We start from the raw sequence: 56846 nt of genomic DNA, 5'->3' as shown, positions 1-56846 counted from the left end.
CCATCCCTAATTAAATTGACATAAATTGTCCCCTTCCCTTGACCATCCTATGTGATGGTCTATTTTATTTTCCAAACACAAAATAAGTCTATCTACACTTAAACAAAAAATTCAGAAAATATTGTAAAATTAAGTATTTTTTCGGTATAATTACTTTAGAAAGAAATTTCGCAAAAACAAAAGGGGGATTTTATTGAAACAAACAAAAGCAATCTTAATCGCATTATTTCTAGGTCTAGTTGTTGGACTCACTCTAAATTTAGCTGCTCCATCTATCTTTGAGCCACTAAATCAATATGTGTTCAACCCAATTGGTCAATTGTTTATTCGACTTATTAAAATGCTAGTTGTTCCCGTTGTGTTCATTTCTATCGTACTTGGTGCTGCCGGTCTTGGAGATCCGAAACAACTTGGAAGAATCGGTTTAAAATCAATTTCATTCTTCCTCGTAACAACTGCGGTTGCCATCTCTATAGCGGTTACATTTGCACTTATTATAAAACCAGGAGCTGGCGGTAATTTTAAAACAGAAGGTCTTAAGTATGAAGGTGCAAAAACTGAAACATCTTTCGTCGACACATTGCTAAATATCGTACCAGATAACCCAGCAAAAGCGATGGCTGACGGAAACATGTTACAAATCATTGCCTTTGCCGTATTGATTGGACTCGGTATAGCTATTTTAGGAAAACGAGTTCAAGGTATCCATTCATTACTTGAACAGGGCAACGAATTAATGATGTATCTTGTTAATATCGTTATGAAATTAGCCCCAATTGGAACATTCGGTTTGCTCGCTTCATCCGTTGGTAAAATGGGTCTTACAGGCGTCGCTGCGATGTTCAAGTATATGATTGTCGTTATGTTAGTACTCATTATTCACGGGGTCTTTGTATATGGCGGCTTATTAAAGGTATTAGCAAAAGAAAGTATTGTTCGTTTCTTTAAACATTTCGGACCAGTAATGGCAATTGGATTTAGTACATCTAGCTCTAATGCATCGCTTCCATTTGCAATGAAAACAGCACAAGATAAACTTGGCGTTCCAAAAGCGATAAGCTCATTTGTACAACCACTAGGGGCAACTATTAATATGGATGGTACTGCCATTATGCAAGGGGTAGCCACTGTATTTATCGCTCAAGTATACGGTGTTGAACTTACATTACCCCAATTAGCTATGGTTGTATTAACTGCTGTACTAGCTAGTATCGGTACTGCTGGTGTACCTGGTGTTGGACTTGTAATGCTTACAATGGTTTTAAATCAAGTAAATCTGCCAGTAGAAGGCATCGCTTTAATTATCGGTATTGACCGTATTCTAGATATGTCTAGAACAGCTGTAAACATTTCTGGCGATGCAATTTGCGCAATGATTGTCGCAAAATCAGAAGAAAAATATAATACGGATCAATCGGCAGCATCTTAAATCAAAAAAGGAGTGAATTATTTCACTCCTTTTTTGATTTACTCCCTTTTTTAGAACGATATTCTTTTCCTTTATTATCATTACCAGTTTCAAATTCAGTGCTAAATTCCTGATTAAATTGGCCGGACTTTGGTGACCCTTGATTACCGCTCCCTTTACTACCGTTACGATTCGTCATACTTCTCCCTCCTTCCTTGTATTAGTAGTATGGCGCTCTATCTTTTTTCATACACATTTTATTTATTAACATCTATTACACACGAAAGAAGATCTCCCATATATAAGGAAGATCTTCTATTTCATCACGTAAACGTTTTCTTGTTTATAATCACTTAAATAAGTTTTTGGGAAATTGAAATCATTACATTCATTTCATCTTCTGAAAGTGCAGAGAATCTTTCTTGTAAATATTGTTTTTTCGCATCTTCCATTTTCGAAACTAAATCTTTCCCTTGTTCTGTAATCTCTAAATACACAACTCGGCGATCTGATGTAGAACGTGAACGAGTTACAAAACCTTTATTAATTAATTTTTCTGTAACAGCTGTAATATGACTATTCGACACATTTAATTCATTTGCTACACGCGATACCATTTCTTTATTCGTACGATTTAATATTCTCAGAACGATGAATTCATTCCACGGTATGTAACCACCGAATATTTTTCCAATATCATTACGCAACGTGCGAAACATAGCAAACACATTTGTCGATAGTTCTTCCATTAATTGCTCTCGATTTTGAGACAACTTTGACAGCTCCTTTTATTTCATTTAGTTAAATAAAAACCTTATTAATAATTTTACATGAAATCTTACTTTTTGTCACCTTATTTTCCCATAATTCGTAGTTTTTTAATATGTATTTCATGATAAAACGAAGTCACCTTTCAGAAAAAGGGGGTATTTTAATGCATGAGAAGGAGAGGTTCTCAAATCTCAGCCTAAAAGATAAAACAATTATCATTAGTATTATTGCTCTTTTTCTCATTATAGTTTTTGCATTTATATTTTTTGTATATGTAGGAATCTTTCAAATTACAGGTATAGCGTATAGTTCACGTACTACTTTACTTCTCTTTTTTTATTAATCACTTTCTTAGATAGTATTACATTATTTATTTTCAGTTTCTTCAAAGCGCTGCTATATCCATTGACTCAAAACATGCCAAATTTGATTTCTATCACTCTTTTCTCATTCATTGAAATTACACTAGATTGGTTCGTCATTCATACTGCTGATGATTGGATAGAAAGCGTACAAATGTCTAACTTAACTGAATTATGTGTCGTACTATTCTTTTTTCTATTAAATAAATTATTAAGTGACAAGAAAGAGTAAGAATACAAGCTTTTCTATATAAAAATTGGTACAATGAAAGCAAATCTTACTAAAGAGGTGTTAATTATGAACTTACAACAATGGGCTGATAAAGGTATGTCCTTTGATACATATGTGAATGAAATGAAAGTAAACCAATACGAACTACTACACATTTACAATAACTTTTTAATTCCAAATGAATTACTTCCTGTATTAGAAGAACGTCAAAATGATGGCTGGCGTGTTATCGTATTAACTGCTGATTGGTGTGGCGATGCTCTTTTATGCGTACCTGTTATGAAACGCATTTCTGAAGTTGCAAATATTGATATGAGTTTATTAATTCGCGATGAAAACTTAGAATTAATGGATCAATATTTAACAAATGGAACAGCACGTGCGATTCCAATCTTTATTTTCATTGATAAAGACGGAAATGAACAAGCTGTTTGGGGACCACGCGCTCCAAAAGTACAAGAATTAGTAACTTCAATGCGCGCTACATTACCTGAAAAAGAAGATCCAACATTCGAAGAAAAACAAAAAGAAATGTATGCTAATTTCCGTGCTACATTAGCTGATGATACTTCTCTTTGGGAACATGTAATGGAAAACATGATGGAAAAAGTAGTAAAATAAAAACCTGCCGAGCTCGGCAGGTTTTTTATTTTACAAAATTATAATCCTTTTTTCTGAGAATATGCGGCATCTACGCACTCTGCTAGACGCTCTATCTCCCCCATATAGACTCCACGAGTCATCCACCCAGTCAACTTATACATAATCTTATATAAAAAATTATTCGGTTCAAATTCTATAATTAAAGTAAGTGATGTGCCTTCTTCATCCTCTTCTAACATATAAGTTGCGACTGTATAGCCTTGCTTCATTTCACATCCAATTGATACGATATAAGGTGCTTCACACTCTAAAATTTCTGCCTCAAACTCATATATTTTCTTACCCATCTTTTGCACAGATATATATTTATCCCCTTCACGAGGATTGTTTATATCTACATTTGGAGGATACCTGTTTTCTACCATAAAGGTACTCCATTCCAATATCTTCTCATCATTATTTACATAATCAAAAACGACATCAATTGGTGCTGGAATTACTATTTCTATTGCAAAACTCACTAAACTGCTCCTCTCAAATACCCTATAAATTTTATTTATCCCGCTATTTGCCGGGCAGTAAGACCCCCACCTCAAAATTCAGCGTAAGCAAAGAAGTTAGGTGGGGGGCGGGCTGCCCGTAAAAGCCCGATTGGTTTAACTAATAAAATCATTATGTCATATTTTACATAGTGAAATACAAGTAAATGAGAGCGAAAATTTTATTTTCTCCTCCTATAAAAGAAATCCCCTATAGAATAGACTTTTTTCAAGTGTCTATTCTATAGGGGATTACCGATAATTTATTCTTACATAATGAAGAAATAGAATACCGCAGCTAAAATGAAACGATAATAAGCGAACGGTGTTAGTTTTACACGAGATAATAATTTCAAGAATGAAACAATTGCAAGCATCGCAACAACGAATGCAGTTACAAATCCTGTTACAAATAGCGTTATATCTGCTGAGCTTAATACATCCCAGCTTTTAATTAAATCTAAGCCACTTGCAGCTACCATCATCGGTACCGCTAAAATGAACGTATATTCAGCTGCCGCTGTATGCGACACGCGAGCTAATAAACCACCACTTATTGTAGAACCAGAACGAGAAAATCCTGGCCAAAGAGCTAAACATTGGAACATTCCAATTGTAAATGCCTGTTTATATGTGATTTCATCTAACGTTCTTGCTGTACTTGGTTTCGAAAACTTCTCAGCAACAATCATTAAAATACCACCGGCTACTAAGCTAATAACAACTGGTCCTGGACCAAATAAAACCTCTTTAATAGTGCTATGGAATAATACGCCAAGTACCCCGGCAGGAATCATCCCGATAATAATATGTAATAAATTTAACGATGGTCCGTCTGTTACTTTACCTATTCCAACTAACGACCATAGACGCTTCCAAAATATAACAACAACTGCTAAAATCGATCCCAATTGGATAACAACTTCAAAAACTTTCGCTCTCTCATCGTTAAATCCAATTAAATGTCCTGTTAAAATCATATGTCCTGTTGATGATACTGGTAGAAACTCTGTTAACCCTTCAACAGCACCCATGATTAAACCAATTAACCAATCAGCCACAAGTAGTGCCTCCTTAATAACAAATAATATGTAATTTTTTCACACCTTATCATAATACCTTATCCCTTTTCAAAGTGCATCCTTTTTTTATTGGCTTCATATGTTGTAGGCGCGTATTTCTTTTCTAATCTTTGATTAAATTGTATGATAGTAAGAGTTTGTTTTTTTATACGGAAAGGGGATTTTATGAAAGAAACTACTTCATTCTCACAAAAGTTAAAGCAATTTGTATTACTATTTTTTCCGATTTTCGTAACGCAAATGTCATTATTTGCGATGAGTTTTTTTGATACAACAATGTCAGGACATGCAAGTCCAACTGATTTAGCAGGTGTTGCAATTGGAACAAGTATATGGATTCCAGTTAGTACGGGGTTAACAGGAATTTTAATGGCTACTACTCCCATTGTTGCACAGCTCGTTGGATCCAAGAAAAAAGAGGACGTTCCCCACGTTGTCATACAAGCAGTTTATTTAGCAATTTGTGCTAGCTTCGTTGTTATCCTCATCGGTTTCTTCGTCGTTTCACCTATTTTAAATGGCATGCGCTTAGAAGAACCTGTGGAACGTATTGCAGCGCAATTTTTAAGTATTATCGCAATAGGAATTATACCTTTATTGACTTACACTGTTTTACGTGGATTTATTGATGCATTAGGAAAAACTCGAACAACGATGATTATTACATTACTATCATTACCAATTAACGTAATATTGAATTACCTATTAATTTTTGGTAACTTCGGTTTCCCAAAGCTTGGTGGTGTCGGAGCAGCAATTGCTTCCACTGCAACATATTGGTGCATTTTAATTATTACAGTCATTATTATTCAGACGAAAGAGCCTTTTGCCTCTTTCAACATTTTCAAACAATTATACCGACCTTCTCTTTCGAGTTGGACAGCATTCTTAAAACTTGGCGTCCCTATCGGATTTGCTATCTTTTTTGAAACAAGTATTTTCGCTGCGGTAACGCTCATGATGAGTAATTTTAGTACGACAACTATTGCAGCTCACCAAGCAGCTATGAACTTTGCTTCCTTGTTATATATGACTCCGCTAAGTTTAGCAATGGCAATGACTATTGCGGTTGGATTCGAAGTTGGAGCAAAACGTTACAATAATGCAAAACAATACGGACTGATTGGAATTGGATTAGCCCTTGCCTTTGCTTTATTATATTCGATTCTTCTCTACTTTTTTGATGATCAAATTGCTTCTATTTATACGACAGATGCAAAAGTTCATCATTTAGCAAAAGAATTTCTTATCTTTGCAATTTTATTTCAAATTTCAGATGCAATTGCAACCCCTGTACAAGGAGCTTTGCGTGGTTATAAAGATGTAAATGTTGCTCTAATTATGACTTTAATTGCTTATTGGATAATTGGTCTACCACTAGGTTACATATTAGCAACGTATACAGAATGGGCCGCGAAAGGCTATTGGATCGGTCTTATTATCGGTCTAGCATTTGGCGCTGCCTTCCTACTTATCCGTCTTTTTCAAGTACAACGAAAATATATAACACAAAACAGCCGCTAATAATAAAGCGGCTGTTTTCTTTATGCATATTTTTTCTTGTAACGTATACGATAATGAAAAAGAAAGGTGGATACATATGGACGAAAAAGAAAAAAAGCAATCATTCGATGAAGAATTTGCCCCTGAAATTTCACCTGGGTATCGGCAAGATGTACATAAGCCACCTAAATATAAAAACACTTCGTTTTTAATGGGCATTACCATTTTCGCTGCTGTATTACTCATACTTATCATTTTCGTTTATTTTTGATGAAAGGTGGCTTATTATATGAAGAAACAAGATTCCAATCGTTCAAAAAGAATTGTTAAAGCACAAAAAGAATATGCAGGAGATTCTGTTCATACCCTTAAACAAGTCGAGCAAGGAAATTTATATATTGCTCAAAAAGAACTTGGTCAACAAAATGAAAATCTTTAAAGGCCCTTGATTCCTTGAGGGCCTTTTTATTCCGCATTAAGTAGTACATCTCCCAAAATGTTCTATTCAGCAATGAATTTCCTTTATTGTATGCGCTGCTTTTGTTCTAGCACCATAAATATATTATTAACCTTTACAATTTTCACTTCATAATTCAATTTCATTTCGCTTCTCTTACCATTTTCAGTACCCACAACGTACGCTACAGCTTGATAGAGAAAACTCTCATCTGTCTCTTCACGTATCTCCTCGTTTGTAAATTTATACTCTAAATCTTGAAAACGATTTGGATCATAATTTCCCATTAATTGTTCATACCCTCTATTTAAAAATATTTCTTCACCTTTTCGTTTTACATCTTCTTTATTAGTAAACTCAAATACTGATAGTTGCTCGGTCACAAAATACTCTCCTACCTTTTTCATTTCATTATGAGTTAAATTTTCTATACTTTTGTTCTTTAACTCCTTATTTAATTCGTACTGATCAATCGGTTTAAAGGTAGCAAAAACCTCCTCTTTATATGACCAAAACAATACAAAAGCGATACATAGAGAAATGATTAACAGTCTTTTTTTCGTAATACTCCCGCCCTTCTTCATAATGATAGCTATATTTTAACATATAGAAAGAAAATTCTGATATCATAAAGTAGAATAACTTAACTCAGAAACGAGGAACAATTATGGACTCTTACAAACATTATATAAAAGAAGCTTTGCCTAATCTTTCTATACATTCATATAAACAAAATGAAGAAGGATGGGATAATGTAGCAGTTATAGTAAATGATGAGCTACTGTTTCGTTTCCCGCGAAAACAGGAATATGCAATGCGAATTCCACTAGAAAAAGAACTATGCACAATTCTCACTCAATCACTACAAGAAATCGAAGTTCCACAATATCAGCTAATTTATAAAAATGAATCTGATGAGGTTCCTCTTTGTAGTTACTATACTCTCATTCATGGTGAACCATTAAAAACAGAAACCGTTGCCAAACTGGAGGATACGGAGCTTCAAGCAATTATTACACAATTAGCTACTTTCCTTGCGGTACTACATAGTATTCCTTCACACCAAGTTACAACGCTATGTTTCTCTATTGAAAAAACATGTACCTACTGGAAAGAGCTACAAACAAAATTAAACCAATATCTCACTACTAACCTTACTTCATTACAGAAACTAGCCTTAAATCGCTTATTTGAAAATTTCTTTGCATGTTTAGATACGTCCACTTTTCAAAACACAATCATTCACGCTGATTTTACACATCATCACATTTTATTTAACAAGCAGAACAAAAGCATTTCAGGTGTTATCGATTTTGGTGATGCGCAAATTGGCGATCCTGCTTTTGATTTCGCAGGACTATATTATGATTTCGGACATGAGTTTACTACATCTGTATATGAACAGTACAGTACACTTATTTCTCATCATGACCCATTACTCATTCATCGCATTACTATCTTTTATCAATACAGTCCTTTACTACATAATATTATTTATAACTTTGAGTCAGAGAATGAACTCGAATTCATTACAGGTACAGAACAGCTAAAAACGATATTACAGGGATGAGATTACATTCTCTCCCTATATACTCTCTCCTCATACATCATTAACTTTTTATCCATTTCAACAATAACTTTATACAATTGAAATGCCTGTAAAATTTGCAGTTGAATTTCAAAAGGAGCATTTTGTTCTTTTAACCATTGAAATACTTTTGTTTCATCTTTCATTGATTATTCCTCCCTTTATCCCGCTATTTGTGGGTAGCCCGATTAGTGAGGACTGATAATCAGTGGGTGATGGCCCCCCCCACTGATTAAAGTTTCACTTTATTAAAGTCTGCTACAAATATACCGTAAATGATGAAAAGCTTTTCATGTCAATAACAAAAAAGGATGCAAAGTTGCATCCTTTAATGAACTATATTTTTCTTCTGTTTCGCTTCTTTCTTTACTTCTTCGCCTTGACATTCACTACGAAACGCACAACTTATACACTCAGAACGAAAATGACGCTCTGTATAATGCTCCGGTTGTTGCAACATTTCTTTCATTCTAGATAAATCAGCCATTCCAGATATAATATCTTCCTGTTTCGGAATGTACTCATACTTAGTTCCTTCTATTAAATTAATAACTTCAATTTTTCCTGGAAGAACGCCGAAAGCTTTATAACTGAATACTGTCATTAGCTTCTGACAAAGAGCAAGCATTTCCTCATCTGCATCGACAACATACTTTTTAATTACAAACGACTCAGCACTCCACTCACCAACTTCAAATGTCAATGACATGTGGACACCTAACTCTTCCATATATGTTTGAAACTTCTCGTATAAAAACAATGGTGGTGTCTGACTATCATCCTTTTCAACAAACTGTAATAAGTGATCCGTTAGCTTCGCTAATACAATATAGTACTCCGTCTTCGAAGCAAACATATTAATCCTTACTTTTTTCCAATACTTTTCTATTAATATTAAAAGTACAATTTTCGTTTGTTGACCCGCAGGTAGCGTGTAATACTCGTTAATAATTTGATTGACAATCATTTGTGCTATTTGTTGCCATTCAAATGAAGAAGGTTCTCTTCTTTTTATATGACGAAAATAAAATTTATGCGGACAACGCATAAAATCATACAAATGATAATCTGTCATCGTTTTGATTGAGATTTTCTCATGCACTTGCTCTTCATCTCCCTTCTGCCATTAAGAAAGGTGTTTTACAAATTCAGCTCCAAACTGTAAACATTTTTCTACATCTTCATCTTCTGGCGTTAATTCTACTTTTAGTCCTTCTAACACAACTGCTGCCCCGCGCTCTTGTAGCTTTTCTATTAAAATGTCAACTGCCACTCCGTATTTCGGATAAGCCGAATCACACGATCCGAATACTGCTGCTTTTTTCCCAGTTAAATCAATAGAATCCATTGCATCATAAAAATCTAAGAAATCATCAGGAAGATCACCATCTCCCCAAGTGTATGCACCTAAAATAATTCCATCATACTGTTCTAATATAGAAGCTTCTGGTGAATCCATAATATCAATAACTTCAATTTCATTTTCTGTTTCACGAATTACGCCGGCAATATGGTCAGCCATTTCCTCTGTATTTCCACTCATACTTGCAAAAATCATTACTAACTTACTCAACTGAACCTCTCCCTTTACTTTGTATCTCTTTTTCTGTTTGAATGCTCTTCTTCTCATCTACATATTCAGACCGAATTACATTTCTTTGCCATTCCATATGCTGATCAACATCTTTATTTTTATCTTTTAATCCCCTCCGCAGAAGGTGAAAATTTTTTCTCATTAACATGTCGCATCCATCCCATTGATAATAATTATCAATTTCAACTACATTTAGATTAATTGACATTGATTATCAATGTCAACAACTATTTTTAAAAAAATGATTAAAATGTACAAGCTTGTCCGTTAGCTATTCATATACTATGAATGAGCATAGTTCTTTCTCAGCCCTCTCTGACGGAAAGAAATAAAAGCAACTGCAATAGAGTGCAGTTGCCTTTTTTTGTTTTTCTATGATTTTAGTAATCTTATAGTCGTCTCTAAAAATAGCTCCACTCCACAAATTAATGCTGATTCATCCACGTCAAATTTCGGATGATGATGTGGATAACAAGTATATATATTTTCATTACCTGTTCCTAATTTAATGAAACAACCGGGTGCTTTTCTTAAATATGCTGAAAAATCTTCCCCACCCATAGAAGGTTCAAGCTTCACAACACGCTCATTCCCAAACAAATGTAGTGCACTTTCTTCTACTATTTTCGTAATATATTCATCATTAATAACCGGATCATATCCATATCGATACGTATATGTATACGATCCTCCATGTGCTTCTGTAATTCCTTTCACAATTTTCTCGATTTTCCCTTCTGCTTCCCCCCTCAATGCTTGATTAAATGAACGAACGGTTCCCATTAAAGTTGCTGTACTAGGAATAATATTGTCAGCCGTTCCCCCATGAAATTGTGTAACTGAAATAACCCTTTGCATAAAAGCACTCGTATTTCTTGATACGATATGTTGTAAATTTGTAATAATCTGTGCTCCGATAGCAATAGGGTCTATCGTTTCTTCTGGCCGCGCCGCATGTCCTCCTTTGCCTTGAATTTCAACTGTAAATACGTCTGGTGCCGCCATCATCGGCCCATACGCAATTCCTATCTTTCCGCTTTCTAATCCAGACATAACATGTAAACCTATTACATAATCAACACCGTCCATTACACCTGCCTCAACCATTTCTTGTCCCCCACCGGGATACACCTCTTCTGCGTGCTGAAAGAATAGACGAATCTCACCTGCAAAATCTTCCTTTATATTTGATAGCACCTCTGCTGTGCTTAATAAAATAGCTGCGTGAGCATCGTGCCCACATGCATGCATCATTCCTTTATTCACAGATGTATAAGATTTACTTGTCTCCTCTTGAATTGGCAAAGCATCTATATCAGCTCGAATCGCAATTACTTTCCCTTGCTTCACACCTCTTTTAATTGCTAGTACACTATACTTCGTCGGTCTCGTTACTTCAAAAGAAGAAAATGAGCATAATGTATCATATATAAATTGCGAAGTTTCTTTTTCATGAAATGATAATTCCGGATACTTATGGAAGTGCCTTCTCCATTTCACGATATTTTCTTCCGAAATTAGATTCTTCCACACTCTATTCATGATAATTTCCTCCTTTTCAAAATAACTAGAAATTTAAAAGTTTACTCCATCTTGAATGATTAATAAAAACAAATACTGTATTTTTACGTATTCTTATAGTCCACTTTTATGTATTCACACAATCTCCTTTCTATTTACATGTCAAACCCATTACAAATTCATGCTGAATGTAATATAATTGCTAAGTTAGGGATTTTCTTTTTTAGTATTTAGTGCTAATATCAAAAAAGAGCCTTTTGACTTATTTTTACCTAAAATGTGGGATTTTGTTTTTTTCACAATAATGTAGGACATGATACCTACAAAGAGCTATTATTTCATTAAGAGAGGGAAAGACATGGAAAGATTAAAAGAGATATGGTCTCGACCACTCACACAATGGGTTGCAAAGACGGTTTATTATCTTGCAATTTTATTTGCATTACTTTGGTTGTATGGATTCCATGATACAAACACAAGTACATTTATTTACAATGAATTCTAGGGTGGGAACGTTATGAAGTTATTAGAACAAATTGAAAAGTGGGCTGCAGAAACGCCTGATCAAACCGCTTTTGTTTGGCGAGATGCGAAAATTACGTACAAACAATTAAAGGAAGATTCTGATGCGTTAGCACATTGGATTTCTTCTGAGTATCCAGACGATCGTTCACCAATTATGGTGTATGGCCATATGCAACCTGAAATGATTATTAACTTTTTAGGATGTGTAAAAGCTGGACATGCTTACATTCCTGTAGATTTATCTATCCCAGCTGATCGTGTACAACGTATTGCTGAAAATTCTGGTGCGAAATTACTTTTATCGGCAACAGCAGTAACTGTAACTGATTTACCAGTTCGCATCGTAAGTGAAGACAACTTAAAAGATATTTTCTTTACTCATAAAGGGAACACTCCAAATCCTGAACATGCGGTAAAAGGTGATGAGAACTTCTACATTATTTACACATCAGGAAGCACAGGTAATCCGAAAGGGGTTCAGATTACTTATAACTGCCTTGTTAGCTTTACAAAATGGGCTGTAGAAGATTTCAACTTACAAACAGGGCAGGTATTCTTAAATCAAGCACCTTTCTCATTCGATTTATCTGTAATGGATATTTACCCATCATTAGTAACAGGTGGTACACTTTGGGCAATCGATAAAGATATGATTGCGCGTCCAAAAGACTTGTTTGCTTCTTTAGAGCAATCGGATATTCAAGTATGGACTTCCACACCTTCTTTCGCTGAAATGTGTTTAATGGAAGCATCTTTCTCTGAGAGTATGCTACCGAACATGAAAACATTCTTATTCTGCGGTGAAGTGTTACCAAATGAAGTGGCTAGAAAATTAATTGAGCGTTTCCCAAAAGCAACAATTATGAATACTTACGGTCCAACAGAAGCTACTGTCGCTGTAACAGGTATTCACGTTACAGAAGAAGTGCTTGATCAATACAAATCACTTCCAGTTGGCTACTGTAAATCAGACTGCCGCCTTCTTATTATGAAAGAAGATGGAACGATTGCACCTGATGGTGAAAAAGGTGAAATCGTAATTGTCGGTCCAAGCGTAAGCGTTGGATATTTAGGAAGCCCTGAATTAACAGAAAAAGCATTTACTATGATTGACGGTGAGCGCGCCTATAAAACAGGCGATGCTGGCTATGTTGAAAATGGTCTTCTATTCTATAATGGTCGTCTTGATTTCCAAATTAAGCTGCATGGTTATCGAATGGAATTAGAAGAAATTGAGCATCACCTTCGTGCGTGTTCTTACGTAGAAGGTGCAGTTATCGTTCCAATTAAAAAAGGTGAAAAATACGATTATTTATTAGCGGTTGTTGTTCCTGGAGAACATTCATTTGAAAAAGAATTCAAATTAACATCTGCAATCAAAAAAGAACTCAATGAGCGATTACCAAACTACATGATTCCACGTAAATTCATGTATCAATCTTCTATTCCAATGACACCAAATGGAAAGGTAGATCGCAAAAAATTATTGAGTGAGGTTACAGCATGACCGCATATGGATCATTTTATTTTTTCGCTATAGTGGGCATTTTATTAATACCTACTATCATAGCTGGATTAAAAGGTAAAATGTTGCGTAAATATAATGCAGTATTAACATTAGTCATGATTGCTATTATCTTCTCAGATAAACCGAAGCAAGCGATTATGTTAGCCGCATTTATTATTTGGCAATATGCCCTAATTAAAGGCTATTTACTTTTAAGAAAACAAAATAATAGTACATTCACATTTTGCATAGCTGTTATTTTATCGATTTTGCCTCTTATTTTGGCAAAAATCGCACCGTTTGCATCGTTTTTACCTGAGTTAAAACTTGTTGTTTTTCTAGGTATATCTTACGTAACATTCAGAGCAGTTCAGATGGTATTTGAAGTTCGTGATGGTTTAATTAAAGAGCTTTCTTTCTTTAACTTCTGGGAATTCGTTTTATTCTTCCCTGCGATTTCAACAGGACCTATCGATCGTTACCGAAGATTCCAAAAAGATATTCAAAAGCCACCTAGCGCTGAAGAATATCAAAATTTACTATATACAGGACTAAATCGTATTTTCCAAGGTTTCTTGTATAAATTTATTATTGCTTACTTAATAAAGCAATATTGTATGGACCCAGCATTCGCTCAACACGATACAATATTTTCAAATATGATTTACATGTATAGCTATAGCTTATATCTATTCTTTGATTTTGCTGGTTATAGCTCTTTTGTAATTGGTGTAAGTTATATGATGGGAATTAAAACGCCAGAAAACTTCAATAAGCCATTCCTTAGTCGTAATATTAAAGACTTCTGGAACCGCTGGCACATGAGTTTATCATTCTGGTTCCGTGATTTTATTTACATGCGTTTCGTCTTTTTTGCAACGAAGAAAAAGTTAATTAAGAACCGTTACACAATTTCGTATATCGGTGCATTTTTAAACTTCTTCATTATGGGAATTTGGCATATCCAAGGAAGCGCTGTTGCGCAGTATATTATTTATGGTCTATACCATGCCGCACTGTTTATTTTATTCGATATTTTCGAACGAAAAAACAAAAAGCATAAGTTTTGGCCAAACAATAAATTTACACGCATCCTTGCGATTGTAATTACGTTCCACGTTGTATGTTTCGGTTTCCTAATCTTCTCTGGACACCTTAACAGATACTTTTAATGCACCCTTCTTATTCCATTAAGAAGTTGCACATATAATAATTTCGGATATAAAGGAGATTTTAAAAATGGCAGAATTCAAAGAGCAAGTCTTAGATATTTTAGAAGAAGTATGTGAAAACGATATTGTGAAAGAAAACTTAGATGTTCAATTATTTGAAGAAGGTATCCTTGATTCTTTCGCTGTAGTATCTTTATTAGTTGAATTCCAAGAGCGTTTAGATATTGAAGTTTCTATTTCTGATTTTGACCGTGACGAGTGGGCTACACCAAACATGGTTATTAAAAAGTTGGAAGAAATCCGATGAACAAAGCAAAATTTGGTCCGATGCTTTTAGCATTGGCCCTTTTTGCTGTATTCTTACTTATTCCAACGCGCTTCCTACTTCCACTTTTAAGTGATGAAAAAGTAGAACAAGCTGCTACTTCTTTAAAAGAAGAAAAAATTCAAAGTATGATTTTACAGCAAAAGATGTTAGCAGATCCAAAATATCTTCCGATGTACGGTTCATCGGAATTCGCACGTATGGATGCTTTCCATCCATCTAATTATTTTAAAGTAAAGCCTGAAGGATTTACGCCATTCCTTCTTGGACGCGGCGGAACACAAGACCTTGTACATGTGTTAAACTTCGCATCTACAATGGATCAATTGAAAGATAAGAAAATGGTATTCGTTCTTTCTCCGCAATGGTTTGTACCACAAGGTATTGACGAAACGCACTTTGCACCTAACTTTTCAAAACAACAAGGTTACCACTTCATTTTCAACAATGATTTAAAACCTGAAATGAAAAAACAAATTGCAAAGCGTTTATTAAACTTTGAGATTGTAAAAAAAGAAACTTTATTAAAAATTTCGCTTGAAGGTATCGCTTATGATGATACGAAGTATAAAGTAAAAGCACTTGCTGCTAAACCTTTCGCTTATATTTACCGTAACATTTTAGATCGTAAAGATTTATTTACAGCTATGTTTAATATTAAACCGCACAAAGAGAAGCTTGACCCTTCATTAAAACAAATGAACTGGGAAGAGGCTCGTAAACATGCAGATCAAACAGGTGCAGCAGAATCTGGATCTAATGAATATGGTATCGAAGATGGTTACTTCAATAGCAAAATTAAGAAAAAATTAAAACAACGTGAAGGTTACTTAAAAAATGATGCTTATGACCAATCGCCAGAATATGAAGATTTACAAATTGTACTTGATTTATTAAAACAATCTGGTGCAAAACCACTCTTCATTTCTGTTCCTGTCAAAGGTCCTTGGTACGACTACGCTGGCTTCCCAAAAGAACGCCGCGAAGCATACTATAAGAAAGTTCATGAGCAAATTGAAAAAGCTGGGTATCCAATTGCCGACTTCTCAAATCATGAATACGATAAATACTTCTTAAAAGATCATATGCACTTAGGTTGGAAAGGCTGGGTTTACATCGACGAAGCCATCCAACAGTTTTATAAAGCAAACTAATGAAAAGACCGCTTGAATTACTCAAGTGGTCTTTTTGTATATATTTTGTAATTGTTCGATTGCATTCTCTGCTTCTTTCATAACTCGCTCCACTACATGCTGAGCTGATTCGATTCGAGCTAATGATGCTGCCTGTCCTGCCCAAAGCGACATATATCCTTCCTTATTTTGCTTCGCTGCCTCTTTGCGTATTTTAGAAGTTAATACGTTTTGCACTGGATACATGGGAAGCCCTTCTTCTTTTCCTTCATGTCTCTCTATAAATTCATTCCGAATACCGCGTGCATATTTCCCGGAAAACGCACGAGTTACAGTTGTGCTCGTATCTGTACTATGTAAAACCGCTTCTTTATACACATCGTGCGTAATACTCTCTTCACTTGTTAAAAAGGCTGATCCCATTTGAACACCTTCTGCTCCTAGTGCCAATGCCGCAACAAGCCCTTGTCCGTTCATTACACCACCTGCTGCGACAATTGGGGTATGCGGAACAGCCCCTACTAACTGAGGTATTAACGCAAACGTACCAATCATAGCATCTCGTTCTTTCCCAATAAACGTTCCTCTATGCCCTCCTGCTTCGCTACCTTGCCCAATAATAATATCTACTCCTAGCTCAGCAAGTACTTTCGCTTCCTTCACATGGGTAGCTGTTCCGATGACTTTTATTCCACTTCTTTTTAAATCATTTATTTCTTCTTTTTCTAACGTTTGAAATGCAAAGCTAACGACCGGTACTTTTTCATCTAATAGCACTTGTAATTGTTCCTTATAGCTTTTTGGAAGCTTTAACGTTCCTTCTACTTCTATACCTAATTCTCTATTCACTCCGCTTAGTAATACTTTCGCCTCATTTACCTTCTCTTCTTCTATTTGTATCTCTTTCGTTACAAGTAAATTAACACCGAAAGGCTTATCTGTTAGTTCTCTTATTCTATAAATCGCTTCACGAATTTGTTCTGGGCTCATATAGCCCGCTCCAAGCGTCCCTAATCCTCCGCTATTACTTACTGCTGCAACAAGTTCTGGCGTCGTAATCGCGCCTGCCATACCGGCTTGAACAACGGGATACTCAATTTTTAATATGTCTGTTACTCGACTTGTAAACATCATTTTCCCTCCTATTTCCCTTATATCTTCTTTATTTGATAAGCTTTCCCCTGCTTTTGCAAGGGTTGAACTTCATATGAAGCGAATATATTGAAAGAGAAGGAGGCTGAGCTTAATGATTTATCCAAATGCATTAAAACAAGGTGATACAGTAATGATCATTGCACCATCTGGTCCACCTACAATCGAAAATGTATTAAAAGGTGTGAATGTATTACAAGAGATGGGGTTATCCATAATAATCGGGAAGAGCGTTTACGAGAAATATGGATTTTTAGCCGGAAGTGATCAAGTTCGGCTTGACGATATACATGAAGCATTTACAAATAATGAAGTGAAGGCCGTTTTCTGTGCACGAGGTGGTTACGGAAGTGCTCGTCTCCTCCCTCACATTCAATATGAAATCATTCGGCAAAACCCTAAAATCTTTTGGGGATATAGCGATATTACAGCTTTACATACTGCTGTTTCACGTTATGCAAAGCTTATAACATTTCATGGTCCGATGATTGAAGAACTAGGAAAAGGTATTGATTCCCTATCTTTATCCTCTTTCAATCAGCTATTCCATCCGTATTCAACCATTTTATCTGCATCAGAATGTATCGTACCTAGCTCTCACAGTACAGTTACAGGTACGTTAGTTGGAGGAAATTTAGCTGTGTTAACAAGTATAATTGGCTCGCCCTACGAGATAAATACGGACAATACACTTTTATTACTTGAAGACATTGGTGAAGAACCGTACCGCATTGACCGTATGTTAAATCAGCTACTTTTATCTGGAAAGTTTAATGAATGCAGGGGCGTTATTTTTACAAGTTGTCACGACTGCACTCCTTCAAAGCCATCTCAATCATTGCAAGCAATATTATATGAATATTTCGCACCATATCATATACCGGTCCTATTCGGTTTACCAATTGGACATATAAGTCCAAACATTGGGATTCCTCTTGGAGCTACAGCTACAATAAGTACACATAATAAAACACTCTCTATTGCTTCCGGCGTAGCCACCCCGTGTTCAAATTAAAAAGGAAAAGCGATTACGCTTTTCCTTTTATTTATAATAGTTAAAAATTCGTCCAGATGCGATATCTGCAATTTCTTCTGGAATAAATGTTTTACTTATATCAGTGCCAACATTTAATACAGCTGTAGCATCTTTCTCAATGCTACCAAATAACTCTTTCCCACGTATCTTAATAAGGGGCGTTCCTTCTGGCAACACATCTTTTACAAATTCCATTTGTGTAAAGAACGGAACGATCCATCTACCTTCTCCTTGGAAATGACGCAAACGAAGTATTCCTTCTGTTGCCCCGTCCTCTGCTTCTAGTGAACCAGCAACATAAAACTCAGTAGATAAGAGCAATTCATAAAATTCCTTTTGCTTCTGTTTATCATCACCTGCTACAACAAGTACCTCTTCTAATTTCTTTACTGAAATTTGCTCCATATGATGCCACCCCTATTTTCAAAATGATTGTACTTAGATTATACGAAATATTCTTATTTTTTTCTACATAATTCGCAATTATTTTCTTAAAATAATTTTAATACTTCTTTTGTCGTCACAATCGTAGCAAACTCTTCATGTAAATTTACAAGTGTCATATTGTGAATATCTTCTGCACTATACTCCTTACCATCTAAACCTTTACGGTTAAAAGTAGCCGTTGCATCACTCACTAAATACGTTGTAAATCCTAAATTCCCTGCCATTCGTGTCGTAGTTTCCACGCAATGATTTGTCGTTAATCCTACAACCACTACTGCATTACATTTGTTCTTTCTTAATTGCTCTTCTAAATTTGTCCCAATGAACGCGCTGTTAACGAATTTCTGAATAACCACTTCACCAAGTAGTGGTTGCACTTCTTCTTTAAAGTTTACCGTTTCCGCTCTCTCATAAAACATTGACTGAGCATTTTCTTTATTTACATGTTGAATATGAAAAACTGGTCGTTTCCTTTTTCTCCATTCTTCTAATAAAATTCTCATGTTTTCTTCAGCAAAAATATTATTTCTCTCGCCCCAATCTGGTAATTGAAACGCCTTTTGTACATCGATTATGATAAGTGCTATTTGATTTGTCATCATTTCCCCTTAATTTGGCTGTAATTGAAATAGAAAACCAAGTTGTTGTGACGCAGTAATAAAGCAAACATAGGCGCAAAGCTCTACAATTTCTTTTTCTGTCCAATATTGTTTTAATACGTGAAACATAGTATCATCTATTGCTTTTCGGTCATGAACAAATGTATGCGCAAAAGTAACGGCTACGCCAATCTCCTCTGCCTTTTGCACATCATCAGGTCTTCCCTTTGCCATACAGTACGGACATTCATTCCCATACGCTAATGTTCTTCTCACTTGCTCCTTCAACTCTGCTGAAAGAGTTCCTTTATTGTACAGTGTATCTTCTAACGTACTCCACGAATGTAATATATCCGAATTATGCCCTAATAACTTTTGAAACTTTGTATCTCCTACATTTGATAATGAAATTCTCTCCATCATTTCCCCTCCTATTTCCTTCTGTTTTATTGTAAAATAAATAACGTTCACTTTACATTTCATATGAATCTTAATTTATATTTTTCCTTTACAAAAATCATTATTTTACTGGAGGTATATTTACAAATGCAATTAGACCGTGTTGATCGAAAAATTTTAAATGAATTATATAATGATAGTCGCCTTTCGATGCGTGAATTGGCGAAACGAGTAAACTTATCTGCTCCGTCTACTTCAGAACGTGTTCGTAAGCTCGAAAGCGAAGGTGTTATTCAAAAATACACAATCGATATTGATTATAAAAAGGCTGGACTCGTTTTAGATTGTATTTTAGAAATTACTTTAAAAAATGGTGATACAACACGTATGCAACAATTTATTCAGTCTTATCCATCTGCAAGTTTTTGTTACCGAGTAACAGGAAGCTTATGCTACATTGTAAAAATTTCTGTTCCTTCACTCGTTGAACTTGAAGAATTTATCAATGATGTTTCTTCATATGCAACGACCGTTTCTCATATCGTATTATCAGAAGTATCTCTTACTCCTGATATTGAACATATCTTCCCAGAAGATTAATTTATTTTTATTCATAAAATATAAAAAAACCCCTTACAATAAGAATAAAAATAATATATTATGTATTAAAATACATAAAGTTCGAGAAAGGGGCTTTACATTGAAAATCTGGTTTTATGAAAAAACGGCACAATTAGATGACTTGCTTGGTATTTGGGACAATGTTCCAACCATCCCGCGAATTGGTGAAAAAGTGGAGATTTTAAAGACGGTCCGCACTGTTACAGATATTAAATATGTAAAGAACGGTAATAATTTTCGAGTGGAAATTATTACAAATTAAAAAGTAGCTCCTTAGGAGCTACTTTTTAATTATCTACTATGTGCTTTCTTTATAACGATTTTATCTTCTTCTACAGATACTGTTACATAATCATTTTCTTCTAACCTAAGCTTATTTACAGCCTCATCTGGTAACTCTATGGCCATCAATCTATCGGTTACGATCACTTGACTATACACTTCATTCTCTTGTGATGCATTCACTACTTTTTGCTCATTTATAAAACGTACTGGTGGCACGCCAACTTCTTTTACTGTACGCCATTGTTTCCCAATATAAGGAATTAACCAAAGTAATCCGACAAGCGTAAGACCGATACCAATCCATAAATTACTTTGCGCTTGTAATTCAGTAATTGAGATTGTACCACTTTCTTCTCCACTGAAAAATTGTATACTTGTTGCAATCAAATTATTTAGAGCGTGCACAGCTATATTCGTCCATATATTTTTTGTCTTTATGTATAAAAGACACATAACCATACCAAACATGAACGCACCAATAACATCAAAATGTCCTAGGCCAAAAATAATTGAAGATATAATTACAGCTTTTTTAATTCCCCATTTATAAGCCATTCGCTGTAAGAAAAATCCCCTAAAAATAACCTCTTCCATAATAGGTGCTAACACACATGCTGAAATGAAAGTAAATATCGTCATATATACGTTACTCGTATTAATAACATTTCCGTCTTCTAGCATAGTAACTAAGAAATTCGGTAACGTATGTGCTAATATGTAAAATTGAATCTGAGATATGCCAACTGAAAAAATCATCCCCATTATCGTTGCTAATACAATTAATCCCCAAGGTAAACGTCCTGGCTTATCAAAAAAACTGTTGAATACAACATTATTTTTATTTGTTTTTACGTATAGCCAAAGTAACGGAAATACAAAAAATACAGTTATTTGTGAAATAACCTCCATCGTATTCTCAGAAACATTTGCTAGACCTAATGGGATCATTATAAGGAGCACCCCTATAATCATCCATCCAAAAAAGCTACGTAGCCTTATACGTGAAAATGCATAGTGCATATAAAACACCCCCAAAGATAGTAAAAATACAATAAAACTTTAATCAGTACTTTATAGGCAATCCTTTCCCTATAAATAGCAGGATAACTAAATTATAATATGAATATAGTTGAAACTCTTCCTATTTTTCTCAAATCATTTCAAACAGCATATCTCTTAAAATACCATATCGCTGTTCTTCAAGTTTCAATCTAAGTGAATTTTATGTAATAAAAATCCCCGTTTTTACAAGCGGGGATTTCTTTTATTATAATACGTCACGTTTTTGGAATAATGCACTTGATGCTACAAGTAATACAACAAAGTATGCAGCTATAAGTAATAATGAAGTTGTAAATGTAAATTCTGTAAATGTAGGTTCTACTCCCCCACTAATTAATTTATTGCTGTCGTAAGCTCTTAAATCCAAATGGCTGAATACTACAAACTTCGCTACACCTTTTGCAAACATCATTAATACCATGTTAATTGTACCTTGTAAGAATAATAGAAACATCGTAATAATTATTGGTAATACAGACTTTCTAAACACATTTGCTAAGAAAAATGCAAGTGTTGCAAAGAAAAATGGTGATAGCAGCTGATATAATATTGTTTTTAAAACAATTCCTAACGTTAATTCAGTTTTACTACCGTCCATTACAATTACACCAATAATCAAAGCAATTAACGTACTAGCAAATACGATAAATAACATCGTTAATAATACTGTAATATATTTAGAAAATAAAATTGTCATTCGTTTTCTTGGACGAATTAATAATTGCTTAATCGTTCCTTTTTGGAATTCATCTGTAATTGTACGAGAAGCTATTGTAATTCCAAAGATCGTTGTGAATATCATAATTAAGCCGATATTTGAACTCGCAAAATCTAAGTAAGATCCACTTAAGCTACCAGCGTCGCCCCATTTCGCCAATACTACTGTTCCTAAAATCTCCAATAAAGCAATTACACCTATTAAAATATACATACCTTTTTTCGCATGCAACTTTAAAAATTCATTTTGAATTAATTTAAACATTACGCTTTCACTCCCCCAGTAATCGCTAAGAACTCATCCTCTAACGTTTTATTTTGAACAGTAACTCCGTATACAAGCACATCAGCATGAACAAGTTTTTTTACAAGTTGCGGAATGTTGTCTTTTGTTACAGATGCTACAATTACATTCCCTTTTGCTTTGCCTTTAATGATTTCATTCGCTTTCTGAACTTCATCTACTTCAAACGCTACAACGACTGCCTCATCATGTTTCACTTTTTCATGTAAGTTGTACTCTTGAACAAACTCACCTTGTTTAATAATAACGACGCGATCACACATTAATTCAATTTCACTCAATAAGTGACTTGATACGATTACAGCAATATTCTCTTCTTTCGCTAAACGTTGTAAATAATCACGAATTTGGCGAATACCAGCTGGATCTAATCCATTTGTCGGCTCATCTAAAATTAAGATTTTCGGCTGATGAAGTAATGCTTGTGCAATTCCTAAACGTTGTTTCATACCAAGTGAATATGTTTTCACCTTTTTATGAATCGCATGCTCTAATTCAACAAGCTTTATAATCTCAGCAATGCGCTCTTTACTAATTGGTGTAATGGCCATGTTCGCAAAATGCTTTAAGTTTTGCATTCCTGTCATATAATCATATAGTTCAGGATTTTCTACAATCGCTCCAATTTGCTCTAGCGCCTTTTCACGCTCCGAGCGAATACTATGTCCACAAATTGTAATATCGCCCTCTGTCATTGAAATAAGACCTGTCATCATACGGATCGTCGTCGTCTTACCGCTACCGTTCGGCCCAAGGAATCCGTATACTTCTCCTTCACGAACCTCAAATGATAAACCACGAATAATTTCCGTTCCACCAATCTTTTTTCGAACATTCTCTAACTTTACTACTACGTTTCCCAATGCTGATTCCTCCTTTAGACTTCTAGTTTTTTATCGATAATATAAGCAATTACATATATTATTAGAGCACTAACCATTACCATGAAACTTATATTAAAAATGTTAAATCCATTTTCTTGAAACATATTAATAAACAAACTCTTGCTTTCACTATGATATTCTACTCTTCGTAATACTTGGAAAGCTGGAGCTAATTTTCCTAGCAAGGTTGTCGCTAAAGTAATCGCTATATTTATTACTAGAAAAATAATAACAATTAGTATATTTTGCGCCTTTTTCTTTTTCGTAAGTAACTTAACTAGAGTAATTACTAATATAATTTGTAACACACTAAACAAAAACTCAAATAAATCACTTATCATATATATTAAATTATTAATTATGCCTACTTGCATAATCTCTTTTGCCTCTACATATACAGAAGTCGTAGGAAAAGCTAATACATAACTTACGTAGAAAAGAATTCCACATATCCCATACCATATAGCCATTGCAATAAATGAGAAAATAAGCATAGAAATTACATATTGTTTCCCAGATATTGCTGTAAGTCGTAACATTGGATTAGTCAGTAAGCGTGAATATGATTTCATTGTTTGTATAAACATATAAACAATATAAAAGAAAAATATAATCATAATGATTCCAAATATGCCCTCTTGTCTACTGATAGCCGCATCACTTTTTCTTACAATCATTTGTGAAAATAACACAGCTTCAATTAGCACAAAGAGTAAAAAAGTAACAATATATCTTTTCTTATTTACATTCCATAAATAGGAAAGTACTGACTTCACTTACTAAACACCTCCTTAAAAAATTCATGAACTGCTTTTCCTCTCTGAAAACGAATTTCTTCTACATTTTCATATAGAACCATTTCTCCATCTTTTAAAAAGATCACTTCATCAAAAATATTTTCAATTTCATTTATTAAGTGAGTGGAAATTAATATCGTACAATCTTCCCTATAGAACTGTAGAATTAGATCCAATACATGTTCTCTAGAAAGAGGATCAATCCCGCCCAATGGCTCATCCAGTACATATAGCTTCGCTTCTCGAGAAAACGTTAAAATAATCTGCAGCTTCTCAACCATACCTTTTGACAATGCTGTAATTTTTTCTTCTAACGGTATTTTAAATTCTGCAATCGTATCTACTGCTTTTTGAATATCGAAGTCTTTATAAAAATCTCGGTAAAAAAATAAAGCATCTTTTACAGTCATCCAATCATCAAAGACTGGCTTATCGGACATAAATGAAACGATTTCTTTCGACTGTAACCCTACCTTTTTACCATCTATTGTAATCCTACCTTCAGAAGGATATTGCAAGCCTGCAATCATTTTCAATAACGTCGTTTTCCCGCTCCCGTTATCTCCAACAAGCCCAACGATTTTCCCTTCCGTAATCTCTATGTTTAATTCACGGATCACTGCTTTTAATCCATATCTCTTCCATAAGTTTTCTATTTTTAATAGCTTTGTCATTGGCTCTCCTCCCTCTTATCATGTAATGAAGAACGAAGAATTGTAAGAATTTCTTCTTCTGAAAAACCTAAATTGTCCATTCCATCTATAAAAGAATGAAGTAATTCTTTCGCCATCTCTTTTCGCAGCTCCATAATTTTCTCCCCTTCATTCGTTACATACCGTCCCATTCCTCTACGTGTTACAACAACTCCATCCCGTTCTAGCTCTTGAAATGTACGCTGAATCGTATTTGGATTCACTTGTAATTCACTCGCTAATTCACGGACAGAGGGAATTTTATCACCAGGCAATAAATGTCCTGTTACGATCTCTTTTTTTATGTATTCCATTACCTGAATGTAAATTGGTGTATTTGGAGAAAACTCTATTTTCATTTCTTCCCTCCTTTCGTATCGGTGTACTAGTTAAATAATACACCGATACAAAAGGTTTGTAAATACCCATTTAATTACAAAAAAGTTCTATCCGTTAAACGAATAGAACTTCCCAATATAAATCGCTATACAAAATAATAGTGTTATGTAAACAAAATTATAAAGAAAAACTGTCTTATCAATGAATAAGACAGTTTTTCTTTATAATCCTATATTAAAAGTTAAACACGAAGTCATCGTCAGCTAACTTTTCAACGTTCGTTGCTTTTACGTAACCATTTCCTTTTACAGAGAAGAAATCATGGTTTTTCGTATCTGTACGTAAACCATTTAAAACGATTGGGTTAATTTCTTCTTCTTCAAACTTCGGCTCAAGTCCTAAGTTCATAAGCCCTTTATTTGCATTGTAACGAACGAAACGATTTACATCTTCTACAAGACCGATAGAAGTGTAAATTTCTTCTGTATAGGCCATTTCAATTTCATATAGTTCCATTAATAACTCTTGTGTTTCTTTTTGCACTTCTTGTTGCTCTTCTGCAGAAAGTTCTGCGAAGATTTGTTGTGCTAAAATACCGACGAATACGCCGTGAATTGACTCATCACGAATTATCAAGTTGATAATCTCACCACTTGCTGTTAGTTTTCCTTGACCAGCTAAGTAAAGTGGATAGAAGAATCCGCTATAGAATAAGTAACTTTCTAAGAACACACTTGCTACCATTGCCATGTATAACTCTTTTTTTGTTACTTCAGGCTTTAATAAACGACGATAGTAACCAGTAATAATACCAGCTTTTTTCTCAAGTAACGGATGATTGTCTACCCAGTCAAAAATATCATCAATCTCTTCTTCTGTAGCTAACGTTGTGAAAATGTGACTATAACTTTTCGCATGTACTTCTTCCATAGCTCCCATGAAAGCTAATACACTTTTCGCTTGTAAATTTTCAAGATGAACAAGTACAAGTGGCATTCCTTCGCCACCTTGTTTCGTATCTAAAAGTGTTAAACCACCTAATACACGCTTATAAGCAATTTGCTCTTCTTTCGATAATTGCACCCAAGTATTTTTGTCAGACGAAACCGCAATTTCTTCTTCTGTCCAAAACTGAGCGATGTTTTGCTTCCAAAACATTAAACTAAAATCATCTTCTTTTTTGTTCCAGTTTACCGCACGCATTAAATCGCCCCTTCTCTAAATATGATAACTAAGCATGAGCAGGGTTCAGAAAACCCTGCTCATCATGTCTCACTTTTTATATTAAACGGTACAAGCCACACACTCTTCCACGCTTAATTTACGTGTTCTCGTATAATACAGACTCTTTAAGCCTTTTTTATGTGCATAGATGTAGTAACGTGCTAATTCACGTGTTGAAATATCACTATTAACGTAAAGAATTGTACTAATTCCTTGGTCAATATGTTCTTGAATTTCTGCGATTAAATCAATTAATTTAAACTGATTCATATCGTAAGAAGATTTATAGTACCAGAACGTATCTTTTGATAAATACGGCATTGGATAATATGTTGTCGCGTTCGCATATGTTCTTGATTCGATTTGACTTACGATCGGCATTACGCTTGAAGTTGCATTTTGAACGTAACTGATTGATTGTGTTGGAGCAATGGCAAGACGATATGAGTTGTATAAACCATTCTTTTGCACTTGCTCTTTTAAACTTGTCCAATCTTCTTTTGTTGGAATATGAATTCCTTCAAATAGTTGCTGAACTTTTTCAGTTACTGGGCTGTAATCTGTCGTTTCATACTTTTCAAAGTATGTGCCATTCGCATAATCAGATTTATCGAAGTCTTTAAATGTCTCGCCTTTTTCTGTAGCGATTTCCATACTTTTCTCAATAGAATAGTAATTTAACATCATAAAGAATGTACGAGCGAATTCTTTCGCTTCTGCACTTTCATAAGCGATTTTATTTTTTGCTAAATATCCGTGTAAGTTCATTGCTCCAAGTCCAACTGAATGAAGCTCGTCATTCGCTTTTTTCACAGTTGGTGCATTCGGAATAATCGTCATATCAGAAACAGCTGTTAAAGCTTCCATTCCCGCATGAACTGCTTCACGAATTTCTTTATTTTCCATTACGTTTACGATATTTAACGATCCTAAGTTACAGTTAATATCACGACGGATAATGTCATCTGTACCGTAATCATTTATTTCTGAAGTTTCTTGAAGCTGGAAGATTTCTGTACATAAGTTCGACATCTTCACAGTTCCAATATCCTTCAATGGATGTTGATTATTTGCATTTGATTTAAACATTAAGTATGGGTAACCAGACTCAAGCTGAATCATGGCGATTTTAATAAGCATATCACGTGCACTAATATCTAGCGGCTTCTTCTTCACTTTCGGATTGCTCATTAATTCATCGTACATTTCATCAATGTCAATATCATCTAAATGCTTGCCATATTCTTTATAAACCGTATAAGGCGCGAAAACGTGGAAAGGTTCGTTTTTCTCAGCAAGCTCAAAGAACTTACTTGGAACGATAATTCCGATTGATAGAGACTGAATACGGCTCTTCTCATCGGCATTTATTTTTTTTGTATCAAGGAATTCAATAATATCCCAATGGAAAATGTTTAAATATACTGCACCGGCACCTTTTCGTTGGCCAAGCTGATTCGCATATGAAAACGAATCTTCAAGCAATTTCATAACAGGTACTACACCACTTGCAGCGTTGTCGATACCTTTAATTTGCTCACCACGTGCGCGTAGCTTAGATAAGTTTAAAGCTACTCCCCCGCCGATTTTTGATAATTGCATCGCAGTATTAATGTTAAAGCCGATTGAATTTAAACTATCGTCCATCTCTAACAAGAAACAAGACACCATTTCTCCTCTTCTGCTTCTTCCCGCATTTAAAAAGGTTGGTGTCGCTGGTTGGTAGTTTTGTTTTACAATCATGCTTGCGAATTGTCTTGCTTTCGAAACATCACCGCGTCCTAAGTATAATGAAACAATTGCTACACGATCTTCATAGCTTTCTAAGTATTGTTTTTGATCATTCGTTTTTAACGCATAATCTTTGTAGAACTTAGATGCTGCCATATAAGATTGGAACTCGAAGTTTTCACCATAAGCGATGTTATATACTTCCTCTACTTCCTCCAAGCTATACTCGTCCAGAACGTTGTAATAGTAATCATGTTCTTTCATATACTCCATTCGCTCTGCCACGCTATTAAAAGGAACGGTATTCTCTCTAGCTTCTTCCATAAAGACTTCTAATGCCTCTTTATCTTTATGAAGCTGATAAAAACCGTCCTGCATTTGCGTGATTTCATTATTCAGTTCAATGTGTCGCAATCTCCCGCACCCTTTCCTTAAAATATTCTACATCGTTATTTGTTCCAGATAACTCAAATTTTGATACAATAGGCACTTCATATTTAGTAGAAATCTTGTCAGCACTTGCACCGAACATGTCTCCCCAGTTACGATTGCCGCTTGCAGATACGCCTTTTAATTTTTCATTATTGCGCTCTAAAAAGTCTAAAACACGTTCTGGTACATTGCCAAAACCTGTTGTATACGTAATAAGAATAAAGTCTTCATCTATTACTAGATCTTCATCAATTTGAACGGCCGGCATATTTAATTTGTGAATGAAACGCTTCACGTTTCCTGTCATAGAATCATATGCAACTAACATTTCCGACCCTCCCTCTCAAATCTATATTCTCTATATGTTGTTCTTGATTTCTCTATATATTGTATTACGTTTCAAAATAAGACACAAGATATATGTATAAATTCTTTCTTTTTTTAACTTTTACTTTTCGACATGATAGCCGTTTTTTTTCAATACAATGACTATGAAACAACATTCTAAAACTCATGTCAATAAAGTGCTTTTCAAAAAAGTTGTCAACGAATTTAACCTTATTTTTAAAAAAGTTAACAATATATTTTGTCATAAAACGGTAGATGCTGAAGAAATATATTTCTCCAGCATCACGCAAAAAAGAACAGATATGAAACTATAATCTGCTCTAAAAAAAGATTACATTTATCAAATTTACCTTATTAAATATATTATACATATACTTTCGTTTCTCGTTACATACTAAAAGATAACTATTATAGAAAAAGATTATTATTATGGAACTTCAATTTATTTATGAAAAGTTTATTCAGATTGCTCAATGCGCAAAATATCTTTTACAAATATATGATGCGGATTTTCATCTTTATCAATCATTGTACATACAGGAGCCTCTTCATCAAAGTATACAATCATTCCTTCTACGTACTGATATGTATGTTGAACTTGTACAGTTACTTTAATTTCTACTGCTTCTTCATATGCTCTTTTTATTTTCTGAAGCATTTTTGCTGAACATTTTCTTTTCTCTGGATACATAACCATTCCCATAAATCGATTGCCGGCTCTATCTTTCCACATATAATCCCAATGTGGTAAAATGCCTTGTTTAAAATCGCCCATAATTCCCCTCTCCTTTATCTTTTATTTATCCCGCATTAAACGTCCGATTGGTGAAGGCTACTAATCAGTGAGAGATGCCCTGCTGATCAAAATTCCCCTTTATGAACGTGGCGTTTCTGAATATGTATAAATCACTTGCCCGCCTCGCTGTGCGTTACCAATGAAATGTTTAAAGTCTTCTCGATTTACTAAAACTTCTCTGAACGTATAAAATACATCTTTCGTAACAACATACTCCTTTATTTCACCATTTTTCAGCTGATCCAAAATTGTATTTGCTAATTCTTTATCCATGTATTTCACCTCTATGCAATATTTTATTTTATCTTATATTCTATAGGTCAACAACTGTAAAATTATCCAGATGCTATACCTTCATTTCATTTTCATTATTTTTCAAAAGATATCTCTTTAGTATATGTCCACTAAATATCATATACTAACATAGCTACTTCTCTATATCAAACATTTCGACATTCAATTATGCAAAGTTTCACACCGCTATGCTACAATATATGAATAGAACTAGGAGGGATACTATGATTCGGAAAGCAAAAAAGACAGATGCGAAACTGGTAGCACCTTTATTGTATAACGCTCTGCACGAAATTGCTGAAAAAATCACAGGTAGCACAGTTGAGACAGAAGTATTACTAGGACTTGAAACATGGTTCTCAAAAAAGAAAAATCGACTGAGCTATGAAAACTGTTTTGTATATGAGCAAGACGGGGGTGCAGTTGGAGTTATTGTCGCTTATCACGGTAGTGAAGCAACACAGCTTGACGCACCAATTGTACATCACTTAAGAGAATTACATAAAGATGAATCAATTACGTTAGAAAAAGAAGCTGAGCTTGATGAGTATTACATTGATACATTATCAGTTTCAAGTGCACACGGCGGAAAAGGTATCGGTTCTAAATTAATTGAAGCTGCCGAAATCTATGCAACTGAAAAAGGGCATGAAAAAATCGCTTTACTTGTTAATTTAGAAAACACACGCGCCTATTCATTATACGAAAAGTTAGGTTATAAAAAAGATGAAATTGTTATGCTAGTAGGCGAACCTTATGCTCATCTCGTAAAACCATTAAACGTCAAAATTTCTATATCTTAAAAAGAAAGCACACGATTTATATAAATCGTGTGCTTTTATGTTAAATTCGTATTTAATATATTTCCATCCATCGCCTCGTGAAACGTATATGTTGTACATCCCCATGGCTTTCTATGCAAAATAGGAGAACCAGACCATCCCATTGCCCTCAGCTCCGCTCCAATCATCGAATTAAAATAATTATGACCTACAAGAGCAATACTTCCATGTACGAGAGCATAACGATGTAACAGGTAAGCCGCTTGCCTTGCCCTCTCTCTTACTTCCTTATAGGACTCAACACCTTTATGGTAGCCAAGTATCCATAATGTTCGTCCAATGAACATCCATACCTTAATTTTGCATTTCAACCACTTCGGAGCAAAAAAGCATGAAGGAACTTCAGCTTCTCTAAAAAGAGAATTTTGCATAAAAGATAAAGAATCCGTTAATTCAGCTGCTGATTGTACAGCACGCCTTTGATCACTTGTTAAGACAAATTTCGCTGCTTCAATTGCCTCTATTGTTTCTATCGGCATTTTAGCTTTTTGTATCATTGACTCGGAATCATACTGTTTCATCCATTCGTGAAATGAAGTAATTGTCATCGGTTCTCTTATACGACCTAAACAACCATGACGAATAAAAGAAATCTTCATTCTCTTCACTCTCCATTCATCACTTACGAACTTTATTATGCACTAGTTCTAAACATCATACCACGCAAGAAAATAAAGTTATATACCTTTACATCTCCCCACCACTATCATGTGTTATCGAAGCATGGATACCATCCATCCCATCAAAATATGTACTCGTATCATATTGACGAATCTTTTTTAAATGCATATAAGAAAATAAAAATAAAATTAAAGCTATAACACTCCCCACAAATTCAAACATCATTTTACCGCCTCTAATTTCTCCCACTTCAGTAGGTTATTCTACTTTTTCATTATACCTCGATATAAAGATTCCCGCATTTTCGCTATTTTTTTCAAATAACATGGATTTTTTACATATTTTCTTACAAAAAGTGAATATTTTTCGATTTTTTACTTTGGAAACATTTACAAAGTAGGAAATATGGTTCAAAATAGGAGGAAATAAAAAAACCCAAATTTATTCTTTTTTTGGGAAAACTGTAACAAGGAGAGTTGCTTATGCAGATCGCAGAAACTGGAGATATCATCGAATTTAAAGGTGGAATGCAAGGCCGTGTTCAAAAAGTAAATCAAAACTCTGTTATTGTTGATATAACAATTATGAAGAATTTTAGAGAACTAGATATGGAACCTCTTACAGTTGTAAGTCATAAAAACTATACTGTCATTAATCAAAATGCATAATATAATAGAAAGAAAGGGCCTGTATAGTATACAGGCCCTTTCTTTCTATTAACGATTATCAATTGTTTCCGGATATAGATCGTGGTTCATCATGCGGTAGTCAGCCATTTGTTCATACTTCGTCCCTGGGCGACCGTAGTTGCAGTATGGATCAATTGAAATGCCACCACGTGGTGTGAATTTCCCCCATACCTCAATGTAACGTGGATCCATTAATTTAATTAAGTCGTTCATAATAACGTTCATGCAATCTTCGTGGAAATCACCATGATTGCGGAAACTAAATAAATACAACTTTAAAGATTTACTCTCTACCATTTTTTGCTCTGGAATATAGCTAATATAAATTGTTGCAAAATCTGGTTGTCCTGTTTTCGGGCATAAACTTGTAAATTCAGGACAATTGAATTTTACAAAATAATCACGGTTTGGATGATTATTATCAAATACCTCTAATATTTCTGGGCTATATTCAAATAAATATTTTGTATTTTGATTTCCTAATAATGTTACATCTTTTAAATCTTCATCTAATCTTCCTGCCATTTTTAAACATCCCTTCTCATTATACACCGCGTTTATTTCCCCATACTAACGCATGAAGTTGAGGCAATACTTTTGCATCATTCATCTCTTTACAATTTACAGCTTTATCAATCAGCCACTCATACTTATCTAATAATTTTTTAATAAGCATCGCATCATCCACTGTTTTTGTATCATCGTTTCCTACTTGCAAGAAAAATGGTACCTTTGGATAACGTTCGTGCATCTTAACTGCATATTCAAAATCATAATCATCGAATACTACTACTTTTAAACTAATATCTTTTCCTGCTAGTTTCTGAATCATAGCATCTAACTTCTGAAAATCTGTTTTCATCGTCGAACTTGGTGGTTTTGGCGAAATTGTTACCTCATCAATTTCAAGTAACCAATCTTGCCACTTACTCCCTTGTGTTTCAATTGCCGTTCGCATTCCATTTTCTTTTAATATAGAAAGAAGAAACTCAATATTTTTCAGTAATGCCGGATTTCCACCTGAAATCGTAACATGAGAAAAATTTTCTCCTCCAATTGCAACAAGCTCACTCCAAATATCTTCTGCTGTCATCTGTCTAATTTGATCTTTAGCTGATCCATCCCACGTAAAAGCAGAATCACACCAAGCGCAGCTATAATCACAACCAGCTGTACGGATAAACATTGTCTTTTGCCCTACAACCATTCCTTCACCTTGAATAGTCGGACCGAATATTTCTAAGACAGGGATTTTACTCATCGAGCATCCACTCCCGTCTTACTTCCGCATAACTAGTCGGTGTCTCAAATAGACGAACGAATTCAACGCGAGCTCCCTTATATTCGTTCACACGATTCTCTTTTGTTAGTGCTTCTGCCATCTTTTCATAAATCCAAACGACCATATTTTCAGCAGTCGTATTCATTGCTGGTAACGTTTCGTTTAAATAACGATGATCTAAATGAATTTCTATTTCATTTTTCCAAATTTCTTTTATATCTCCAAAGTCAATTGCAAGACCTATTTCATTTACATATCCACTAATTCCAAATACAACTTTATATGTGTGACCATGTAAGTTTTTACATTTCCCTTCATAACAGTGTAAATGGTGTGCTGCATCAAATGTAAATTCCTTACTGACCATTACTCTTTTATTATGATATTTGAGTTGTTTACGCTGAATATCCTTGTCCATTTTTTGCAAATTCTCTACGATGCGAAATCCAAAAAAGTTATCCATTAGTTGTTCGCTCCTTCGCGTTCTTGCAGATACGTATCTAATCCTGCTTTACGAAGTTGACATGCTGGACATTCACCGCAACCATCACCAATGATTCCGTTATAACATGTTAATGTTTTTTCTCGAACAAACTCAAATGCTCCAAGTTCATCTGATAATTTCCATGTTTCAGCTTTATCAATCCACATAAGTGGCGTGTGAATGACAAACGGATAATCCATAGATAAATTTAATGTAACATTTAACGATTTCACAAACACGTCACGGCAGTCTGGATAACCGCTGAAATCAGTTTCACATACACCCGTTACAATATGACGTGCTCCCACTTGTTTTGCTAATACAGCAGCAAATGATAAGAAGAGTAAATTTCGTCCATCTACAAATGTCGATGGCAATTCACCTTCTTCATGTGTAATCTCCATATCCGTTCTCGTTAACGCATTTGGAGCAAGTTGATTTAATAGACTCATATCTAGTACCGTATGCTTTATTCCTAGCTCTTTCGCAATTTCCGCTGCACAATCAATTTCTAGCTTATGACGTTGATTGTAATTAAACGTTACAGCTTCTACCTCTGCAAACTGCTCTATTGCCCAAAATAAACATGTTGTACTATCTTGTCCTCCACTAAAAACAACAACTGCTTTTTCTTTTTTCATTTCACTCATTCTCCTTCTCTACTATAAATAAGAAGAAAGAACGTTCTTGAACTGTCACAATAAAAAAACAAAACAATACCTAAGGATATTGTTGTTTCCATAGTTTTTTATAGAGGGAGTTCGCGAACCTCTCCCGCGCGGTGCACGGAATTTCTTCTTTCATTGACACAGCTTATTGTAACATATTGTATACTAGCGTAAAAATTTCTGATTTTTCGGTTATTTTTCATTTCATTTCTTTCATTTTATAGTATGATTAATTTAATATAAGAAGAGAGGGGGCATCCCACTGAAATCCTTTATTATTTATCTCTTTTTAAATATATTATTCATCCTGATTACAATGCTCGTATATCATTTATTTTGGAATCAAAAAGGGAAACGCTCTCCTAAATTAAATTCAGCTATATTTATTGTACTCTGTTGCCTCGCTACCGTACTCTGTATTACATTTGCAGCAAAAATAAATAATGGTTTTCAATTTGATATGCGCCATATTGTATTAATTGTCGGTACATTAACGGGAGGGCCTATTGCTGGTGGTTCTATCTTAGTTGTATTAAACATATATCGCTTATTATTAGGTGGGGTAGGTGTTTTCCCATCTCTTATCGGTTCTGTTCTTCTATTTATTGTTCTACTATTAACATATAAATTTTTCAATCGAACTTCTAATCGTATAAAAATAACACTTGCTATTATCTACAGTCTCACATACGGATTTAGTTGGATACCCTTCTTCCTTTCCAAGGTTACAAATAAGACTGATTATATACCGCATATTATTGTGTATGAGTTATGTTCAATGCTTGGTACAATCCTAATTTTATATTTACTACACATATTACAAACTCAAGTTCGTCTCCAAAACGAACTTATAAATGCTGAAAAGTTTCATTTAATTGGTGAAATGGCAGCATCTATCTCTCATGAAATTCGCAATCCATTAACTTCAACGAAAGGGTTTTTACAACTGTTACAATCAGATACATGCACTGAGCAGGAACGAAAATTATATATTGACATTGCCATTAACGGCATCGAACAAGCAAATCATGTTCTTACAGATTATTTAACCTTTGCCAAACCTAGCATTGAAAAAGAGCAAACATTACAGTTAGAAGAAGAATTACTACATGCATTGTCGTTAATTACACCGCTTGCTAATTTAACAAATGTACGTACTCATTATATAAAGCAAAGCACTTCTTTTTTTATCGCTGGAGAAAAGCAAAAACTAAATCAATGTTTATTAAATATTTTAAAAAATTGCATTGAGGCTATGCCAAAAGGCGGTGATCTTTATTTCACATTAGTTCCTGATCATAAGCATATTCAGTTATATATAAAAGATACAGGAGTCGGTATGGATTCGGAACAAGTAAAACGTCTTGGCTCTCCTTTTTATTCAACGAAAGAAAAAGGCACTGGACTTGGAATGATGGTCGTATTCAGTGTTGTTCAAGCTATGAATGGAAAAATTGATATTATAAGTGAAAAAGGAATCGGTACAACCTTTTTATTAACGTTTCCACTCATACAAAAAACGTGATGAAATACTCATCACGTTTTTTCTGTTCCTTCAACTAATTCAGCAAAAGCTTTCACTTTTCCGTGTGGTTGTTGATTTTCTTTACGTGCTTTCCAGGCGCGCTCTTCTTCTCGCTTCTTCTTAGACATGTTTTTTCAACTCCTTCTTTCCTTTCTCCATGTAGTATTCCAAAATAAGAAAGAAAACTATGCACGTATCAAAAAAGAAGTGGTTTCCCACTTCTTCCACTTTAGCGCTGCAAAATTGCATGTTTCGCCTCTTTTAACTGCGTAAGATGTCTTTGTTCATGCAAATCAAGAAATTGAACCCATTGATACAAATTCAGATCATTAAAAACAGGATGCTTTAATCCATTTTCAAATAGATTTTTTTCATCTATAACACTATGAAGTGCGTGTAATAGTTCTTGTCGTGAATGTTCTAGCAATTGAATTCCTTGCTGTTTTTTCATTAAAGTTTCTGTTGGTTGCATTTGCTGAGGAGCTTCTCGTTTATGTGTGCGATCAAGCGTAAGTTGGAGGTCTTTAAATGGAGTCATGTTTCTTTCATTTTTTTGTAAAGCATATACAAGGGCAGACGTGACAGATTGTTCAACTAAATGCAAGTGGTGTAAAATTTGAATAATACTCCATTTATCACGGCGTGGCTTTACATTCACTTCGGTGTCATTTAACATTTCAATTTCTGATAATAGCGTGCTTCGAGTAGACTGTAATGAGTTTACTAAACTTTCTAAACTTACATCCATATTAGATTGAAGCATACTTGTTCCCCCCTTTTGTTGGTCAAAAGAGGTGCTCCTTATTAGAAACACCCCTTTAGTATTCTGAATTTTCTTTTATTATCTCATCATTTTCCCATTATGTCGATGTTAAACATGTGAAAAAAAGTGCATGTTTTTTACAATTTTGTGTCGTCAATCGCATGTAACCATGCTTCAATTTCTATAATAACACTTTTCACACAGCCTTCGGCAAATGGTGATGTTAAATTTGCAACTTCTACTAATTCTAAGAACGATTTACTTCCACCTTGTTGGCACAGATTCACATAATCTTCCCACGCCTCTTGTCTATTATCTCTTGCACGTTTCCAAAATTGTAGCGCACAAATTTGAGCAAGCGTGTAATCAATATAATAGAACGGTGAGCTATAAATATGCCCTTGACGTTGCCAAAAACCACCGCGCTCTAAATAATCATTATCCTCATAATCACGATGTGGTAAATATTTCTTCTCTATGTTACGCCATGCTGTCTTACGCTCTTCAGGTGATGCTTCAGGATTTTCATATACATAATGTTGATATTCATCAACAGATACACCATAAGGTAAAAACAGAAGTGCTGAACTTAAGTGAGAGAAGTAATATTTATCTGCATCTTCTTCAAAGAATAGCTTCATCCATGGCCATGTAAAGAATTCCATACTCATAGAGTGAATTTCACATGCCTCATATGTTGGCCAATTATATTCTGGAATTTCAAATTTACGACTTTCATATACTTGAAAAGCATGACCCGCTTCATGTGTTAATACATCAATGTCACCAGATGTTCCATTGAAGTTTGAGAAAATAAATGGCGCTTTATAATTCTCAATATATGTACAATATCCGCCACCAGCTTTTCCTTTTTTCGCAACTAAATCTAATAAATCATTATCTAGCATGAAATTGAAAAATTCATCTGTTTCAGCCGATAACTCTTTATACATTGTCTTTCCATGATCAACAATCCAATCCGCATCTCCTTTTGGAGTTGGGTTACCTGTAGCAAACTCATAGTTTTCGTCGTAATAAGCTAACTTCTCTACACCGATACGTGCTTGTTGTCGCTTTCTTAATTCCGTTGTAACGGGAACGATATAATCCAGCACTTGCTGACGGTAATTAGCCACCATCTCCGCATTATAATCTGTACGGTACATTCTTGCATATCCAAGTTCAACAAAGTTTTTGAAACCTAAAGATTTTGCGATTTTCGTTCTCACTTTAACAAGCTCATCATAAATACGATCTAGTTCTTCCTCATTTCCAGCTAAAAATCCGTAGTATGCTTCACTTGCTGCTTTACGTTCCCTTCTTTCTTTTCCTTGCATAAACGGAATCAGTTGCGATAACGTTCTTTCTTCTCCAGCAAAGTCAATTTTTGCAGATGCTAATAACTGTGTATATTGCGATGATAATTTATTTTCTAATTGTAAATCTTTCACGACTTCATCTGAATATGTTTTTAAATCACATTCTGCTAGAGCAAATAATTGTTTTCCATAATACGCCTCTAATTCTTCACGAAATGGAGAATTAATGAGTGCCTTATAATATTTTGTACCATATCCTTGTACAACTGGAGAGAATTCATCAAAGAAATCCTGCTCCTCCTTATAAAAAGTATCCGTCGTATCAACAGAATGGCGAATGTAACAAAGGTTTCCCATTGTACCAAAATCGTTGCGAATTTCATTAATTGAATGAATGACTTGTTTTTGTTCTTCTACAGTTTTTGCGTTATCAAACTTCTCTAAAGCAACAGTAAATTTCTCTTTTAACTCTTCAATATTTGGGCGTTTATATTCATAGTCTTTAAATGACATGAACGAGCCTCCTCTCCATTACATACCTTTATTATAATTCAATACGTATTCTCGAATTCCCTCTTAATTTTCAACAAAATTCGGCAGTGACTGCCCTGAGTTCATTGCAAATAAAAAAGCCTTGGATTTACTTATCCAAAGCTCCTTTGGAACATATTATTTTTCATACTTCCCAATTTTTTTTAATAAATCAAGTAATTCATCTTTTTCATCTTTCGTTAACATTTCAAAAGACTGATGTATAACTTTCTCATGCCCCGGAAAAATAGAAGCAATAAAGGTCTCGCCAGACTCAGTTAATTGCGCGTAAATAACACGTCTGTCATTCGGACATGGGATTCTCTTTACTAATCCCTTTTTCTCCAGCTTATCTACAACATATGTAATGCTGCCACTAGCTATTAAAATGCGCTCACCAATTTGCTGAAGTGGTTGACCACCTTTATGATATAGCAGTTCTAATACAGCAAATTCAGTTGGATTTAACCCGTTACTTTGTATAGATTTATTTGTAGTATCCATAACAGAACGATGTACACGAGATAATGCAATAAATACTTTTAAAGATTGAGAAATATCTTCTCGTTCATTATTTGATGTCATACAACTTTCAACCCTTCACTTAAATTCTCAGCAATAAAAAGAAAATGCCACTTCATACTTCATGTGAATTCCGAATGAGCATTCACTCATTCATTTCCTCTCCCCTAATATATTAAGAATCATTCTTGAATAAAAACATGACAATTTTAACATAGTTTATATATAATGATAATAAAAAAAGAAGGAGTACCACATTTGAAAGTCAAATTCCAAAGCATAATTATATATATATTGCTTGTTATCCTACCGACAATAGGGATTGGTGCTACATTTTATTCGTATCATACATATAAAATGAAACAGGAAAACAAATTATCCGCTCATACAGTTCTCTTTTTATATAGAGATTATTTGGATCATCATCTTGGTGAAGCAATTTCTGCTTTAGACATGCTTGCAAAAGTTGTAGGCACCGAGACTGGTAATATAAATGGCATTAAACAAATTGTACATGATACAGATGGAAACGATGCACGCTTTTCTGGTCTATATTACGCTACACCAGAAGGAGTCATTACAATCGCATCTGAAGATGAATCAAAGCCTATAGATGTTTCAGACCGTAAATATATTCAAGACGTGCTCCAAACTAAAAAAACCACTGTATCATCAGTCATTACTGATCGCGTTCTTGGACATAAAGCTATTATGATTGCTGCTCCCATATTTAATAAACAGAAGGAGCTCTCAGGATTATTATTAGCTAGTTTACGCTTTGATTACATTTCATCTTCTTTAAATGCCATTAAACCACAATACCATTTTGAGGTAACTGATAAACATGATGTAGTTTTTCTAACCGATGATAATAACGACACAAGTGATACGCATTCTAATATGCTTACTACCCCACTCCAAAGATTAAATTGGAAGGTCTCTGTTTCTCCATTACCTATTCATCAAAAAACCTTATACCAGTGGGTTACAATAGAGTGTATCGCTACTTTATTTTTAATGTCTATTTTATTTTTACTTGTTCAATACATGTTGTTAAAACGTCAAACAAAACTTGAAAGACAACAAAATGAACTACAGAAAATTGAATTAGTTGGAACTTTTGCAGCGAGTACAGCACACGAAATCCGTAATCCTCTTACTGGAATTAAAGGACTCGTCGCTCTATTAAAAGAGAAATATAAAGATGAGCAAGATCAGTTCTACTTTTCCGTAATTGAACAAGAAATAGAGCGAATCAATGAAATTGTAAGTGAATTTCTTATTCTCGGAAAGCCAACCGCCATCATCGAACAAACATATGATGTAAGAACAATTCTAAATGAGATAGCATTAATTATTCAATCTGAGGCGAATTTACATAACATTGTATTCCATTTACATTTGCCAGACCATCCTGTTCATATCCGTTGTTCGAAAGACCATATGAAACAAGTGGTTTTAAACATTACAAAAAATGCAATTGAGGCCATGACTTCTAGTGATACACTAACCATTGTAGTAAAAAACAATGAAACACACGCACAATTGCAGATTACAGATACTGGAAAAGGGATTCCGCAACATATTCAAAAACACCTCTTTCATCCGTTCTTTACTAATAAAGATACTGGAACAGGTCTTGGACTTGTCATATGTAAACGAATTGTAGAGATGTATAATGGGCATATTTTTATTGACAGTACAGAAAACGAAGGAACGACAGTTCATATCGAAATTCCGTTACACATAGTATAATTATCCTTATCCTATAAGGGTAATTATACTTATTTCATAAAACCAGCCACAAGCATTCGCCAAAAATTATTTGATTTTCCTTCATACCCGATTTGGAAAATAGGTATTTTTATAATTGAAAACCATTTCGGTGTTTGTTTGTCTTTATAACATTGATATTGTAAAATAAGCTTGTCCAATTCTTGACTAACTTGAATTGTCTCCCTACTATTTAACCCACTTGTTAATCCTAGTTGAATCATTTCTTCACGTTTCATATGAATATCACGTGAAAGCTTTTCTAATGTGTACTTCCTTTTTACAGTAAACATCCATATCCCCCTTATTATACTTCCATGCTCTTAACTTCACTTCTCCATTGACTTTTTTAACTACTTAATCATATGCAAATTTGAAGAATCAGAAATTTTAACATTTTCTCCCTGTAATTTACAAATCTTTACCCTCACTTTGAGAATTATTACAAATTATTCTATCTTTGTAAATACATTCGCAATAATAGACATTTTTTTCATCTTGTTTTTTTATAAATTCTACGTAAACCGGGGATTCTTAATTTTCCACCTACTTTTCTTCGACATTTTTTGTTTAATTTATATAAAAAAGCAAAACATAATGATGATTGATAAAGTGAAACTTTAATCAGTGTTTTTTGTTCAGCCCCCACTGATTATTAGCATTCACCAATCGGGTAGGCAGTGAATCTCCCACCTATCCAGCCCAATGTTGAGGTGGGAGTCTTACTACCACAAATAGCGGGATAACAATAGAAAGGAAATATTTATATGCGAAAATATACGATTGCATTATTCATCATTGTTTTGTTTTTACCGTCCTTCTTATTTCCTATTCAAGCAAATGCTCATACGAATAAAGTTGCTATTGTCATTGATGATTTCGGTAATAATATGAAGGGGACTAATCAAATGTTATCACTTCCCATTCCACTCACTGTTGCTGTTATGCCGTTTCTTCCTTCCACAAAAGAAGATGCAATAGCTGCCCATAAGAAAGGCCATGAAGTTATTATACATATGCCAATGGAACCTATAAAAGGCAAAAAAGAATGGCTTGGGCCAAAAGCAATTACAACTGATTTAAGTGATGAAGAAATAAACAACCGACTTGAACAAGCGATTCAAGAAGTACCGCATGCAATTGGAATGAACAATCATATGGGCTCAAAAGTAACAGCGGATGAAAGAATTGTTCGCCTTATACTTGCTGCTTGTAAAAAACACGGTTTATTTTACTTAGATAGTAAAACTAACCCTAATAGTGTCGTCCCAAAAATCGGAAAAGAATTAGGAGTTCCTATTATTGAAAACCAACTATTTTTTGATGATGTGTATACAGCAAGGCATATTTCAAAACAAGCCCAATTACTCATCAAAAAAATTCAAGAAAAACCTATTATGGTAGCTATCGGGCATGTGGGTCCTCCAGGTGAAATTACATCACGCGTTATTGAAACTTCTATCCCTAAAATTCGTGAGCATGCAGACTTTATTTTCTTATCTGATCTAGCATTATCCCCGCCTCCTGTTTCAAAATAAAGTTCATTACTCACATAAAGTGAAACTTTAATTAGCCCTCACCAATCGGGCTTTTACGGGCAACACCCGCCCACCTAACTTCTTTGCTTTCACCAAATTTTGAGACATGGATTTTACTGCCCACAAATAGCGGGACAAAAAAGTACCTATCTATATATAACAGATAGGTACTTTTCTTTTTAACTTAAATATAATCTACGTGACTCACTCTGAATCCTTTTTTCTCTATTTTTCCGATTAATTGCTTTAATTTTGTTTCATCTAACTCATCTGATATATTTACAATAACGCGGCGGATATATTGATCACCGTTATCTAGCGTAAATAGGCCACCAATATTATATGCTTTTAACAATGTACCAAGCTCTTTAATCGTTCCTTTACAATCTTGTGTTGCAATTGTTAATATATAACCACCTGTTCGCATACCAAATGAATCTTCAATAACATCAAATATATTCGAATGCGTTAACATACCAACAAATTCATTATAATCATTTAGCACGGCTAAAAACGGAAGCCGACGAATTACATAAAAAGCTCTGAAGAAGGAATCCTTTTCAAAAATAAATGCATTAGAATCAGCGAGCATATCTCCTGCACTTACATGCTCTAATCCGCTATTGCATTTTTTTTCTAATAAATCTACTTTATAAATAATCCCCGTGAATTTCTTCTCATCTTCTGCTAATACTGGGATGGCTCGAAATCCCGTTTCGTTCATCATTTGCAGTGCCTCTTCACCAGAATCATTTATCTTGCAAAATGTTACTTGCTGTTTTGGCAGAAAATGATATTTAACTCGCAAAATATGTTCCTCCTTACATGTCAACATGTAATCTATATATAATAAGGAGACCTATATTTTATGAGTGAAATTATTTTTAAAACGCTTTCATTTATTATTAACTTGTAGCCATGTCACATCCATTTTTATATAACAGAGCTCCTTGCACCCTTAATCATTAATAACTTTACATGATAGTTCATTAAATATTCTATACCCTCTAACCATTTTTTCGCTTCTTCTGGCGTTTTTCCCCACACAATCATGCCATAATTATGAACAAGAACTACCCCTCCACCTTCAATGAAATTCGGAACATTGCTTTCTAATAAATCAGCGAATTTTTTTTCATCTTCTACAATTGGAATTGTCATTTCTGTTATACCTTCTTTTCCGAAAACACGCTCCACACTGCGTTTATCGAACGTTACTTCTCCTTCTTCCCCATATAACTCTGATATTAAATGACTATCTACAGTCTGCACTTGTAAAATACATCCTGCACTACTTTTTTTATAAATATCCGCATGCATAAATGACTCTGCAGCTGGTTTTTCTTCATTTTCAAATACTGACTCGCACATGCAATTTACGACAATAAAATCTTCTTCCGAAAATAGCCCTTTATCTCTTCCCTCAACGTTTACTAAAAATGTTAACGGCTCTTTTGACGTACATAGCGATAAGCTAATTTTGGTACCATAAAACCAATCACGAAGTGCCAATTCAGATTTCACATCTTTTAATTCATTCCATTTCTTCAGAAAAAATAACATTTCGTCACCCCCGGCATAATATTCATATAAGGTTCGAATCCTTTCTATGTAAAAGGAGTATTTTTTGATTATTCTAAAAATTTAATTGAATTATCACATGAGAACGCTTTTTTGTCAATATAGTTTCGTCGTTCTTCTTTAAAATAGGCTATTCATATGTCTATACTCCTATCTATTTCCTATTTCATTTTGTACATAAAAAATGCGCTATTCTTTAATTAAAGAATAGCGCATTCTCCTCATTTTTTATTTCTTTATTGCATTATATAAAAATTGCGCATATTGTTCACGTGTTACGAAATTATCTCCTAAAAAATTCCCTTCCCCGTCACCTTTTGATATTTTATTATCTACTAAAGCTTTCACATACCCTTTCGCCCAATGGTCATTTGGTATATCTTGAAAATTCTCTGTACTATTTTCATTTTCTTTTAACTGAAATACTCTTTGTAGTACTACTGACATTTCATATCGAGTTAATACTCCATCCGGACGGAACATACCATTTCCATATCCTGTCATAATTCCAGCTTGAACCACTGCATCAATAGCCGTTTCATACATATTTCCTTTCGTATCTGTAAATGCCGTTTTTGGTTCTAGATTATTTTCTAATTTTAAATACCTTTGTATTAGAAGTGCTACTTGTCCACGAGTAATGTTATCACCAAATCCAAATTCACCATTTCCATAGCCTATAAATAATTTTTCTTTCGCTAAGTAATTAATTGCTTCTTCTGACCAATGTCCCTTTGGTACATCTTTAAATTCTACCACTTCTGTTTTCTCATCTTCTTTAGATGTATTACCGTCTTTACTTTCTACTACATTTTGAATAACAGATCCTGTAAAGAAGATTCCTGTATCCGCGAATGGATCTTTCACACCAAATTCATATACTTTCTCACCTGGTGTACTCCATTTCACTACACCATTACTATACGTACCATTATCGCTCTTCAGACGGATTTTCGTAGAAACCTCACCATCTTTTTCATATACAGGTACTTTTACTTCTTTATTTACTTCTGTTTCCTCTAAAAATACTTTTTGATTTTGGACATTAATATAAGCCGTCTTACTTAGTTCTATAACTGGTCGGACATCACGGATTTCATTTGCAACAAAACTTAGAAATATTAATTTTTTCAAATTGCTAACTGGTGATAAGTCTGAAATATAATTCGCTTCTAAATCAAGCTTTTGTAAGTTTACTAAACTTGATAATGGAGTAATATCTTTTAATTCATTATTAGGTAAATCTAATTCTGTAAGCTGAGTCATTTTAGTAAGTGGTGTCACATCTTTAATTTGATTTTTCCCGACAAATAATTTATTTAATTGCTTCATTTCATCAATACCCGATAAATCTTTAACATTATTACGCGTTAATACTAAGTCTTTTAAAGGTAATGAATATAACGGTTTAATATCTTCAATTTGATTACCTGCTAAAGTTAAGTATGTTACATTTTTCAAAGCGCTTAATGGAGCAACGTTCTTAATTTTATTATTTGCTAAATTCAAGTAATCTAGTTGTTCCATTTTCGCTAATGCTGTTACATCTTCTATTTGGTTGCCTGATAGATATAAACTTTTTACATTTTTCATTTCAGTTAGTGGTGCAACGTTTGTAATTTTATTATTACTTAAATCAAGGGATTCTAAATTATCCATCTTAACAAGTGGCGTTACATCTGCAAATTCATTACCACGCAAAGCTAAATGATTTAATTGCTTTAAGTTCGCAAAGAACGACGGATCTTTTATCTTCGCATTCGCAACTGTTAAAGATTTTAAATTTGGCATATATTTTAATGCACTATAATCAAGTATCTCATTTGTATTTAAAAACAAATCCTTTACTTGTAATAACTCATCTTTCGTAATTGGTGTATTTAAATCTTTTCTATTAAATACTTTTTTATTAACAAGCTCTCTTAATTTGTTATCTGTTATCATATTTTGATTATCAACTGGATTATCCGTTTCCGTATTGCCTGAATTAGAGTTATCATCTGGTTTCTCTGTTTCTTTGTTACCTACAGTTGGATCTTTAATTTCAAATTGAACTTGATATTTGTGATCATATCCAATAGCCGGAATAAGTATATGCATTTGCATATTGTTCTTCTTCTCAAACTCGCCAATTTCAAATTGAACTACTTTCGTTCCATTCTTCCTCTTATCTTCTGACAAAACTTTCACATCATGAAATACACCTGGCTGGTTTCTATCTTCTATTCTAAGATATTGAAAATAATCGCTATCTTGCATTGTTACAGTGACAACTTTTTTGCCAGCTGCAATCGTTACTTTAGGATCTTTTATATATTGAGAAACCATAGATGGCTCGTCTTTTTGGTCCTTATATATTTTAATCTCAGTATCATACGTGCGATCACTCGCTGCTGCTACCGATTGATTTGCTTCAACTTTTAATGCCGCTAATGCTGGAGTAGAGTACGTAGCAAATGGAATTGCTAATGTTGTCGCTACTACTAGCGCCTTCATATAATTTTTTTTCAAAATAATATCCCCTATCATATATAATTTTCTTAATTGATAATACTTATCAATTACTCACAAATAAATGATAATGAATATCATTATCATTGTCAATGAGAATATTACATTAAATTTATATTTTTAAAGATAAAAATAAAAAAACCCCTTTATTCAAAGGGATTTTTTACCTATCGTATGAAGAATTTCACTTTTTTCCTTCTCATTGATGACACCGATTTTTTGCAAAATATTCGCGTACAATACAAGTTTATTATATATTCGTTCTGACATGTTCTCCCTTCTTTCCTTCGACCAACTTTTTTTGTATTGGTAAATTATATGAAAGAGGTGAGAAAATGTGTCCACTTTTTGCATAAATGCAAATCTTTTATTTTACGATTTGCAGACAATAAAACTCCTTCCTAAAAATTAGGCGGGTGTTTATGTGCTTTCACTGTATTTAACAAACTGTCCACTGAATATTATGCTTCATAAGTTCTTCTTCAAAGCTATATGGCATTTTTTTATCACAAATTACGTGTTGAATACGCGAAATTGCTGCTATACGATAATTCCCTTTCACGCCTACCTTCGTATGATCACATAAAATATATGTTTTCTCAGCTAATTTCATCATCGCCTCTGACAGTTTCGCCTTTTCCAATTCAAAACTAGAAACTCCAAAACTAGGTAATAATCCATCAATCGAAACAAATGCTTTATGAAAATGGAATTGCTGGATGACTTGCTGCGAAATAGATCCTGATACGCGTGAATGCTTTGGAGATACTTTCCCACCAATAAATAAAACTTCACCGTGAAACATCTTTTTATTAATAGAAGAAATTAATTGTGTCGCTACTGGAAATGAACTTGTTACAATCGTTAAATTTTTACGATGTACAAGATATGGCACCATTTGAAGTGGTGTACTTCCGTCATCAATTGCAATCACATCTCCATCTTCCACAAACGTTGCTGCTTTATACCCAATTCTCTTCTTCTCTTCTATATGCAGCATCTCTCGTTCTAACATTGGTGCCTCTACTCCAGCGCCTGGAAGTTGAACAGCTCCACCATACACTTTTTTCAGCTTCTTTTCACGATCTAATTCTTCTAAATATCGACGAATCGTTTCTGTTGATACAGCAAATTCTCTCGCTAATTCTGAAACCTTTACTTTCCCTTTAAATTCTACCTTTTCAAGAATGGTTCGCTTTCTTTCTTCTCCTACTACAGACATAGCTTCACCCCATTTATATCTCCCTCATAAACTTCCTTACTTATACAAAGTTATAATTTTCTTTGTAAGTAGCAACTTCTTCATGAATATGAATACCACGCTTTGCTAGCTCATCAAAAATCAATTGTGGATTTTCAAAGGCTTCTTCAGGCGTAACAACACCCACCCTATTTACATTTCCATTTGCAATTAACTCTGCAGCAATCCCAAATGGAATACCGACGTTTCTCGTATACGCTCTTAATTTTTCCCATCCTACAACAGAACCATCAGATAACGGGTGTGTATGATATAACACATGTCTTTGCTTCTCATTATTTTTCATACCTATTACTTCTACATGAAGTGCATATCCATAAAGCTCTGTTTCTTGTCCTTCTTTCGATTGTAATAAATACTGCGAAATACAATCCATAATACCTATTTCTTTCCCGTTTATTTCAATCTGATCATTACGCAATATGCCGTAATCATATAAAGCACGTACAAGTTGCATATTTTGCTTTGGCCAAGTTCCTCTCGTCTCTATCAGTTTGACACCTTTATTTTCTAGTGCCTTTGCTAACGTAATCGTTTCAGAATGCGGAATGATATACTGCGTTGCCTTACCATAAGGCGCTGGCAATTCTATTTCTCTCGGACGCGCAAACGGAAGTACTTGTTTAAATTCACCATCTTCATACACTATACGCGATGGTAAATGTGGATCATATTCATATGTCGTTGTCTCTGTAATTGAAGCAGAAAAAGCAATCGGACGATACGAACCGTGACTTACACGGACGGACTCTACAGTATCCAGTTGATTTGCTGCATGCATTGCCATCATTTGCGTTACACCTGGCGTCATGCCAAATCCAGGTAAACATGTTTTTTCATTTTGAACAAATATAGCATGCGATTCATTTTCTTCACCAAATCCATTTAAGTTCACACCGTGACAGCCTGCTTCTGCAATACAGCGAGTCGACAATCCGTTTAGTTTTATCGTCGTACCGTCCATTACAATGTCATAACCAATCATTTTTGCAACCGTATCCTCGTGATTCGTTACATCTACTTTTACAAAATCAACACGAGGGTCGTTGAGCCATTCTACTACTTTACGGCCCTCTACCTCGTTAAAATCAGCTACAGTAATCGTCTCAAAAGATGAAAATTGAACTAAATCCAAAATAGCTTCGCGACAAATTTTACCTGCTCCACCTAAGCAAAATACTTTCACCCAATAACAGCTCCTTTAGCAATACTATCAACTAAGCGATTAATATCTTCTTCATGTACATCACCGATATTTCCAATGCGAAACGTATCTACTTTCGAAATTTTTCCAGGGTAAATAACAAATCCATAACGCTTTAATTCGTTATATAACTGTTGAAACTCAAACCCCTCTTTTGGATAAATGAAAGATGTAATAATAGGAGATTGATATTCCTCATCTACTAGTGGCTTAAATCCGATTTCTCCCATTCTATTTACTAGTAGTTTTTGATTGTTGTAATATCGATTGTAACGCGCTCTTACTCCTCCCTCTTTTTCTAGTTCAAGTAGTGCTTGATAAAAAGCATGTACAACATGTGTAGGTGAAGTAAAACGCCATTTCCCATTTTGTTTTTCCATCGTTTCCCATTGATCATATAAATCAAGAGATAAAGAGCGTCCTTGCCCTTTACACTTCAATAATTCATCACGTTTTGCGATTACAAATCCGAATCCAGGAACCCCTTGAATACACTTATTCGCACTACTAATTAAAAAATCAATTTGTAAATCAGCAATGTCTATTTCAATCCCGCCGAAACTACTCATCGCATCAACAATTGTAACCTTTCCATACTGTTGTCCTAATTTACATACATCTACAATTGGATTTATAATTCCTGTCGTCGTTTCACAATGAACAACTGCAATATGTGTAATCTCTTTATCTTCTTGCAATAACTTTTCTACTTCTACAATATTAGTAGGTTCCCACTCTTCTGTTTGACTGATCACTACATCAATCTGTAACATCTCTGCCATTTGAACAATGCGCTTACCGTACGCACCATTTGTACAAACGAGGAGCTTCCCATTTCCCGGAATAACAGAACCAATTACTGCTTCAACTGAAAACGTACCGCTTCCTTGCATTAACACTGTTGTATATTTCTCTTCCTCCTTCGTCGCTAACGATACAAGTTTAGCTCTTACTTCTTGCACCATCGTATTATATTCATCATCCCACGTACACCAATCGTATAGCATAACTTCTTTTACTGATTTTGTTGTCGTTAATGGTCCTGGTGTTAATAATAAGTAGTGATTTTCATTCATGATCCCGTGCCCCTTTTATGAAATAATAAGTTCTTGTTTCTCGATATGTTCCATTACGTTTTCGAGCTCCTGCATCGTTTCAATCGTAAAATGAGCCCCATTTTCAACAAACCGATTACGAACTATTTCAATTTTTTCACGAAGCTCTACCGAATCCATACTCTCCACTTCCTCTTCCGTTAAACCGAGCTCACTACTTCCAAGAATTACACCAACTGTCCACATTCCAGCATTTCTACCTTCTTTCATATCTGATACTGTGTCCCCTACTTTTATCATATGGTTCATCGGATACACACCAAGTTCCATTGCATTTTTATAGCACATCCATGGATATGGACGGCCTGCTGGAACATCATCTGGCGTAACAAGAAAATCAGGTTTATATCCTTGTAACGCTGCTTCCTTTGCTACAATTTCCATCATTTCTCTCGTATAGCCCGTTGTTGAACCGATTTTAATGCCTCTCTCACGTAAAGAAGCGATTACTTCTTTTACCCCATCAATCGGCGTAGCATAACTTGGTAAAATAGAAAAGAGAATTTCTTCAAACTCTTCATACATCTCATGAATGTCTGCTTCTGTTGGTAATTGACCGAAGACACGCTTCCACTCATCAGCAATACGAGGCATTTCTGTTAGTGCCCTTACATGATCTATTTTTAATAATCCCATTGGCTTACGTGCTTCTTCTGCTGTAATTTCAACGCCGCGTTTTTGAAAAATCTTCATGAATACTTCTAGTGGTGCAAAACATCCGTAATCAACCGTCGTACCTGCCCAATCAAAAATAACTGCTTCAATTTTCATTCTGTCCATCACCTTTCTTACTTATCTTTTTTGCCATTGTGAAGTTCGGTTACGAAGTGCTTTCGTTCCCCGTTCATATACAACTCTCACTACAATATTTGTAACAACAATAAGTACACTCATTGCAGCTGCTGGCGCTACATTTCCTGCATCATCCATATTTACGATTGATACGGCAGCTAGTTTAAAATCAGCTGCATATAGGAATACAACTGCCGATACAGTTACCATTGAATTTACGAAGTAGTACATTACCATTTCTAAAATTGCTGGTAAACACATTGGTACTGTTACTCGGAAGAATGTTTTATAAAACGGAATACCCATCGACTGCGAAACAAGCTCAAACTCTCGGTCTAATTTCTTTAAGGCAGTCGTTGCCGTGACAAATGTTACAGAATAAAAATGAATGATATTTACTAGTACTAACACAGCAATTGTTCCGTATAAAGAATGAAACGGATTCGTTACTGATAGTCCCAGAATTTGAATCGTTGGTTGACTAAAGAAAAAGACATATCCTAATCCGAGTACTAAACCTGGTATCGCTAAAGGAACGATAGAGAAAAAGTAACCTGTTTTTCTGAAAAATTGTAGCTGGTCTATTTTCTCAATTGCATATGCGAATACAAATGTGAAAATCGCCCCAATAACTGCTGTAACTGCTGAAACAATTACGCTATTTTTAAATGCTTCAAGTCCATCTCCTGTTAAACTCGAAAAATTAAAATGCTCAAATGTAAAACTCATATTATATGGCCATACTTTCACACTTGCAGCAATACCAACTGCAACAAATAATAGAATGATCATAAGTGTAATCACACTACAATATATGAATGAGATGACATCTCTTTTCTTATTAGCTATTATTCTGTATGGTACTGCTTTTGAAGATAAGAAATTTGCCTGCTTTCTTTGCGTAATACGATCAACTACAAATGCGAATATAGCTGGGATTAATAAAATCATTCCGACAGTTGCACCCATCGGCATATTTTGCTGTCCAATTACTTGCTTATATACGTCAGTAGCAAGCACATTATATTGACCACCAACAATTTTTGGTGCCCCAAAATCAGTAAAACTAAGTGTAAACACAACAAACATTGCACTAATTAATCCGTACTTTACACTAGGTAAAGTAACCGTGAAAAATTGCTTTGTTTTACTCGCCCCTAACATATTAGAAGCTTCATATAAACGATAATCAGATCCTTGGAAGGCAATTAGCAATATAAGAAAGGCTTGCGGAAATGTATACATAACTTCAGCTATTACAATTCCTACTGGGCCATATAAAGGGATTTGTATACCTTCAAATAAACCAAACATTCCTTTCGTTACTAGCCCTTGATTACCAAATAAATATGTAAGTGCTATACCGTGCATCATCGTTGGTGCGAACAATGGTAATAACGCTACATACTGAAATACACGCTTCCCGAACACATTCGTACGAGCGATCGCATAGGCGTAAGCGAAAGCAAGTGTCACTGCAATAATTGTTGTCGCACCCGAAATCCATATCGTATTTTGCAATGATTGAACTAGCGTTGGAGTTGTGAAATATTTACTGAAATTCGCAACTCCAATGAAAGCTCCATCTTTATCATAAAAAGCTTGTGTAAACAATTGTAATAGTGGTAATACAAGCATGATCAAAAAAGCGAGGAGCATACCAATAATTAATAGTCTTTGTATCCACTCTTCTTTACCGATACGTCTCTTAATCTTTTTTTTCGTACTTTCTACCTTGAAATTTTCTAACATCTCCATCTATACAATGACCTTCTTTCCATATGACAACATATGATTTTCTGAGAAAGAGATTTGAATCGACTTTCCTTTTCTAATAGCGGTTTTTTCCACTTCTGATGCCAATATATCCACTACAATTTTCTCGTTATAAAGATGTGTTTTTTCTTCTACGACTCGCACTTCTGTCCGATATACAGATCCTCGGAATTCCATGCTTTCCACAACCGTTTTAATACCGTCCTTTTGTACAATTGTTACATGTTCAGGACGAATTGCATGTTCTTCATTATTTTTCGAAAAGAAATTAATAGAACCAATAAAATCTGCCACAAACGGATTGGCTGGTCTTTGATAAATCTCCTCTGGTGTTCCAATCTGCATAATTTCCGCATGATTCATTACAACAATTTTATCAGCCATCGTTAATGCCTCTTCTTGATCATGCGTGACCATAATAGTTGTTACTCCTACTTTTTCTTGCAAATCACGCATTTCTCTACGCAACTTTTCTCGCACTTTTGCATCTAAAGCAGATAACGGCTCATCAAGTAACAAAATATCCGGAGACAGAGCGAGCGCACGTCCAAGTGCTACTCGCTGCTGTTGTCCACCAGACATTTGAGCAGGATATTTATCTTTTACATTCAGTAAATCAACTAGTTCTAACGCCGATAGCGCCTTCTCTTTTACTTCTGCTTTTCCATACTTTTTTGTCTTTAAGCCGTATTCAATGTTTTCAAGTGCTGTTAAATTCGGAAATAATGCATATGATTGAAACACCATTCCGAAATTCCTCTTTCCAGGAGGTAATGCTGTAATATCTTTTCCATTCACAGCTATACTACCTGTTGTCGCCTCTTCTAGCCCTGCTAAAATTCGAAGCAATGTTGTTTTCCCACAGCCACTTGGGCCTAATAAACATACAAACTCATTTTTTTTCACAGTAAAAGAAATATCCTTTAACGCTGTAAATGCATCAAACTGTTTTTGAATGTGTTGAATTGATAAATATTCGCTCATTTTTTCTCTCTCCCACTCACTTACTTTTTCGGTTCTGCTTTTTGGCCAAACTCTTTTTCCCATTTTTCTAAAATTTTGTCGCGATTTTCTGCTGCCCACTTAAAGTCATTCTTTTTATATAATTTTTCCGTCACATCTTTCGGGAATCCATCTGGAAGTTTATAATCATTTTTAATTGTTGCAAATCCATTTTTCTCGAAGTATAACTTCATTACATCATCAGTAATTGCCCAATCTAAAAATGCTTGCGCTAATTTTTCATTTTTTGCATTATCTTTTTTAATAAGTGCGTTCGCTTCTACTTCCCAACCTAATCCTTCTTTCGGCAATACAACTTCAACTGGTGCACCTTTTTGTTTCTCCTTTAAAGCACTATAAACCATCGATACGCCAACTGGATATTCACCTGCACCTGCTAATTTCGCTGGTTTTGAGCCTGAATGCGTATAAGTTGCTATATTATCATGAAGTTTCTTCATGTAATCCCAGCCTTTATCTTCACCCATAATTTGTAGCCATGCAGAAACTGTTAAAAATCCTGTTCCAGAAGAAGCCGGATGTGGCATAACAAGCGTTCCTTTATATTCTGGTTTCGTTAAGTCTTCGTATGATTCTGGCATCGGTAAATTTTTCTTCTTTAATTCTTCTTTATTTATAGCAACCCCCGTCATAAATGCAGTATTTCCTACCCATTTTTCAGGTTGTTTGTCATCTTTAAATTGCGAAAGAACGCGGTCCGCTCCTTTTGGAGAGTACCCTTTTAACATATCTTTTTTATCTAAAGCTAATAGACTTGATGCTGCAGTTCCCCATACAACATCTGCTTGTGTATTTTTTCCTTCAGCTAGCAATTTCGCAGTAATAACTCCTGTTGAATCACGTACAATGTTCAATTTCACATCAGGATATTTCTTTTTAAAGGAATCAAGATAAATTGGTACAAGCTCTTCTTCAATCGCTGTGTAAACAGTTAATGATCCAGATAATTTGTCATCTTTCACTTTCGCTCCAGCACTTTCTTCCTTCTTTGCACCACACCCCATTAATAACGAAAATACCATTCCAGTCGCTACAGCTTTAAAGATTGTTTTTTTCACTGTTTCTCTCTCCTTTTACAAATCTTATGTACAACTCAAATATAAACAACTAGTGTAAAAGCAGTATTAAACCAACATTAATCTTTTGTTTGTTGTTTGTTTTTGTGTAATACGTTGCTACTTCTATGTTTTTTCGCATTTTTCTGCTAATAAAAAACACTAAATTTACAAATAATTAAAAAATCCTTTATAATCCCACAAAAAAATGAGGCGTTTGTAAAAAACGCCTCATTTTTATTTCCCTTTTTTTGAATTACGATTTGCATACTTCGCGCTATTTTCTCCTTCATACTCTAATGCAAATTCTGCATCTGGTAAGCTTTCTTTCGGAGTTTTATTATTGTTAATTGCCGCATTTTGTTTCACTTTTCTTTTTACCAATACATTCACCTGCTCTCAAGAAATCACTTTCTACTCTAGTTTGAAGCAAGCTGAAATAATTATTACTGGCAAGTGTTAACAAGTACATAAGAGGCGTTAGATGGAAATACTACATATGAAGAAATCATTATAAAAAGGAGCTCGTATTTTGAAGAAGCAAGATAAAATTCAGTCACCCATTTTAGATGAAACGCTCCCGCATCAAATGAATTTTCCATCTTTTAAAGGAACAGGAAAAACGATGCAACAACCTTTTTTGAATCAATATGATGTTGTAATTGGAGACAGTAAATATAATTCCGAGAACAGTCCGCTTAACAATTGGAGTGATGAAGTAGATCCTGCCATTATGGCTGGAGAAGAATGGATCCATCCTACAAATGATATTGGGTGGATTTCAGAAGAAAATCAAGAGTTGCTAAAAAAAGAAGTAGATAATAAAAAGGATGCTTTTATGCATCCGCAATTTGGCATTAACGACTAAAAAACCATTCTACCTAACATAGGTAGAATGGTTTCATACTATCCAATAATAATCCGCTCTTTCGGATATTTATAGCGAGGTGGCTGTTCTCTTCCGCCACTAGCTAGTATAAATGTTAAAATACCAACGCGACCGATAAACATAAGCACTATGAGTACAATTTTACCAACAGTTGTTAAATCTGGCGTAATACCCGTCGATAGTCCTGTCGTTCCGAAAGCAGAACAGACTTCAACAATTAGACTCATAAGCGGTACATCTTCCGTAATAGATAAAATAAATAATGCTGTAGCACATAATAAAATACCCATTGTCATAACGACAGATGCTTTCAGCACATCCTCTTCATGTAGCTGACGTTTGAAGACTCTAACCGTTCTCCCGCCTCTCGCAAAAGTGTATAGCGATAATATACTAACAGCAAATGTTGTTGTACGTATTCCGCCCCCAACCGAACTTGGAGATGCCCCTATAAACATTAATATACTCATAAATAAAAGCGTCGGTTGTGACAATTCACGTATATCCATCGTAGCAAGTCCACCACTTCGCGTCGTCACAGATTGGAATAATGTATAAAATACAGTTTCATGCCATGACTTTCCTACTAAAAAATGATTTC

Annotated in this window: 68 protein-coding genes, 1 pseudogene and 1 riboswitch (1 of these 70 cut by a window edge); of the genes and pseudogenes, 21 read left to right on the top strand and 48 right to left on the bottom strand. The window is 34.5% G+C overall.

All coding sequences use genetic code 11. The features are described 5' to 3' along the window. Positions 1 to 193: 193 nt before the first annotated feature. On the top strand, positions 194 to 1429 hold the full coding sequence (locus tag ACTFRH_RS03390) for a dicarboxylate/amino acid:cation symporter (protein ID WP_000814805.1): 1236 nt from the start codon (positions 194 to 196) through the stop codon (positions 1427 to 1429). 22 nt (positions 1430 to 1451) lie between these two features. On the opposite strand, the gene ACTFRH_RS03385 is transcribed toward ACTFRH_RS03390, so the two are convergent. After that, the gene (locus ACTFRH_RS03385; protein WP_000184928.1) at positions 1452 to 1607 is read right to left on the bottom strand and encodes a hypothetical protein; all 156 of its coding nucleotides are present in this window, start codon (positions 1605 to 1607) and stop codon (positions 1452 to 1454) included. A gap of 154 nt (positions 1608 to 1761) precedes the next feature. Further along, entirely contained in the window at positions 1762 to 2181 is a 420-nt protein-coding gene (locus tag ACTFRH_RS03380; protein WP_000081444.1) for a MarR family winged helix-turn-helix transcriptional regulator, read from the bottom strand. 161 nt (positions 2182 to 2342) lie between these two features. Here ACTFRH_RS03380 and ACTFRH_RS03375 point away from each other — a divergent pair. Further along, a pseudogene (locus ACTFRH_RS03375) lies at positions 2343 to 2773 on the top strand (YrvL family regulatory protein). A 33-nt stretch (positions 2774 to 2806) separates the two neighbouring features. After that, the gene (locus tag ACTFRH_RS03370) at positions 2807 to 3394 is read left to right on the top strand and encodes a thioredoxin family protein (RefSeq protein WP_003300531.1); all 588 of its coding nucleotides are present in this window, start codon (positions 2807 to 2809) and stop codon (positions 3392 to 3394) included. Between the two features lie 38 nt (positions 3395 to 3432). On the opposite strand, the gene ACTFRH_RS03365 is transcribed toward ACTFRH_RS03370, so the two are convergent. Both ACTFRH_RS03365 and uppP read right to left on the bottom strand, forming a co-directional pair. Continuing rightward, positions 3433 to 3897: an SRPBCC family protein gene (locus tag ACTFRH_RS03365; RefSeq protein WP_000006434.1), complete on the bottom strand. Its 465-nt coding sequence runs from the start codon at positions 3895 to 3897 to the stop codon at positions 3433 to 3435. Positions 3898 to 4184: 287 nt separating this feature from the next. Further along, positions 4185 to 4976 carry a bacitracin resistance undecaprenyl-diphosphatase gene (gene uppP / locus ACTFRH_RS03360; RefSeq protein WP_000796266.1) on the bottom strand — a complete coding sequence of 264 codons (792 nt, stop codon included), beginning with the start codon at positions 4974 to 4976 and terminating at the stop codon, positions 4185 to 4187. 186 nt (positions 4977 to 5162) lie between these two features. Here uppP and ACTFRH_RS03355 point away from each other — a divergent pair, with 186 nt between their 5' ends. The 3 genes from ACTFRH_RS03355 (at position 5163) to ACTFRH_RS03345 (ending at position 6939) form a co-directional block, all read left to right on the top strand. Further along, the gene (locus ACTFRH_RS03355; RefSeq protein ID WP_000665555.1) at positions 5163 to 6521 is read left to right on the top strand and encodes an MATE family efflux transporter; all 1359 of its coding nucleotides are present in this window, start codon (positions 5163 to 5165) and stop codon (positions 6519 to 6521) included. 76 nt (positions 6522 to 6597) lie between these two features. Continuing rightward, positions 6598 to 6771, top strand: coding sequence for a hypothetical protein (locus ACTFRH_RS03350; protein WP_000343558.1), 174 nt, complete (start codon positions 6598 to 6600; stop codon positions 6769 to 6771). Positions 6772 to 6789: 18 nt separating this feature from the next. After that, positions 6790 to 6939, top strand: coding sequence for a hypothetical protein (locus ACTFRH_RS03345; RefSeq protein ID WP_000743732.1), 150 nt, complete (start codon positions 6790 to 6792; stop codon positions 6937 to 6939). An 83-nt stretch (positions 6940 to 7022) separates the two neighbouring features. Here ACTFRH_RS03345 and ACTFRH_RS03340 read toward each other — a convergent pair whose 3' ends face one another. Further along, on the bottom strand, positions 7023 to 7541 hold the full coding sequence (locus ACTFRH_RS03340) for a hypothetical protein (protein ID WP_000715256.1): 519 nt from the start codon (positions 7539 to 7541) through the stop codon (positions 7023 to 7025). Positions 7542 to 7624: 83 nt separating this feature from the next. Between ACTFRH_RS03340 and ACTFRH_RS03335 the strand changes: the two genes are divergently transcribed. After that, the gene (locus ACTFRH_RS03335; RefSeq protein WP_000378987.1) at positions 7625 to 8527 is read left to right on the top strand and encodes an aminoglycoside phosphotransferase family protein; all 903 of its coding nucleotides are present in this window, start codon (positions 7625 to 7627) and stop codon (positions 8525 to 8527) included. Between the two features lie 2 nt (positions 8528 to 8529). Here the strand turns inward: ACTFRH_RS03335 and ACTFRH_RS03330 are convergent, their stop codons facing one another. From ACTFRH_RS03330 to amaA, 5 genes are all read right to left on the bottom strand, one after another. Next, positions 8530 to 8691, bottom strand: coding sequence for a hypothetical protein (locus tag ACTFRH_RS03330; RefSeq protein WP_000651086.1), 162 nt, complete (start codon positions 8689 to 8691; stop codon positions 8530 to 8532). Positions 8692 to 8873: 182 nt separating this feature from the next. Continuing rightward, on the bottom strand, positions 8874 to 9647 hold the full coding sequence (locus tag ACTFRH_RS03325) for a hypothetical protein (protein ID WP_000544573.1): 774 nt from the start codon (positions 9645 to 9647) through the stop codon (positions 8874 to 8876). A gap of 24 nt (positions 9648 to 9671) precedes the next feature. Next, positions 9672 to 10118 (bottom strand): flavodoxin, encoded by a 447-nt coding sequence (locus ACTFRH_RS03320; protein ID WP_000041153.1) that lies wholly within the window; start codon positions 10116 to 10118, stop codon positions 9672 to 9674. After that, positions 10111 to 10347, bottom strand: coding sequence for a hypothetical protein (locus ACTFRH_RS03315; RefSeq protein ID WP_002163903.1), 237 nt, complete (start codon positions 10345 to 10347; stop codon positions 10111 to 10113). The genes ACTFRH_RS03320 and ACTFRH_RS03315 overlap by 8 nt, the downstream gene beginning before the upstream one ends. Before the next feature lie 164 nt (positions 10348 to 10511). Further along, the gene (gene amaA, locus ACTFRH_RS03310) at positions 10512 to 11681 is read right to left on the bottom strand and encodes an N-acyl-aliphatic-L-amino acid amidohydrolase (protein WP_001082782.1); all 1170 of its coding nucleotides are present in this window, start codon (positions 11679 to 11681) and stop codon (positions 10512 to 10514) included. A 337-nt stretch (positions 11682 to 12018) separates the two neighbouring features. Here amaA and ACTFRH_RS03305 point away from each other — a divergent pair, with 337 nt between their 5' ends. From ACTFRH_RS03305 to dltD, 5 genes are all read left to right on the top strand, one after another. Continuing rightward, entirely contained in the window at positions 12019 to 12165 is a 147-nt protein-coding gene (locus ACTFRH_RS03305; protein ID WP_000440293.1) for a teichoic acid D-Ala incorporation-associated protein DltX, read from the top strand. 12 nt (positions 12166 to 12177) lie between these two features. Continuing rightward, entirely contained in the window at positions 12178 to 13692 is a 1515-nt protein-coding gene (gene dltA, locus ACTFRH_RS03300; RefSeq protein WP_000770505.1) for a D-alanine--poly(phosphoribitol) ligase subunit DltA, read from the top strand. Further along, the gene (dltB, locus tag ACTFRH_RS03295) at positions 13689 to 14864 is read left to right on the top strand and encodes a D-alanyl-lipoteichoic acid biosynthesis protein DltB (protein ID WP_000127930.1); all 1176 of its coding nucleotides are present in this window, start codon (positions 13689 to 13691) and stop codon (positions 14862 to 14864) included. The genes dltA and dltB overlap by 4 nt, the downstream gene beginning before the upstream one ends. A gap of 67 nt (positions 14865 to 14931) precedes the next feature. Continuing rightward, the gene (dltC, locus tag ACTFRH_RS03290) at positions 14932 to 15171 is read left to right on the top strand and encodes a D-alanine--poly(phosphoribitol) ligase subunit DltC (RefSeq protein ID WP_000807310.1); all 240 of its coding nucleotides are present in this window, start codon (positions 14932 to 14934) and stop codon (positions 15169 to 15171) included. After that, entirely contained in the window at positions 15168 to 16343 is a 1176-nt protein-coding gene (gene dltD, locus ACTFRH_RS03285; protein ID WP_001030268.1) for a D-alanyl-lipoteichoic acid biosynthesis protein DltD, read from the top strand. The genes dltC and dltD overlap by 4 nt, the downstream gene beginning before the upstream one ends. 21 nt (positions 16344 to 16364) lie before the next feature. Here dltD and ACTFRH_RS03280 read toward each other — a convergent pair whose 3' ends face one another. Beyond that, a complete protein-coding gene (locus tag ACTFRH_RS03280; protein WP_000495284.1) occupies positions 16365 to 17453 on the bottom strand; it encodes an NAD(P)H-dependent flavin oxidoreductase in 1089 nt (362 codons plus the stop codon). A gap of 115 nt (positions 17454 to 17568) precedes the next feature. Here ACTFRH_RS03280 and ACTFRH_RS03275 point away from each other — a divergent pair, with 115 nt between their 5' ends. Next, positions 17569 to 18489, top strand: a complete 921-nt coding sequence (locus ACTFRH_RS03275) for a S66 peptidase family protein (RefSeq protein WP_000640060.1) — start codon at positions 17569 to 17571, stop codon at positions 18487 to 18489. A 27-nt stretch (positions 18490 to 18516) separates the two neighbouring features. On the opposite strand, the gene ACTFRH_RS03270 is transcribed toward ACTFRH_RS03275, so the two are convergent. From ACTFRH_RS03270 to ACTFRH_RS03260, 3 genes are all read right to left on the bottom strand, one after another. Continuing rightward, a complete protein-coding gene (locus ACTFRH_RS03270) occupies positions 18517 to 18915 on the bottom strand; it encodes an SseB family protein (RefSeq protein WP_000435263.1) in 399 nt (132 codons plus the stop codon). 86 nt (positions 18916 to 19001) lie between these two features. Next, on the bottom strand, positions 19002 to 19556 hold the full coding sequence (locus ACTFRH_RS03265; protein WP_000184437.1) for a cysteine hydrolase family protein: 555 nt from the start codon (positions 19554 to 19556) through the stop codon (positions 19002 to 19004). A gap of 9 nt (positions 19557 to 19565) precedes the next feature. Next, positions 19566 to 19976, bottom strand: coding sequence for a carboxymuconolactone decarboxylase family protein (locus ACTFRH_RS03260; RefSeq protein ID WP_000439757.1), 411 nt, complete (start codon positions 19974 to 19976; stop codon positions 19566 to 19568). A gap of 126 nt (positions 19977 to 20102) precedes the next feature. Between ACTFRH_RS03260 and ACTFRH_RS03255 the strand changes: the two genes are divergently transcribed. Both ACTFRH_RS03255 and ACTFRH_RS03250 read left to right on the top strand, forming a co-directional pair. Continuing rightward, on the top strand, positions 20103 to 20555 hold the full coding sequence (locus ACTFRH_RS03255) for an Lrp/AsnC family transcriptional regulator (RefSeq protein ID WP_001175505.1): 453 nt from the start codon (positions 20103 to 20105) through the stop codon (positions 20553 to 20555). A 100-nt stretch (positions 20556 to 20655) separates the two neighbouring features. Further along, positions 20656 to 20838, top strand: a complete 183-nt coding sequence (locus ACTFRH_RS03250; protein ID WP_000707107.1) for a DUF3913 family protein — start codon at positions 20656 to 20658, stop codon at positions 20836 to 20838. A 29-nt stretch (positions 20839 to 20867) separates the two neighbouring features. Here ACTFRH_RS03250 and ACTFRH_RS03245 read toward each other — a convergent pair whose 3' ends face one another. The 11 genes from ACTFRH_RS03245 to ACTFRH_RS03195 all read right to left on the bottom strand — a co-directional run bounded on the left by ACTFRH_RS03245 (position 20868) and on the right by ACTFRH_RS03195 (position 30460). Continuing rightward, positions 20868 to 21881, bottom strand: a complete 1014-nt coding sequence (locus tag ACTFRH_RS03245; RefSeq protein WP_000558820.1) for a CPBP family intramembrane glutamic endopeptidase — start codon at positions 21879 to 21881, stop codon at positions 20868 to 20870. Positions 21882 to 22128: 247 nt separating this feature from the next. Next, entirely contained in the window at positions 22129 to 22905 is a 777-nt protein-coding gene (locus tag ACTFRH_RS03240) for an ABC transporter permease (protein ID WP_000475437.1), read from the bottom strand. Beyond that, positions 22905 to 23807: an ABC transporter ATP-binding protein gene (locus tag ACTFRH_RS03235; RefSeq protein WP_000528786.1), complete on the bottom strand. Its 903-nt coding sequence runs from the start codon at positions 23805 to 23807 to the stop codon at positions 22905 to 22907. The genes ACTFRH_RS03240 and ACTFRH_RS03235 overlap by 1 nt, the downstream gene beginning before the upstream one ends. 14 nt (positions 23808 to 23821) lie before the next feature. Next, a complete protein-coding gene (locus ACTFRH_RS03230) occupies positions 23822 to 24604 on the bottom strand; it encodes a hypothetical protein (RefSeq protein WP_000843923.1) in 783 nt (260 codons plus the stop codon). After that, positions 24601 to 25299, bottom strand: coding sequence for an ABC transporter ATP-binding protein (locus ACTFRH_RS03225; protein WP_000163898.1), 699 nt, complete (start codon positions 25297 to 25299; stop codon positions 24601 to 24603). Before ACTFRH_RS03225 ends, ACTFRH_RS03230 begins: the two co-directional genes overlap by 4 nt. Further along, positions 25296 to 25676 carry a GntR family transcriptional regulator gene (locus ACTFRH_RS03220; protein ID WP_000687512.1) on the bottom strand — a complete coding sequence of 127 codons (381 nt, stop codon included), beginning with the start codon at positions 25674 to 25676 and terminating at the stop codon, positions 25296 to 25298. The genes ACTFRH_RS03225 and ACTFRH_RS03220 overlap by 4 nt, the downstream gene beginning before the upstream one ends. A gap of 214 nt (positions 25677 to 25890) precedes the next feature. Then, positions 25891 to 26859, bottom strand: a complete 969-nt coding sequence (gene nrdF, locus ACTFRH_RS03215) for a class 1b ribonucleoside-diphosphate reductase subunit beta (protein ID WP_001203025.1) — start codon at positions 26857 to 26859, stop codon at positions 25891 to 25893. Between the two features lie 81 nt (positions 26860 to 26940). Then, positions 26941 to 29025 carry a class 1b ribonucleoside-diphosphate reductase subunit alpha gene (gene nrdE, locus ACTFRH_RS03210; RefSeq protein ID WP_001215839.1) on the bottom strand — a complete coding sequence of 695 codons (2085 nt, stop codon included), beginning with the start codon at positions 29023 to 29025 and terminating at the stop codon, positions 26941 to 26943. Beyond that, complete coding sequence (gene nrdI, locus ACTFRH_RS03205; protein WP_000959447.1) at positions 29012 to 29371, bottom strand: class Ib ribonucleoside-diphosphate reductase assembly flavoprotein NrdI; 360 nt, start codon at positions 29369 to 29371, stop codon at positions 29012 to 29014. Before nrdI ends, nrdE begins: the two co-directional genes overlap by 14 nt. 477 nt (positions 29372 to 29848) lie before the next feature. After that, positions 29849 to 30166, bottom strand: a complete 318-nt coding sequence (locus ACTFRH_RS03200) for a hypothetical protein (RefSeq protein ID WP_000502202.1) — start codon at positions 30164 to 30166, stop codon at positions 29849 to 29851. 99 nt (positions 30167 to 30265) lie between these two features. Continuing rightward, complete coding sequence (locus ACTFRH_RS03195; RefSeq protein ID WP_000356683.1) at positions 30266 to 30460, bottom strand: hypothetical protein; 195 nt, start codon at positions 30458 to 30460, stop codon at positions 30266 to 30268. A 245-nt stretch (positions 30461 to 30705) separates the two neighbouring features. On the opposite strand from ACTFRH_RS03195, the gene ACTFRH_RS03190 reads away from it, so the two are divergent. Then, the gene (locus ACTFRH_RS03190; protein WP_000619539.1) at positions 30706 to 31284 is read left to right on the top strand and encodes a GNAT family N-acetyltransferase; all 579 of its coding nucleotides are present in this window, start codon (positions 30706 to 30708) and stop codon (positions 31282 to 31284) included. Positions 31285 to 31319: 35 nt separating this feature from the next. Here ACTFRH_RS03190 and ACTFRH_RS03185 read toward each other — a convergent pair whose 3' ends face one another. Both ACTFRH_RS03185 and ACTFRH_RS03180 read right to left on the bottom strand, forming a co-directional pair. Next, the gene (locus ACTFRH_RS03185) at positions 31320 to 31922 is read right to left on the bottom strand and encodes a hypothetical protein (RefSeq protein WP_000703095.1); all 603 of its coding nucleotides are present in this window, start codon (positions 31920 to 31922) and stop codon (positions 31320 to 31322) included. 88 nt (positions 31923 to 32010) lie between these two features. Further along, positions 32011 to 32193, bottom strand: a complete 183-nt coding sequence (locus ACTFRH_RS03180) for a hypothetical protein (RefSeq protein WP_002004691.1) — start codon at positions 32191 to 32193, stop codon at positions 32011 to 32013. Positions 32194 to 32426: 233 nt separating this feature from the next. Here ACTFRH_RS03180 and ACTFRH_RS03175 point away from each other — a divergent pair, with 233 nt between their 5' ends. Further along, positions 32427 to 32612: a YkvS family protein gene (locus ACTFRH_RS03175; RefSeq protein WP_001165082.1), complete on the top strand. Its 186-nt coding sequence runs from the start codon at positions 32427 to 32429 to the stop codon at positions 32610 to 32612. A gap of 48 nt (positions 32613 to 32660) precedes the next feature. Here the strand turns inward: ACTFRH_RS03175 and queF are convergent, their stop codons facing one another. Genes queF through queC form a run of 4 tightly spaced genes read right to left on the bottom strand, consistent with a single transcriptional unit; the run spans position 32661 to position 35040 of the window. Next, entirely contained in the window at positions 32661 to 33158 is a 498-nt protein-coding gene (queF, locus tag ACTFRH_RS03170) for a preQ(1) synthase (protein ID WP_002163902.1), read from the bottom strand. A gap of 19 nt (positions 33159 to 33177) precedes the next feature. Next, the gene (queE, locus tag ACTFRH_RS03165; protein WP_000036275.1) at positions 33178 to 33894 is read right to left on the bottom strand and encodes a 7-carboxy-7-deazaguanine synthase QueE; all 717 of its coding nucleotides are present in this window, start codon (positions 33892 to 33894) and stop codon (positions 33178 to 33180) included. Then, positions 33887 to 34378 carry a 6-carboxytetrahydropterin synthase QueD gene (gene queD, locus ACTFRH_RS03160; protein ID WP_000368409.1) on the bottom strand — a complete coding sequence of 164 codons (492 nt, stop codon included), beginning with the start codon at positions 34376 to 34378 and terminating at the stop codon, positions 33887 to 33889. The genes queE and queD overlap by 8 nt, the downstream gene beginning before the upstream one ends. After that, on the bottom strand, positions 34378 to 35040 hold the full coding sequence (gene queC, locus ACTFRH_RS03155; protein WP_000711595.1) for a 7-cyano-7-deazaguanine synthase QueC: 663 nt from the start codon (positions 35038 to 35040) through the stop codon (positions 34378 to 34380). The genes queD and queC overlap by 1 nt, the downstream gene beginning before the upstream one ends. A 93-nt stretch (positions 35041 to 35133) precedes the next feature. Further along, positions 35134 to 35177: riboswitch (PreQ1 riboswitch) on the bottom strand. 206 nt (positions 35178 to 35383) lie between these two features. On the opposite strand from queC, the gene kinB reads away from it, so the two are divergent. Beyond that, positions 35384 to 36592: a sporulation sensor histidine kinase KinB gene (gene kinB / locus ACTFRH_RS03150; RefSeq protein ID WP_002163901.1), complete on the top strand. Its 1209-nt coding sequence runs from the start codon at positions 35384 to 35386 to the stop codon at positions 36590 to 36592. Positions 36593 to 36603: 11 nt separating this feature from the next. On the opposite strand, the gene ACTFRH_RS03145 is transcribed toward kinB, so the two are convergent. The 4 genes from ACTFRH_RS03145 to ACTFRH_RS03130 form a co-directional block, all read right to left on the bottom strand. Beyond that, positions 36604 to 36720 carry a DUF6254 family protein gene (locus ACTFRH_RS03145; protein ID WP_000038355.1) on the bottom strand — a complete coding sequence of 39 codons (117 nt, stop codon included), beginning with the start codon at positions 36718 to 36720 and terminating at the stop codon, positions 36604 to 36606. A 101-nt stretch (positions 36721 to 36821) separates the two neighbouring features. Beyond that, positions 36822 to 37355 (bottom strand): DinB family protein, encoded by a 534-nt coding sequence (locus ACTFRH_RS03140; RefSeq protein WP_440048769.1) that lies wholly within the window; start codon positions 37353 to 37355, stop codon positions 36822 to 36824. A 137-nt stretch (positions 37356 to 37492) separates the two neighbouring features. After that, on the bottom strand, positions 37493 to 39187 hold the full coding sequence (locus ACTFRH_RS03135) for a M3 family oligoendopeptidase (RefSeq protein ID WP_000008570.1): 1695 nt from the start codon (positions 39185 to 39187) through the stop codon (positions 37493 to 37495). 156 nt (positions 39188 to 39343) lie between these two features. After that, positions 39344 to 39790, bottom strand: a complete 447-nt coding sequence (locus tag ACTFRH_RS03130; RefSeq protein WP_000203347.1) for a MarR family winged helix-turn-helix transcriptional regulator — start codon at positions 39788 to 39790, stop codon at positions 39344 to 39346. A gap of 195 nt (positions 39791 to 39985) precedes the next feature. Between ACTFRH_RS03130 and ACTFRH_RS03125 the strand changes: the two genes are divergently transcribed. Next, the gene (locus ACTFRH_RS03125) at positions 39986 to 41482 is read left to right on the top strand and encodes a DUF3149 domain-containing protein (protein ID WP_000865055.1); all 1497 of its coding nucleotides are present in this window, start codon (positions 39986 to 39988) and stop codon (positions 41480 to 41482) included. Between the two features lie 29 nt (positions 41483 to 41511). Here the strand turns inward: ACTFRH_RS03125 and ACTFRH_RS03120 are convergent, their stop codons facing one another. Further along, entirely contained in the window at positions 41512 to 41793 is a 282-nt protein-coding gene (locus ACTFRH_RS03120) for an aspartyl-phosphate phosphatase Spo0E family protein (RefSeq protein ID WP_000495534.1), read from the bottom strand. Positions 41794 to 42267: 474 nt separating this feature from the next. On the opposite strand from ACTFRH_RS03120, the gene ACTFRH_RS03115 reads away from it, so the two are divergent. Next, the gene (locus tag ACTFRH_RS03115) at positions 42268 to 43038 is read left to right on the top strand and encodes a divergent polysaccharide deacetylase family protein (protein WP_001234108.1); all 771 of its coding nucleotides are present in this window, start codon (positions 42268 to 42270) and stop codon (positions 43036 to 43038) included. 184 nt (positions 43039 to 43222) lie between these two features. On the opposite strand, the gene cbpA is transcribed toward ACTFRH_RS03115, so the two are convergent. The 11 genes from cbpA to ACTFRH_RS03060 form a co-directional block, all read right to left on the bottom strand. Then, positions 43223 to 43846 carry a cyclic di-AMP binding protein CbpA gene (cbpA, locus tag ACTFRH_RS03110; RefSeq protein ID WP_001264205.1) on the bottom strand — a complete coding sequence of 208 codons (624 nt, stop codon included), beginning with the start codon at positions 43844 to 43846 and terminating at the stop codon, positions 43223 to 43225. A gap of 125 nt (positions 43847 to 43971) precedes the next feature. Beyond that, complete coding sequence (locus ACTFRH_RS03105) at positions 43972 to 44601, bottom strand: class II aldolase/adducin family protein (protein ID WP_000896006.1); 630 nt, start codon at positions 44599 to 44601, stop codon at positions 43972 to 43974. 246 nt (positions 44602 to 44847) lie between these two features. Next, a complete protein-coding gene (locus ACTFRH_RS03100) occupies positions 44848 to 47130 on the bottom strand; it encodes an NEAT domain-containing leucine-rich repeat protein (RefSeq protein ID WP_000742636.1) in 2283 nt (760 codons plus the stop codon). Positions 47131 to 47569: 439 nt separating this feature from the next. Then, positions 47570 to 48352, bottom strand: a complete 783-nt coding sequence (locus ACTFRH_RS03095; protein ID WP_000117668.1) for a DeoR/GlpR family DNA-binding transcription regulator — start codon at positions 48350 to 48352, stop codon at positions 47570 to 47572. Positions 48353 to 48392: 40 nt separating this feature from the next. Continuing rightward, entirely contained in the window at positions 48393 to 49577 is a 1185-nt protein-coding gene (locus ACTFRH_RS03090) for a saccharopine dehydrogenase family protein (RefSeq protein ID WP_000862177.1), read from the bottom strand. Next, positions 49574 to 50671: a 2-aminoethylphosphonate--pyruvate transaminase gene (phnW, locus tag ACTFRH_RS03085; protein ID WP_001004777.1), complete on the bottom strand. Its 1098-nt coding sequence runs from the start codon at positions 50669 to 50671 to the stop codon at positions 49574 to 49576. Before phnW ends, ACTFRH_RS03090 begins: the two co-directional genes overlap by 4 nt. 15 nt (positions 50672 to 50686) lie before the next feature. Beyond that, entirely contained in the window at positions 50687 to 51481 is a 795-nt protein-coding gene (gene phnX, locus ACTFRH_RS03080) for a phosphonoacetaldehyde hydrolase (protein ID WP_000687400.1), read from the bottom strand. 21 nt (positions 51482 to 51502) lie between these two features. After that, complete coding sequence (locus ACTFRH_RS03075; RefSeq protein ID WP_000425507.1) at positions 51503 to 53260, bottom strand: putative 2-aminoethylphosphonate ABC transporter permease subunit; 1758 nt, start codon at positions 53258 to 53260, stop codon at positions 51503 to 51505. Further along, positions 53261 to 54262 carry a putative 2-aminoethylphosphonate ABC transporter ATP-binding protein gene (locus tag ACTFRH_RS03070; protein WP_000006188.1) on the bottom strand — a complete coding sequence of 334 codons (1002 nt, stop codon included), beginning with the start codon at positions 54260 to 54262 and terminating at the stop codon, positions 53261 to 53263. A 20-nt stretch (positions 54263 to 54282) separates the two neighbouring features. Further along, positions 54283 to 55359: a putative 2-aminoethylphosphonate ABC transporter substrate-binding protein gene (locus ACTFRH_RS03065; RefSeq protein ID WP_000750900.1), complete on the bottom strand. Its 1077-nt coding sequence runs from the start codon at positions 55357 to 55359 to the stop codon at positions 54283 to 54285. Positions 55360 to 55593: 234 nt separating this feature from the next. Further along, a complete protein-coding gene (locus ACTFRH_RS03060) occupies positions 55594 to 55740 on the bottom strand; it encodes a hypothetical protein (RefSeq protein WP_000240798.1) in 147 nt (48 codons plus the stop codon). Positions 55741 to 55888: 148 nt separating this feature from the next. Here ACTFRH_RS03060 and ACTFRH_RS03055 point away from each other — a divergent pair, with 148 nt between their 5' ends. Continuing rightward, positions 55889 to 56224 (top strand): DUF3905 domain-containing protein, encoded by a 336-nt coding sequence (locus tag ACTFRH_RS03055; protein ID WP_000743724.1) that lies wholly within the window; start codon positions 55889 to 55891, stop codon positions 56222 to 56224. 38 nt (positions 56225 to 56262) lie between these two features. Here the strand turns inward: ACTFRH_RS03055 and ACTFRH_RS03050 are convergent, their stop codons facing one another. After that, positions 56263 to 56846: the 3' portion of a TrkH family potassium uptake protein gene (locus tag ACTFRH_RS03050; RefSeq protein WP_001204713.1), read on the bottom strand. Its footprint extends 766 nt past the window's final position; only the last 584 of its 1350 coding nucleotides appear in the window; its start codon lies beyond the right edge, outside the window — the gene reads right to left on this strand; it ends in the stop codon at positions 56263 to 56265.

Origin of the sequence: Bacillus cereus group sp. MYBK216-1 (assembly GCF_051916495.1) — a bacterium.
Classification (GTDB): Bacteria; Bacillota; Bacilli; order Bacillales; family Bacillaceae_G; genus Bacillus_A; species Bacillus_A thuringiensis_K.
The sequence above is the reverse complement of the archived record's forward strand: the minus strand, read 5'-3'. Positions and strand labels throughout refer to the sequence as shown.

What these genes read in the sequence shown, in the direction of transcription:
- ACTFRH_RS03385 (WP_000184928.1), bottom strand. Translation starts at nt 1,607, where the DNA reads ATGACGAATCGTAACGGTAGTAAAGGGAGCGGTAATCAAGGGTCACCA.
- ACTFRH_RS03370 (WP_003300531.1), top strand. Translation starts at nt 2,807, where the DNA reads ATGAAAGCAAATCTTACTAAAGAGGTGTTAATTATGAACTTACAACAA.
- ACTFRH_RS03355 (WP_000665555.1), top strand. Translation starts at nt 5,163, where the DNA reads ATGAAAGAAACTACTTCATTCTCACAAAAGTTAAAGCAATTTGTATTA.
- ACTFRH_RS03350 (WP_000343558.1), top strand. Translation starts at nt 6,598, where the DNA reads ATGGACGAAAAAGAAAAAAAGCAATCATTCGATGAAGAATTTGCCCCT.
- ACTFRH_RS03345 (WP_000743732.1), top strand. Translation starts at nt 6,790, where the DNA reads ATGAAGAAACAAGATTCCAATCGTTCAAAAAGAATTGTTAAAGCACAA.
- ACTFRH_RS03340 (WP_000715256.1), bottom strand. Translation starts at nt 7,541, where the DNA reads ATGAAGAAGGGCGGGAGTATTACGAAAAAAAGACTGTTAATCATTTCT.
- ACTFRH_RS03335 (WP_000378987.1), top strand. Translation starts at nt 7,625, where the DNA reads ATGGACTCTTACAAACATTATATAAAAGAAGCTTTGCCTAATCTTTCT.
- ACTFRH_RS03330 (WP_000651086.1), bottom strand. Translation starts at nt 8,691, where the DNA reads ATGAAAGATGAAACAAAAGTATTTCAATGGTTAAAAGAACAAAATGCT.
- ACTFRH_RS03315 (WP_002163903.1), bottom strand. Translation starts at nt 10,347, where the DNA reads ATGTCAATTAATCTAAATGTAGTTGAAATTGATAATTATTATCAATGG.
- amaA (WP_001082782.1), bottom strand. Translation starts at nt 11,681, where the DNA reads ATGAATAGAGTGTGGAAGAATCTAATTTCGGAAGAAAATATCGTGAAA.
- ACTFRH_RS03305 (WP_000440293.1), top strand. Translation starts at nt 12,019, where the DNA reads ATGGAAAGATTAAAAGAGATATGGTCTCGACCACTCACACAATGGGTT.
- dltA (WP_000770505.1), top strand. Translation starts at nt 12,178, where the DNA reads ATGAAGTTATTAGAACAAATTGAAAAGTGGGCTGCAGAAACGCCTGAT.
- dltB (WP_000127930.1), top strand. Translation starts at nt 13,689, where the DNA reads ATGACCGCATATGGATCATTTTATTTTTTCGCTATAGTGGGCATTTTA.
- dltC (WP_000807310.1), top strand. Translation starts at nt 14,932, where the DNA reads ATGGCAGAATTCAAAGAGCAAGTCTTAGATATTTTAGAAGAAGTATGT.
- dltD (WP_001030268.1), top strand. Translation starts at nt 15,168, where the DNA reads ATGAACAAAGCAAAATTTGGTCCGATGCTTTTAGCATTGGCCCTTTTT.
- ACTFRH_RS03280 (WP_000495284.1), bottom strand. Translation starts at nt 17,453, where the DNA reads ATGTTTACAAGTCGAGTAACAGACATATTAAAAATTGAGTATCCCGTT.
- ACTFRH_RS03275 (WP_000640060.1), top strand. Translation starts at nt 17,569, where the DNA reads ATGATTTATCCAAATGCATTAAAACAAGGTGATACAGTAATGATCATT.
- ACTFRH_RS03270 (WP_000435263.1), bottom strand. Translation starts at nt 18,915, where the DNA reads ATGGAGCAAATTTCAGTAAAGAAATTAGAAGAGGTACTTGTTGTAGCA.
- ACTFRH_RS03265 (WP_000184437.1), bottom strand. Translation starts at nt 19,556, where the DNA reads ATGACAAATCAAATAGCACTTATCATAATCGATGTACAAAAGGCGTTT.
- ACTFRH_RS03260 (WP_000439757.1), bottom strand. Translation starts at nt 19,976, where the DNA reads ATGGAGAGAATTTCATTATCAAATGTAGGAGATACAAAGTTTCAAAAG.
- ACTFRH_RS03255 (WP_001175505.1), top strand. Translation starts at nt 20,103, where the DNA reads ATGCAATTAGACCGTGTTGATCGAAAAATTTTAAATGAATTATATAAT.
- ACTFRH_RS03245 (WP_000558820.1), bottom strand. Translation starts at nt 21,881, where the DNA reads ATGCACTATGCATTTTCACGTATAAGGCTACGTAGCTTTTTTGGATGG.
- ACTFRH_RS03240 (WP_000475437.1), bottom strand. Translation starts at nt 22,905, where the DNA reads ATGTTTAAATTAATTCAAAATGAATTTTTAAAGTTGCATGCGAAAAAA.
- ACTFRH_RS03225 (WP_000163898.1), bottom strand. Translation starts at nt 25,299, where the DNA reads ATGACAAAGCTATTAAAAATAGAAAACTTATGGAAGAGATATGGATTA.
- ACTFRH_RS03220 (WP_000687512.1), bottom strand. Translation starts at nt 25,676, where the DNA reads ATGAAAATAGAGTTTTCTCCAAATACACCAATTTACATTCAGGTAATG.
- nrdF (WP_001203025.1), bottom strand. Translation starts at nt 26,859, where the DNA reads ATGCGTGCGGTAAACTGGAACAAAAAAGAAGATGATTTTAGTTTAATG.
- nrdI (WP_000959447.1), bottom strand. Translation starts at nt 29,371, where the DNA reads ATGTTAGTTGCATATGATTCTATGACAGGAAACGTGAAGCGTTTCATT.
- ACTFRH_RS03200 (WP_000502202.1), bottom strand. Translation starts at nt 30,166, where the DNA reads ATGGGCGATTTTAAACAAGGCATTTTACCACATTGGGATTATATGTGG.
- ACTFRH_RS03195 (WP_000356683.1), bottom strand. Translation starts at nt 30,460, where the DNA reads ATGGATAAAGAATTAGCAAATACAATTTTGGATCAGCTGAAAAATGGT.
- ACTFRH_RS03190 (WP_000619539.1), top strand. Translation starts at nt 30,706, where the DNA reads ATGATTCGGAAAGCAAAAAAGACAGATGCGAAACTGGTAGCACCTTTA.
- ACTFRH_RS03185 (WP_000703095.1), bottom strand. Translation starts at nt 31,922, where the DNA reads ATGAAGATTTCTTTTATTCGTCATGGTTGTTTAGGTCGTATAAGAGAA.
- ACTFRH_RS03175 (WP_001165082.1), top strand. Translation starts at nt 32,427, where the DNA reads ATGCAGATCGCAGAAACTGGAGATATCATCGAATTTAAAGGTGGAATG.
- queF (WP_002163902.1), bottom strand. Translation starts at nt 33,158, where the DNA reads ATGGCAGGAAGATTAGATGAAGATTTAAAAGATGTAACATTATTAGGA.
- queE (WP_000036275.1), bottom strand. Translation starts at nt 33,894, where the DNA reads ATGAGTAAAATCCCTGTCTTAGAAATATTCGGTCCGACTATTCAAGGT.
- queD (WP_000368409.1), bottom strand. Translation starts at nt 34,378, where the DNA reads ATGGATAACTTTTTTGGATTTCGCATCGTAGAGAATTTGCAAAAAATG.
- queC (WP_000711595.1), bottom strand. Translation starts at nt 35,040, where the DNA reads ATGAAAAAAGAAAAAGCAGTTGTTGTTTTTAGTGGAGGACAAGATAGT.
- kinB (WP_002163901.1), top strand. Translation starts at nt 35,384, where the DNA reads ATGCTCGTATATCATTTATTTTGGAATCAAAAAGGGAAACGCTCTCCT.
- ACTFRH_RS03145 (WP_000038355.1), bottom strand. Translation starts at nt 36,720, where the DNA reads ATGTCTAAGAAGAAGCGAGAAGAAGAGCGCGCCTGGAAAGCACGTAAA.
- ACTFRH_RS03140 (WP_440048769.1), bottom strand. Translation starts at nt 37,355, where the DNA reads ATGCTTCAATCTAATATGGATGTAAGTTTAGAAAGTTTAGTAAACTCA.
- ACTFRH_RS03135 (WP_000008570.1), bottom strand. Translation starts at nt 39,187, where the DNA reads ATGTCATTTAAAGACTATGAATATAAACGCCCAAATATTGAAGAGTTA.
- ACTFRH_RS03130 (WP_000203347.1), bottom strand. Translation starts at nt 39,790, where the DNA reads ATGACATCAAATAATGAACGAGAAGATATTTCTCAATCTTTAAAAGTA.
- ACTFRH_RS03120 (WP_000495534.1), bottom strand. Translation starts at nt 41,793, where the DNA reads ATGTTTACTGTAAAAAGGAAGTACACATTAGAAAAGCTTTCACGTGAT.
- ACTFRH_RS03115 (WP_001234108.1), top strand. Translation starts at nt 42,268, where the DNA reads ATGCGAAAATATACGATTGCATTATTCATCATTGTTTTGTTTTTACCG.
- ACTFRH_RS03105 (WP_000896006.1), bottom strand. Translation starts at nt 44,601, where the DNA reads ATGTTATTTTTTCTGAAGAAATGGAATGAATTAAAAGATGTGAAATCT.
- ACTFRH_RS03095 (WP_000117668.1), bottom strand. Translation starts at nt 48,352, where the DNA reads ATGTCTGTAGTAGGAGAAGAAAGAAAGCGAACCATTCTTGAAAAGGTA.
- phnW (WP_001004777.1), bottom strand. Translation starts at nt 50,671, where the DNA reads ATGAATGAAAATCACTACTTATTATTAACACCAGGACCATTAACGACA.
- phnX (WP_000687400.1), bottom strand. Translation starts at nt 51,481, where the DNA reads ATGAAAATTGAAGCAGTTATTTTTGATTGGGCAGGTACGACGGTTGAT.
- ACTFRH_RS03075 (WP_000425507.1), bottom strand. Translation starts at nt 53,260, where the DNA reads ATGGAGATGTTAGAAAATTTCAAGGTAGAAAGTACGAAAAAAAAGATT.
- ACTFRH_RS03070 (WP_000006188.1), bottom strand. Translation starts at nt 54,262, where the DNA reads ATGAGCGAATATTTATCAATTCAACACATTCAAAAACAGTTTGATGCA.